This is a genomic window from Limnobacter sp. SAORIC-690 (genome assembly GCF_002954425.1).
GTDB classification, from domain to species: domain Bacteria; phylum Pseudomonadota; class Gammaproteobacteria; order Burkholderiales; family Burkholderiaceae_B; genus Limnobacter; species Limnobacter profundi.
In genome coordinates, this window is sequence record NZ_MQVZ01000001.1 from 2,902,032 (window position 1) to 2,958,927 (window position 56,896).

Sequence of the window (56,896 nt, forward strand, 5' to 3'; positions counted from 1 at the left end):
GCCACACTTGCTACGGGATTCTTAAAATACTGTATCAAATTTTTGCTGTGTAATTAGTCTGGAAGATCGAAGGGCTCAGCTGTTTCGGAGGTTGCCAACATCAGGTTACTGACGTTTTCAGGTTCACCGGTTTCAGAAGTGCTGCGCACCAAGCACCCGCCTCAGATGCATTGATATTCCCGTCACCTGCTGCGCTACCCAGGTTAAAAGGTGAGCCATCACCTCCACAGGCCCCCAAGGTGAGCAACAAAGCCGCGCCTGTGGCCAATCCAAGTTTGCTTTTCAGTTTCATTTAAAGCTCCTTGATATGAAATTAATTCCTTGCACCTGGAATTGGCGTGTTCAAGAATGGAAAACGACTCAAAAACGTAACCTGTTCCTGAGCCACCGCATCATGAAGCGTTAATGATGTTTGTCCCAAGGGCACGCTGTTTGGGTTACAGGCCGAGGTAAGACTGGTTCCTGGCACCGTATTGAGACCAAGACCGTTGGTGGTACCATTTGCCACACACAAACCGCCCATCACTGCAACCAAAGAAATGTCGACCACGTCATCAATTGGTCTGCGACCATTTGGATAACCCGCACTATCGCCACCAACAACCCCCAGCGTGTTCTGGTTCGCAATCGGTGTTGGTGGTGTTGTCGTATTCAAACGCATCATTTCTGACAAGGTTACATTTGCCGGGCGATTGACACCGTCAATACCCGCCAAAAATACATTGAGCAGGTCGGTACGCGGAAAGTTGGTCGGAGCTGTATTTTGCAGCCCCGGTACAACCATGCTGATCAGCTGCGGCAAAGTGGGGTTAGACACATAGGTCAGGAACTGACCATCGCCGCTGGGCTTTGACGCATTGAAACGGTCCTTGTCTTTCAAGCCAATCACCACCTCATTCACCAAGGGCATGCCAAGGCGGGAAACCTGTACCCATGCACCACCCACTTTCTCGGCAGTTTGATGCCCTTGAGCAGGCACACCATCGCCAATTTGCACTTGACGCAAGCTGGCCGTGGTCCATCCACCAACTACCTTTTCAGTGCTGGGGGCCAAACAATCCTTGTGAATTTCCAGCGCAATGCTGGTGATGTTTTTGTCTTGAATTGAATTGACAGCGGCCGCATTTGCGTTTGCGCTGCTGCGATTCGAAATGGCACTGGCCGGGGCATTCACCAAATCAAAAATTGCGCCCAAATTCACTGCAAAACCTTCCTGCCGCTGGCCCACAAAGACACGTGCCTGGTTGGTGCCTGCTGCACAGCCAGGAATGGTCACATTGTGAATGTGTGCATCAGCATAGCTTTGATAAGCCGCCGCGTTGCCCAGGGTTTTTTCACCAATGTAATCCACCGGCTTTTCCAAGGTGGTGCTGCCACCACTGGTTTTGGCCGCCAAAGTACGGTTACCGTTGCGTCGCCCATCACGCACTACAGTCATGGTGTAGGTTTCATTCAGATTCAAATTGGGATCTGACAATGTAGACACAGTGCCCGCTTGAATCAATGGGATGCTGACTGAGGGCCTGTTAGTCCCGCTTCCAATCGGAAGCGCAATATCCTTGAGATTATTTTTGAAATTAAACTGAAATGTAATTTCTTCCTGCGCATCACCATCGTTGTCAATGTGAATTTCATACAAGGCATTGGGATCCATCGAGAAATAATTCGGACCACCGTAGCCGTCTTGAAGGGGCTGATAATTGGCAATCAAGGTGATGAAGTCTGACCGATTGGTCTCATAGCTGCGGAACATGTAAAAATCGGTTCCGTCTGCTTTCGGAGTGGTGGTGATTGAGGGCGCTTCACGGTGGCTAGAAGCCAAAGCCGCAACGCTGACAACAGCCAAAAGACTGCCCGCTAAAATATTGAATTTAAACTTGTTGTTCTTGGTTGTGCTTGTCTTCCTCTGTGCTTTCATTGTAACTCCCTGACTTCCAATTGTTGCTTCCAAAAACTACACTTACAAAACATCTTCTTTGAGTATAGGCTCCAATAACTATTAACACGATGACAATTGCTGCAATAATTACCACTCTATTAACCTACCCCTCTCTTTACTAACCAATTAACAGGGTTTTGGATGCGTCAGTACAAATATTATGAATTCGTCCTGGTTGCGTTTGTGGCCGTGCTGTTGTGTTCCAACCTGATCGGCCCCGCGAAAATTGCCGAACTGAATTTGCCATTGCTTGGTACTGTTACCTTTGCAGCAGGTGTGTTGTTTTTCCCCATTTCTTACATATTCAGCGACATCCTGACCGAGGTGTATGGTTACGGCCGCGACCGCAGGGCCGTGTGGGCAGGTTTTGGGGCTTTGGCCTTTGCATCCTTTATGGCATTCACGGTGGTGAATCTCCCCGCCGCATCCTTCTGGGTCGACAAACAGGCTGCAGTTGAAAGTGTGTTTGGCAACACCTGGCGCATAGTGCTGGCCTCGCTAATTGCCTTTTGGAGTGGCAGCTTTATCAACAGCTTTGTGCTGGCCAAAATGAAAATATGGACCCAGGGCAAATGGTTGTGGACCCGAACCATTGGCTCCACTGTGGTGGGTGAGTTCGTGGACTCTGGCTTGTTTTACACCATCGCGTTTTGGGGGATTATGACCACCGATCAAATCATCACCGTGGCATTGACGCAGTACGTGCTAAAGACCAGTTGGGAAATACTGGCCACGCCGCTCACCTACTGGGTAGTAGCGCGTTTGAAACGCGCAGAAAGCGAAGATTATTACGACAGAGACACCAACTTCACGCCATTCAGTTTGAAGGTGTAATGCCCGCCAAACCCACGCGGCGGGCCGTAATGAAGTGACGTTGCCAGTAAGGGCTCAGCAACTTGGCAATTTCAACGCCCGCCCGCGTAGATACGTGCATGAACTGATTGTTACCCACATACACACCTACATGTCGACGTGTGGGGCCTGTGCGAAAAAACAGAAGGTCACCAGAACGCAAATCAGAGAGATCAACCCGCTCGCCCATGGTCATTTGCTCTCGTGAACTGCGTGGTAAGCGCAGCTGGAATTTGTCTTGAAACAAGGTTTGAATAAAACTGGAACAGTCCACGCCGTTGGTACCGGTGCCGCCCAGTTTGTGGCGCGTTCCCGCCCAATTTGAATAATGAGCCAACAACGCGTTTTGAATTTCATTGCTGTACGACTGCTCCACCTCGGGCTTGTATAGCAAAGAGTCCAAAGAGGAATCTGCAAATACGAAACCGGGCCAGAACGCCATCAACAACACCAGAAAACTGCGTTTCATTTTGTTCAAGCGTGTATCACCGGCCATGAGTACATCCCAGAGTCATATTGTGAATAAGCACGTGCGTGTTGAAAGGGAACGTATCATAGCGACAAACTCTGGAACAATCGGTAAAACTTGGTGAGAAACTCGAAACTGGTTCAAGTCTGGCCGGCAAACCGCTGAGATTGCGGCTTGCCGACGCGAAGAAGAAATTACTTGTTGGCGAAATACTCATTGGTGAGCTTCACGATAACCGGTGAAAGCAACAGCAACGAAACCAGGTTGGGCAAGGCCATGAAGGCATTCAATGTATCGGCCACCAGCCAAACGAAGTCGAGTTGAGTGACAGCACCCACCATGACGAAACCTGTCCACAACACGCGGTAAGGCATGGTGATGGCAGTGCCTGCAATAAACTCCCAGCACTTTTCACCGAAATACGACCAACCCAGAATGGTGGTGAAAGCGAAGAAGGCCAGCGACAAGGCCAACACATATTCACCCACGCCTGGTAAACCTGTTGCATAAGCACTGGAACTCAGTGCGGCGCCGTTCAAGCCGCTGCTCCAGACACCAGTGACCACGATCACGAGGCCGGTCATGGTGCACACAATAATGGTGTCGATGAAGGTACCCATCATGCCCACCAAGCCCGATTCCACCGGGTTGCTGCTTTGGCCGGCTGCTTGTGCAATACCAGCCGTGCCCAAGCCAGCCTCATTGGAGAAAATACCGCGCGCAACACCATATCGAATGGCCAGCATGATTGCTGCACCGGCAAAACCACCAGTGGCAGCAACCGGGTTGAAGGCACTTTCGATGATGAGGGCAAAAGCAGCAGGTACTTGGTCGATGTACATTCCCAGAATAATGACCGAAGCAACGATGTAAGCCACGCACATGAACGGAACCACTTTTTGTGCCACTGCACCAATTCGCTTCACGCCGCCGATCAACACAAAACCCACCAGCACGGTCATCACGATGCCGGAAATCCATTTGTCGATGCCAAAGGTTACATTCAGCACATCTGCAACACTGTTGGACTGAACCATGTTCCCAATACCAAAACCGGCCAGACCACCGAACAGCGCAAACGCAATGCCCAACCACTTCCAGTTCTTACCCAAGCCATTTTTAATGGCATACATTGGGCCACCAACCTGCTGACCACGTGAATCGGTTTCTCGGTAATGCACCGCCAACAGCACCTCGGCATACTTGGTGGCCATACCCACCAGCGCAGTCATCCACATCCAGAACAAAGCACCCGGACCGCCCAAGGCAATGGCTGTAGCCACACCCGCAATATTGCCGGTACCCACAGTAGCGGCCAGTGCCGTCATCAGCGCGGCATAAGGGGTAATATCGCCCTTGGCACCAGCCTCGGGTGTTCTACTTTTCAACACCCATTTGAAACCCATGCCGATTTTGAAAATTGGCATCAATTTCAAACGAAGCTGCAAAAACAGACCGGTTCCCAGAATGGCAATCAGCATGGGAGGACCCCACACGATGCCATTAATTGCATTAACAAACTGCGTGAGTGCTTCCATGCATTGTTCTCCTTGTTGTGAAAAGCGATGCGCCCATTTGGTGCTGCAATGGCGAATGGTCAGTTTAGTATGCAAGCAATGTGCCTGAGAAACACTTTTTAACAAATCGAGAAACTTATTGACATAAAAAAACCCCGAACCAGGTCGGGGGTTTTCAGAAAAAGTATCGCAACTTACTGTTTCTTTTCAGGCTGCTTCTCGCCGGCTTTGGGTTGATCACCCAGAATCGACTTGGCAGGACAAATTTTAAATGCAGGACATTTTTGACAACCAACAGCAATCGCAATCGGGCAAACAGTCATGGCGGTACTCGTTTGTGGTTATGGGAAAGCTCCCGCACGCAGTATTGCAGATTAATGCAGCGTTCCGCTAGGAGATTTGTTCAGTTGATGATTCACAAAATTCTGGGCAGCCTTGCGTGCGAGATTTTCCTCTTCGGCAGACACATCATCAAGCAACAATTGAAGTTGGTCGGGTATGTCGGTTTCCGGAAAAAGCACCTGGTAAATATAAAGCCAACTTAAAGCCACACCGCGATCCTTCTGCACTTCCACCCCATCGAGATACAACAAAGACAAGCTCAACATGGACAAGGGCGAACCCAGCTTGGCCGCCTCAGTCAGATAAGCCATGGCCAACGCCGCATTCTTTGCAACGCCTTTGCCATGCAAGTAATACACACCCACATTGTGCATGGCCTGAGACAGGCCGCCCTGAGCGGCCTTGTCAAAATATTTGAAGGCTTGCGCAAAATCGGGCTTGTTCGCACGCTCAAGTTCAAGTGCCAAGTGGTAAGCGGAATTGGGGTCGCCCAAGTCAGCGGCTTGCCGCAGGTATTGCTGGGTTAGTTGCGCATCAGCATCCAGACACCCCTCAACCCCGCCCTTGTACATTTGCACCAAAGTCAGTACAGCCATCAACACATTGGCATGCGCGGCTTGTTGTAGCAGGTCCATGCCACGAGAAAAATCCTGACTACCCAGTTCACCTGACACCAGCAAACGCCCAAGAATTACCTTGGCGTCCACTTCCCCGGCCATCACGCCCTTTTCAAGCCATTCCAAAGCCAGCGTGCAATCATCGACGCTGCGATTTTCAGCATACAAGTAAGTAAAGGCGATCAGGTTGCAGTGTCCATCCCATTGATTGCTCAACGTATCCAGCAAACGCTGGCGGGCCTGCACCAACTTCTTCCCAACAAAAAGGGATTTGATTTCGTCGGTGAATTCAACGGGAGGCTGGGATTGCATGGCGTGTTAAACGTAAACTGTGTGAATCGAGATCTTACTGAAGAAACATGAACACACCCTACATTGCCGTTCAAATCAAAGAAGATGTTTACACCCAGATGAAAGCGCTGCACCAGCGTGCATCCAAACCCATCAGCGATGAAGACAAGGCGCTGGGCGCCGACCTGCTGGCGCAAACCTATGTGCAACTGCTCGACACCTGCTTTACTCACCTGCTCGATGAATTGAACAAAACCCAACCCGACAAAATGCTGCAAGACGCGTCGAAGGTGATACACAAGGTACAAAGCGAGGCACAACACTACATCGGCTGGCTTATCAAGTTTATTGCCAACAAACGTGTGCCACCCGTGATTCACCACTTTCACGACATGGTTCACATTTTGAACCTGACTGGCCAAGAGCACCCCTATATCGTAATTCCGGTCACTACAACGTATGCAGAAAACGCCAGCAACGTAATGAACGCCTTGGCTCAGCGTGACGATACACGCATTGAAGAAGGTGTTGAGCTGCTGATTGAAGCCATAGAGACAGCACTGGTGCCTTTGGTATACACACCCAAAGACCTGATGGGTTTCAATTTTGTGATCAGCAAAACAATCAATGGTGTTATCAATGTGCTACACACCTTGTTCAAGCACACGCTGCGCAAATTGCCGCCCCATCTTCGAGTAGAAAGCTACCCCGGTATCGCGGCACACTTTGAAACATTTTTGATCAGAAAGTGAGTGTCAAGCAGCTTGAATGAATCGCTGAAGCAACGGGAACACCTCGGTCTTCGCCGCTTCGCCGCGAATCATTTGACTGTGGGAAAAATCTTTGCTGAACCCTTGCTCGACTGTGCATTCATGCCAGGTTTTGGGACCCCCCAAAGCCTCATAAATTCGTCGACAGCCCTTGGGGGGCGCAACTTCGTCACGCCCGCCTGCAATCACCAATGCGGGTACATTGACGTTTGCCAATGCTGCCAGGTAATCGAAACCATCGGCACCTTTCCACCGGCCACTCAAGTTCCATTTGCACCACTGCAATAACAACAGAGTGGGCTCCCCCTCGGGCCCAATGGGCACCAGTTTTCGTGGTGTATGGCCCAACAGTCGGGTCAATGCACCCAAGGCAGCGACCCGCATTTTTTCCCTGAAATTGGGCGCTGCATCGGTGACTTGCGCACCAATCAGGCTCAGTGTCTTGATTTGTGAAATGCGCTCGGGCTGCCGGGCCAGCAACATCAAGGCCAGCAAACCACCGCCACTGTGAGAAGTCCAATGCAATTGCGAGTGGCCCGTGTGTTGGACAACAAAGTCGATCGCGGCGGGTAAATCATTCAAGGCAGGATACTCAAAATTCTGTGTGCGGTGCGCGGGTTTGGCTTGCCCGTGACCACCCCACTCCAATAGCCAGGTATCAAACCCCTGAGCTGCAAGAAAGGAACCCAAATGCTCAACCGCATATTGGTTGGACAAGGTGCCATGCGCCACCACCACAGGCAGACCCGTTGGGTTTACAGGCTTGTAGCGGTGCAAAGCCACCTGGCCTCCAGCCCGCATCGGAAGCAAATGCGTTTCCTGTTTCATGAATAAATTGCCCCGGCTTCCATTTATGCCACAGGCTTTGAAATAAACTTCACCACTTTGGTCGCCCAGCTACGTGGCGTGAAGCGGATGCTTTGTGCCATGGTCCAGTTCAGTGCACCGTGAATGTAAACACGCTGGTTTCGCTTCATTGCGGCGTAACCTTTGACGGCAACATCTTCTGAGCTTGGCATGCGCTTGCCTTGCACCAAGGCGGATTTCTGCATGTTCGCTTCGGCCTGAAATCCCGATGCAGTGGGGCCGGGGCACAAGGTACACACAGCAACGCCACTGTCGACCAGCTCCTCGGCAAGCGCTTCACTAAAGCTGAGCACATAGGCCTTGGTCGCATAGTAGGCCGCCATGTACGGGCCGGGTTGAAATGCTGCCGTAGAAGCCACATTGAGGATCTTTCCTCGTGTCTTCAGCAAATCGGGCATAAAGCCACTGCAAAGCACAGTGAGTGCTTCCATATTGAGGCGCAGCATACTGGTGGTGTCCTCGACTGGCGTGTCCTTGAACAAACCGTAAGTGCCCACGCCTGCGTTGTTAACCAGATAACTGAGCTCAATGCTGTGCGCCTTGACTTTGGCTACAAGCTCGCTGGCCGCGTTGGGCTTGGACAGGTCCGATCCAATCACAATGACATCCACTTTGTATTTGCCCATGTAGTCAGCGGCCAGCTCAGTGAGCTTGGCTTCATTGCGTGCGCTGAGCACCAGGGAAACTCCATCCTTCGCAAAACACTCTGCCAAATGCAAACCAATGCCAGACGATGCGCCTGTTACCAATGCCCATTGCTTCATTCCTGTTCCCCTCTTCGTACAAAATCGGCGATTGCCCACAAGGCCTTGTCGGCTTTTTCAACCAAGGCATTGAACATTTGAAAGTTGTGCCACATACCCTCGTGCACTGTGCAGCTTACTTGCACACCTGCAGCCTTGGCGCGTTGTTCGAGCAACAAGGCATCGTCCAGCAAAATTTCATCACTGCCCACCTGAATGAACAAGGGTGGCAAATCCTCAAGGTCAGCAAATACAGGCGACACTTTGGGGTCCGCAGGCAGCACGTCGCCGCAATAAGCAGTGACCCCGCGCTGTAATGGCACCACACTCAACATGGGATCGGCCTTGGCCTTGGCTTGAATGGAGGCGGCTGTCAATGTCATGTCGACAAAAGGAGAAATCATCACCAAACCTGCAGGCAGGGGAAGACCTTCGTTGCGCGCATAAATGGCCATGGACAAGATGTGAGCTGCGCCAGCAGAGTCTCCAACCAAAGTGATGTTTTTTGGATTGACATCGAGATCCAGTAAGGCCTGATAGGCAGCCATGCCATCTTCAAGCGCCGCCGGATAAGGATCCTGCGGTGCCAACCGGTAATCAACCAGGAACACCCGGGCATTGCAACGCACAGCAAGTTCACTGGCCAGGGGTAAATGCGTTTCAAGCGAACCGGCAAAAAACGCTCCGCCATGCATGTGCAATAACACCTGGTCGGTGTGCGAATCAGCTGGGCGAACGAGCGCACACATGCAGGTGCCCAATTCCAGGTATTCAACGCGGGCATCGGGTCGAACCTTGAACAGTGGTGCCCCAGCGTTCATGGTAGCCGCCAGCCAACTGAGCGGAATTGGAAGTTTACCGGGCGCTTTGAAAGTGCTGCGCAGCGTTGCACGAACAGCTTTCTCGGCCACAAACTGAATCGGGTTCATGGTTGCAGGGTCTCCGAATGTTACAGCGCAATGCAATTTACGCTGTTTTTGTTATTTTCTTCAATATATCGAATTTGCAGCAGGCAGCAGGGTGACCCCACCACCCTGCCCTGCAACAAGTTAGACTATTACCTCCAATTTATTAAAAACTCCCGTGAAAACAAACGCTTCCCCAAAACAATTAATTCTCGGCCTGATGTTAGCTGGCAAGGGTCGCCAAGTGAAGGCCGCTCACATTGTGCTGGCTTGCAGCCTGTTTGGCGTCTCAGAAAACAGTGCAAGGGTGGCAATGGCCCGCTTGGTTGCTGAAGGGCAATTGAAATCGGCAGGCCGGGGCGTTTACACCCTGGGTAGGCAGGCGGCCTTCACGGGTCAAGACATTCAAGGGTGGAGTAACAGGCTTACAGCGACCTGCGACTGGAATGGAAATTTTTACGCGGTATTTACAGCCCATCTTGGTCGCAGCAATCGCAAACAGTTGCAACTTCGCGAGAAGGCACTTGCACTGCAGGGCTTTCGGGAGTTTGAGCAAGGCCTTTTCTTGCGGCCGGCGAACCTGAATCTGGGCCTTGCTGGCCTGCAGGAAAAACTGCTGGCTCAGGGAGTCGAGAAAAACATTCTTGCTTTTGAAATGAAACCCGTCACCCCTTCTCAAATCGTCTCGATTCAAAAATTATGGGACATCCGAAAGCTCGAAAAACTGTATTTAAGTCACACCAAAAAGTTGAATGACTGGATGCAGGGCTATTCCCGCATGAAACTGGAGAAAGCGGCCCGAGACGCCTACCTGGTGGGTAGTCAAGCCATTTATGAAGTACGCCGCGATCCACTGTTACCTGCCGAGTGGATCAATGCTGCTGCACGGCAACAATTCTTTGAAAGCGTGCTGCGCTTTGACGAGACCGGCACGCGGGTGTGGCGTGAATTGCAACTGCGAATTTTGAAAGACGAAGAAGTGATCTAGTAAAGCACGTCATTACATCGCTTTACTTTTAATTCCACATCTGTAATATTACATCAACTACTGTCAACGTCATTGATGGTAATGATGTAAATGAGTCTGTGGAGGCTGTCATGCGCACACCCGTTTCAATTCACCAGAAAGGTTCCAGCTTTCCGGTTCGTCGAATGGATTTTGATTTTTCGAATATCAATCGCCATTTTGTCAACAATGACCCTGCCAGCAGCCACGTCTGGACAGCTTTTCAGGCCTACTTTCCCGAAGGCGAACAATTTTTTGTAGATTCTGTGCGAGATGCAAAAAATGGGTGAAAGATGAAGCCTATTGCGGGAAATCAGCGCATTTATTGGGCAGGAAGCCATGCATGGCAAAGAGCATCTTCTAGCCAATGCAGAATTGAAACGCCAGGGCATCAACGTGAATGTTTGGGATGCACGCACTCGCTGGGCGCGCAGGAAGCTGAACAAACTGCTGTCCGTCAAGGCACGCCTGGCGGGTACCGCAGCGGTTGAGCATTACACGGCCGTGATCGCTGAACACATCATGAAAAGTGAAGAATTTCACAACATGATTATCGACCCCACCATCAAGAATTTGATTTATTGGCATGCCATGGAAGAAAGCGAGCACAGAGCGGTGGCTTTCGATACGCATTTGGCCATTGGCGGCTCGTACTCACAACGCGCAATTGCAATGACAATCGTATCGATTGGCATTGGCCCCGTGGTACTGGCGGCCATGCTGAGCTGCATGAAACAGGACGGCGAGCTTTACAACATGAAATCCTGGTTGAAATTCACCGATCTGTATTTCGGCCGCAAAGGGGTTTTCCGCAAAATGATTCCCGATTTGTTGAAATTTTACAAACCGGGCTTTCACCCCATGCAGGCCAATATGGACGCGCCCATGAAGTTGTGGAAGGAACGACTTTCGCTGGTTTGATAAAAAAAAATTTGAACGATTGATTGAATCTGGGTTACATTTCCGTCAGTATCAATGTTAATCGTTGTAAACATAGGGTCTTTACTCAAGCATTATTCAGTGAGCAGACCCAGTAAAATTTTAAAAACAACCAGCACAAAACTCACGACACTCAAAGCCGGGCGCACTGCGACCCTGCAGGTCGGAGCGAGGAGACAGACCAATGGTGTTTTTGCAGCAAAGCTCCCTTCGGAGAGCCTGTGCCGTCGCGTTTTCAGTCACGGCATTTTCACTTAGCCAGCAGGCCTTTGCTGGTGGTACAGCCAACGATAATCAAAGCACGATGGGTATCGCCACGGCAGGCGCTGGGCAGGCCGCTGAGGCCTCGGATGCTTCAGTCATCTTTTTTAACCCCGCCGCTCTGACTCGATTCAAGCGCATCGAGGTGTTGAACGTGGCCAGCATTGCCACCTTCGACAACGATTACACCTCCACTCAAGACAACGATGGCCCCCCAACCGACGATGGACGCCAAGGCTCAAACGGTGAGTTCTTTTCCAGAAAAGACGGCTATGACTCAGCCCTGTTTATTCCGGGCTTGTTCGTGGCTATTCCGGTCAGTCCCAAGTTGGTGGTGGGTTTCAGCGCATCGGGTTCTCATGGTTTGTTGACCCGTTATCGCGAAGATTTCCCAGGCCGTGGTTCTGGTCGCGAGAGTGATTTGAAGATAACGCGCTTGAACCTGGGCTTTGGCTATAAACTGACACCAACCCTATCCATTGGTGCCAATGGTTCTTATGAGCGCTACTTTCAATCCATCAAACTGCGTTTGAATTTCCGCGATGCAGTAAGTAAACTAGGCCCCCCAGGCACTACTGCTCTTTTGGATAGCTTGAGTGCCCTAGGACAGGCTCCTCCCATTCCTGGTGAAACAGATGCCAAATTGCGAATTTTAGGATGGGCCTTAAATGCGCAAGCCGGCCTGCTGTGGGAGCCGACGGATCGCACTCGGATTGGTGCGTCGTACCGCCCCAAAACCCGCTTCAACGGCAATCAGGGCGAATTAACAGTTAACGAAAACGCTGACACTGCAGCTTTCCGTGAGTTTCTCAACGGTGGTTTGATTGCAATTGGTGGCCCTTTGCTGGGGGTGAATGGCCCACAAGCCGCCGCCGATCTAGCACCGCAACAGCAAGCACGCCAGAGGGTGATTTTCCCGGATGAGTTTAGAATTTCATTGTTTCACCATTACAGCCCAAAGCTGGACCTAATGGCCACTTACACCTATCAAGACTGGACCGAAACATTTTTGCGTTATGAACGGGTTAGTAATGGCCGTGTCATTGAGGACCTACCGCAAGATTTCAAAGTGGCGCATGCTTACAGGATTGGTCTGAATTACAAAGCATATAAGCGTCTGACCTTGCATGCCGGCTACGGCATGGAGAACGGTATAGTGGGTGACGACTTAAGAGTTCCCATTTTACCTGATAATGACCGCCGTTTCTATGGCCTGGGGGCTAGTTTCACGCCTAGTCGGGATACAACCATCTCTCTGGCGTTTGGCATTATTGACATTGATGCGGGTCAAGTTGGGAATAACAATAAGGTGACTCCAGTAGAAGTGTCCGGTGGCGAATTTAAGGGCATTGCAGACTTGGATGCAGAGTTTTTCTCTCTGGGTCTTACACAACGTTTTTAGGTGTTGATAAAAACACCATTGTGGCAGTAACTTGAAATGGTCGCTTTATGCGACCTTTTTTTTCTCTGGATAAACGCAATGAAACGGAATGAAACGGATGTGAGAGTTGCTGCTGGCCAGTACCTTTTTCGCCTAGGCGGAATTCGACCGCCTCAAAAAGAAATGAGGCGCTTCATCGACGAACATCACCAAACCTTAGGGGTTGAGTCAATCTGCAAGACCTTCCAGACTGCCCCTTCTGGTTATTGGAAACACCTAGCCTGCCAACGCCACCTTGGCTTTGAACTCGGCTTTGAACACGCACCGGCATTGAACCATCAGTGGGCAGCAAGAGCGACAGCCATGACAATGCACTTGCATAGACCATCAATGATTTTTATAAAGCCGAAGTCATTCACCGCAGAAGCAACGATTAATTATTATCAACAAATCGGTCAGCAGGCCAAACAAACCTGCACTTGAGCAAATTGGCCTCTACAAAAACCGGGGCGGTTCAGTTCAGGGAAATTGGAATCACTTCCAATACACAGTGGCGCGTCTGATACTGATGACGGTAAAGAGAATGGCGTTGCAAGGGGCTTCCTGATGTATGTTGGGGTAAAATCAAACTGCTAAAAATAACAATCAGGGGGAGCTTGTGAGGAAAAAGCGTCAGTCTACACCGGTAGCCCAAGCTGACAGACAATTTGTTTTGGCCTCCGCGGCGCGCCTTTTTCGCGAACAGGGTTATGACCGTACCACGGTCAAGGAAATTGCCGAGGCCTGTAACATGCTCCCCGGAAGCCTGCATTATCGCTACCAAACCAAGGAGGACATTCTGGTTGATCTCATGCGTCTGGGCTTGGAGCAAGTATCTAACGATGTCAGCAATGCTGTTGCGGGAGTATCCGAACCCGCTGAACAACTGCGCCGTGGTATCAACGCACACTTACAGTTATTGGTCAGTGGCTCAGATATGGTTTATGTGCTGTTGTTCGAGTGGCGATCCTTACGTGGCAATGCTCGAAAGGAGATGATCAGCCTACGCGATAGCTATGAAGCATTGTGGGCAGCGATGCTGAAGTCACTGGCCGACCAAGGTGTTATTCGCAAGGATGTTGATCTAGACTTGCTGCGATTGATTGGACTGGGCGCTCTAAACTGGGTGGCTACCTGGTTTCGTGACGGTGGTCGCTATTCTCTCGAGGAAATCGGTACTTTCGTTTGGACGATGATAAGCGGTGCCGTGTTAGAAGAGCGTCGAGATTGATTATCGAGTCAGATCGGGACCACTACAAATCACTTTCCAGGAAGAGATAAAGCCCCTGAAGCGACTTCAACGATGTCGGGGCTCTACACCCCTTGTTAATACCTGCCAGGAAAGCATCAATCACCTCTATAGTGTATTTCTCAGTCCGATATGAAAAACCCAGTCCTGCAAAATTCAAATGCGTTGCATCGTCAATGACAGCCAACCATTTGCACCCGGCGGACATATTCTTGAAAGGCTGTGTCCTGTGTTTCCACGAATTACCGCTCAATTCATCATCCCTTGTCCCTGTTATTGATAGCAAAGGCTTTTGTATTGGACTCCATGATTTCGCATTAAAAATTGCACCCTCTCCTTGAGGTGAGAGTGCAATATAAGCATCGAATCGATCCTCACCGCTTAAGTCCATCAAGTTTTTAGCGCCAGCCTCCAACATCACAGTGGCTGCTCCCATCGAATGCCCCAACAGTACCGAAAACCCCGAATCACATTTTTTCTCTGCCCACGATTTGGCAATACCAATGTCGACGAGTCGCTCTTTATAGGCCTTTGAATTGGTAGTCAATTGAATCAAACCATCCTCAAGCCCATGGTCTTTTCGCAAACGGGTCAATGCCGATTTGTCGCTCAGACGATGGGTTGGAATCACGGTTAAAAAAGAGCTTGATGCAAAAAACTCACCGAGATAGGAATACCCTCGCTCATTGCCACCTGCGCCATGCGAAACCACGACAACACCTTTACAAGTTTTTGATGAGGGAGGATAAACATGGGCATTAAGCTGCGCATCGTTGGGTGCAGGGATAGACACAGATAGAACTGATTCGCCCAAAGCCAAAGCATGAAAAACCAACAAAAGGGAGGCAACAATTAGACGCCTTGCAGTCATCCCCAACCTCCCTCTGTCAGTTCAGTAATTAGTGTACGAAAGATGGCTCATTGGCTCAATGCACTTGTTGGTACAACAGGCAACACAATCTTTGAACGATGCTCGTCGCTATTCAATATATTGATTGCACCCAATAAACCACCGAGCAACTGCGGCACTGGTTGCAAACCTTGCGGCAAATTACTTGAATTGATCGACACCTGAAGTTGATGCCCTTTGGGTATAACTGCTGCGGTCGAGAAAATCTCTACTGGCAACAACATTGGTGCACCAGGCTGTACTGGCAACACGGCCTCTTTAGTAAATGGATGCCACGGCTGAATTCGCAGACCGTTCATAAACCTGGATTTTGTGTCATCCACGGCCCGATGTGATGCCGTTAGCAATCCATTGCTGATTGATTTTGATCGACCGGTTGCTGGATCATAACTAGATAGACGGACCGACAATGCAGCCTCCCGGCCTGTGGTGGTAATCCAAACATCTGCGGCGATCGGTCCATTGATATAAAGATCCTCAGTAAGTACCGGCGTTCTGAAATTGGCCGATGGAATCTGATTGAAGGTGTCCTCCGTGTTGCAAGAAATCGGAAGTAAACCAAGAGCCCCTGCTGTCCACTGGCTGGTCGAAGAGGAACAAAGACCGAAAAGCGGCGCCTGGAGAATCACACTGGATGCCTCCATCGCTTCTGCTGGTTCTGGCTTCAACGATTTGTCGCCACGCAGATAAAACTCGGTGGCCTGGACACCTGGATGAGGCCAATCACTGGCTGTCACATATTTTTCATGCCCCAGCACATACTGTGTCACGTTGGGCAACTTGTCCGCGCCTACATCCATGCCTTTTAAGTACTGATCAAACCACATCAACTGAATTTGTTGCAAAGTAGGAACCCCGTCACGAGGCAACCCATCGCTTGGAATTCCGGCAGATTCAATATGCGTCCAAGGCCCTATCAATAGTTTGGCTGTGGTTTGGCCCTTTAACTGCTCAAACCACATGGGCTCGCTTCGTTGGAAGAGGTCACGAAGGCCGCCCACGATGAAAGTGGGCACCTTGATGTTGTCAGCCTGTTCAAGCGGAGAACGGGTTTTCCAAAACTCACCATCAAATGCTGTTTCATTTTCGCCCAAAAGCGCCTTGAGAATTGTTGGCACCTGAAATTGAACAACCCCATTCAATAGGTGCGACACCAACAACTCAATCCCCCGGGCCGGGTCCGTTTGTAAAGCATCAAACGGCACCACGCCAAGCCCGGTCACCAACCCCATCCATAGCGGTATAAAGGTCGGGTTGACTTGTCCTCCAGTGAACACAATGTCTCGGTAACCATCACCAATCGGCACTATTGGAAACGCAGCTTTAACCGCAGGGTGATTTTTCGCAGCCGTTAAAATCGCGCTGATACCCAAATAAGAGACTCCGTACACACCCACTGTTTGGTTGCTCCACGGTTGAGAAATCACCCAATCTACAACCTCGGAATAATCACCCTGCTCTTTCTCCCCGAACGCATCCCAAACGCCCTGTGAATTACCCGTACCTCTCACATCAACAACGACTGTGGCGTAACCTCGCTTCACCATAAATGGATCAGCTCCCCCGATCGCAGGCACAAATGCACCCGCCGCCTTGTTGTAAGCGGTTTGTATCAAAATGGCGGGATACGTTTCAGCGGGAATGGGTTGAGCAGATTCGTTTGCAGGCAAAGTGACTGTGTAGGCCAGTTCAATGCCATCGCGCATGCGAATAAAGCCTTTGGGCAAAGTTACGGTTGATGGGAAATCTTCGGCGCGCTCATAACTAGTCCATTGACCCTCATTTGCCTCAATCACTTGCACCGGTCTGGACTGACTTGACCGGGTGCCCAACATCAAGACGGTTCTCGTCGACTCACTTGATGCAGTTACACCCCCGGTGCTAGCGGGGTTTTCGCTGTCATTGGAATCGGAGGTGCAGGCGAACAGTAGGAAACAGAAAACAACCGTTAACACTTGTACAATTCGGATTGGGATTCGGCTTACATTCATATGTTGTCTTACTAGTTAACATATTATTTACTGAAATGTTGAACAGTCCCGGTTTTCGTTGAGGCCAATTTGCATAAGTGCAGGTATATTCCGCCTACTAACCGATTCGTTGATCGTACTTAAATCTGCGTCGGGAGAAAAGTCTATCAGAGGCACCATCAGTCGATGGCAATTGAACCAATCTTTGCAGACTTCCCTTGTCATGCGAACTGCTCGCCTGCAAAGCTCAGGGGCGAATTTGAATTCGGGTTTGCTGATGATGGCACCATTGTGTCAAACAACGGAGTCTCACAAATCTCAGAGCGGTTCAAAATTTCGTTAGGTAGCTATTAGGAGCAATGTTAGATCCGCATCCGGATTGCTCAATAGTTCAGTATTCAAAATCATACGTCGCTGAACCAGCTGCTTTCCGACCATAAAAGCGATTGGCAAATTTACCGCGTCTACCGCGATGACGCAGCCGTCGCGCAAGTAGAACACCACAAATCCCTTATCCGCCGGGCTACCATGCATGACACGCTGATCATGGCCTTGTGACAAGCCGACCATCTGCAGACGAATGTCATACTGATTCGACCAGAACCACGGCACGCTATCGTAGGGCTTGTCCTCACCCATCAATACTGCTGCGGCAGTACGCGCCTGATCAACAGCATTCGCTACCGACTCCAGCCGTAGTCTGTCTTCAAAAAAAAGATTGCGATGGCGTGTGCAGTCTCCGATCGCCAGAATGGCGGGGTCATCGGTGCGAGTAAACTCATCGACGAGAATACCGCCATCGCAGGTCAGGCCGGCGGCCTCTGCCAGTGCGGTATCTGGTATGACGCCAATCGAAACAAGCACGATATCCGCCGACACCGTGTCGCCATTGGCCAACCGGACCCCGGCAACAAACCCGTGATCCCCGGTTTCGAACCCGGTCACCCCTGTATCCAGTCGTACATCCACCCCGGCATCACGATGTCTGGCATAAAAAAAAGCGGACATCTCCGGCCCGGTAACCCGCTGCATCAGACGCCCGGCAGCTTCCAGCACCGTAACATGGACACCCTTCTTGACTGCGCTGGCGGCGACCTCAAGGCCGACGAAACCGCCGCCGACTATAACCAGACGTTTGCCCGGAACGAGCACCTCACGCAGGGCATCCGCGTCAGCCATGTCATGCAAATAATAAATGCCCTTCAGCTTGGCCCCCGGCGACGTCAGGCGCCGAACCTGTGAGCCAGTGGCCAGGACAAGGCGGTCGTATTTGATCTTACTGTGATCGGATAATCTGACCGTCTTGCTGTCTCGGTCGATCTGATCGACACGCACACCGAGCCGCAATTGATAACCTGCATTTTCGTATACCGAGCGTGGCTTCAGGTACAGTGATTCCTGCTCAACCTCACCGGCCAGATAATTCTTCGACAGAGGTGGTCGCTGGTACGGTGGATGTGGTTCTTCACCGATCAGCACCACCTCATGCTGGTACCTGCCTCGCAGCAAGGCGGCCAAAAGCGCACCTGCTGCATGCCCACTCCCAACGATGACTGTCACCTCTTGCGATTTATTCGCCATGGCCTCTCTCAGACTGATTTATGGGAAAGTTTTTTCAGGCGCCGGATGTCGCGGCATCCTCAAGCATCATCGCGGCGCCCTTCTCGCCGATCATGGTCGCCGGTTGATTGGTATTGCCACCCACCAAGGTCGGCATGATCGACGCGTCGATCACCCGCAGACACTGCACGCCATGCACTCGCAAACGCGGGTCCACCACTGCCAGCGAATCGACGCCCATTTTGCATGTACCGACCGGGTGATATGCCGATTCAGCGCTGCGCCGCACCCAGTCTGCGAGGTCTTGGTCCGACAACAGCGCCTCTCCGGGGGAAACCTCGACATCATGGTGCGGCGCAAAGGCCGGCTGTACCAGAATCTCGCGCACCATTCGCACCCCGCGAACAAGTCGCTCAACATCCGCGGGGTCGGACAAATAGGCGGGATCGATCAGCGGTGCCGCATGGGGATCAGCGCTGTGCAGACCGACTCGGCCCCGTGACAAAGGCCGAAGCCCATAGATCATGACTATGTAGCCATAACCACTCATTGCGGTCTTAATGTCCCGTCCGTGATTAGCGTACAGCATGGGCCCGAAGTGTAGCTGCAGATCGGGAATCGGCTCTTGCGGCCGGGAGCGGATAAACCCGCCAGCCTCGGCGCCGTTGCTGGACAGCACCCCGCGCCGACCAGCCAGATACTGCAGCACGGCCCATAATCCCTTGAGCCAGTAGCTTGGATGCATCGAAATACCCAGACGGGTGCGTGCCCGGGCACGAACAAACACGTCGATATGGTCCTGAAGATTCTGCCCCACCCCTTCCAACGCGTGACGCACCTGAATGCCGTGCCTGTCAAGTTCCTCACGCGGACCGATTCCGGATAACATCAGCAGATGCGGCGAATTGAACGCGCCACCGCAGAGTACGACCTCGCGCGCTGCTCGAATCTGTACTAGGCCCGTCCCGCTCCGATACTCCACACCGACAGCACGTGTCCCTTCGAGCAGTACTCGGGTGACATGTGAACCACTTCGTACAGTCAGGTTCGGGCGTCCTGACGCCGGCTCAAGATAGGCGCGTGCATTGCTGCATCGCGCACCATTTTTCTGATAGGCGTAGTAGAAACCTACACCCTCCTGATGATGGCCATTAAAGTCGCTGTTGTGGCGGTGTCCAGCCTGCTTTGCAGACTCAACAAACACCAGACTAAGGGGATTGGTATAGCGGCGTTCAGCAACATTGAGTGGACCTCCCCGACCATGGAACGGCACATCAAGCGGATTCAATGGCGGCTCGAAATTCTCCGACTTCGTGAAATAAGGCAGCACCTCTTGGTATGACCATCCCTGACAACCCAGTTTCTCCCATTCATCATAATCTTGAGCATGACCACGGATGTAAACCTGAGCGTTGATGCCGCTCGACCCACCAAGCATCTTACCCCGAGGCTGGAACAACGAACGACCATACATATGCCGCTGCGGCTCAGTCTTGAACTGCCAGTTGTAACGACGGCTGAACATGAGTTGCAAGAATCCCAGAGGTATATTCACGAAGGGGTTATGACGACTCTCTGGTCCGGCCTCGAGCAAAAGTACGGAATAAAGACCACTCTCGGACAGCCGGTTAGCGACCGCACAACCTGCCGAGCCAGCCCCAACCACCACGTAGTCAAACTGCTCTGACGCTCGCCCGCCCTGATGGCTCATCTACTCTTCTCCGTCAACTTCACCATCAGCTTTGAATAGCCGCGTACAAAGTTTGATTGAACAAGCTCCGGCTCGCCAACGACTTCGATGTCATCGAAACGCTTCAGCAACTCCTCCCAAAGAATGCGCAGTTGAAGTTCAGCAAGGCGATTACCCATACAACGATGAACGCCATAGCCAAACGACATATGATTTCTTGCATCATGACGGTCGATGATGAATTGATCGGGATTTTCAAATTTTCGTTCGTCACGATTTCCTGATGCATACCACATCACAACACGGTCACCCTTCTTGATGGTCTGACCATGCAGCTCGACATCCTGTGTAGCAACGCGACGCATATGCGCAAGCGGGGTTTGCCAACGGATGATTTCCGAAACCATATTAGGAATCAGCCCCGGATTTGCCTTAAGCTTAACGAATTCTTCGGGAAACCGATTTAGGGCGAGCACGCCACCACTCATAGAATTTCGTGTGGTGTCATTGCCACCGACGATGAGTAGCGCTAGGTTACCAATAAACTCCATCGGACGATTAATCAGGTCTTTGGTGTCCTCGTTACTCTGCATCATGCTAATCAGGTCGAAGCCAACCTTTTCGCCGGCTGCTCGATCAGCTTCTTTGTTGCGCCAAAGGGTTGAGAAGGACCACGCCATATCCGCTGCATCGTCAAACATGACATCTTCATTGGTAGATTCACCACCTGTTGCCGATGACGCACCCGATAATCGATCTGACCAGCCCACAAGCTTATGGCGTTCTTCGTAGGGAAAATCTAGTAAGGTTGCGAGCATCCTAGCGGTTAGTTCTTTCGATACCTTGGGCACCCAGTTGAAAGGCTCATTCAGCGGAAGGCTGTCAAGCACCTCGCCGGTACGGCTACGAATCAGCCCCTCTATTTCTCTCAGATTTTGAGGCGCCACGACGCCTTGAACTGCCCGTCGCTGCTTATCATGCCGAGGCGGATCCATGGCAATAAACATTTCGACGGACAAACCATCCGGGGGATCTCCCAGAACGATTTGAGGCTCCGAGGAAAACAACTGATGATTCTTATCCACATATAAAATATCATCGAAGCGTGTTATCGACCAGTATGGCCCGAACGGGCTATTTTTCTGGTAATGAACTGGAGCCTCGTCGCGCAGCCGCTTGAAATAGGCTGAGCACTTGCCTTGTCGGTAAAGAAACGGATTGCTGGCGTCAATCTCCTCAATGGAAAGCGTAGTAACGTCAGGCAATGGGGATTCGACAAAATGGAGCATAGGGGTTTTAGGCCCAATAGTTTTTCTCTTTGCCTTCATCAATACTTTTAGCGCCCTAATCTGCAAGTTCATGGGCACGATTTTGGCCGTAGCATTAATTACCTTTGTCTGAATCGTGCCACTCATGCTTGATTTCGTTGTCATAAATCGCTCCACTTTTTTCACATCTGGAATTCTGGCAAGTAAACAATCATGCCATCCATTTCTTCAGTAACCTTGACCTGGCAACCAAGACGCGAAGTGTCAGTCCGCTCCGGTGTCATGGATAGCATTTGCTCTTCGACATCCGCGATCTCACCGGTTCTATTGAACCATTGACCGTCAACAACAATGTGGCAGGTGCCGCACGCGCACTCTCCGCCGCAATCCCCGTCAATGCCTGGCACAGCATTGGTGACGGCAATTTGCATCAAAGTAGAGCCCACATCAAGCTTGGCGACATGCTCGGTGCTGTTATGCTCAACAAAAATAATCTTCCCCAACGCTTTTCTCCTTTATCTCTACGAGTGATCATATTATTGATGCATCCTCATGTAGAGGAGGTCATTTCTTGACAAAATAGAGGTCATTTGGAGACAATTTAATTTTACAAGAGCCCTCTCAATGACACATCACACCAAAACAAGTGTCGACTCGGTGAAGAATATTCCGTCCAATTACTCACGGCTTATAGCGCGTGAGCTCGGGCTAACAGCTAGGCAATTGCCGGAATTACTACAAGGTACCGGTCTTAGGGCCGCTCAGCTGTTGAGTGATAACGGTCTGATCACGTCGGCTCAGCAGATACAGATTCTACGCAACGCACTGGCGTTGTCGGGCCGACCGGGATTCGGACTGCGGCTGGGCAGACGCTTGACACCGGCAACTCATGGCACGATGGGCTTTGCTGCCTCCAGCAGCCCGAACCTGCTCAGTGCATTTCAGGCCATACACACTTTCCTGCCCACTCGTGTTGGTGTTATCGAACTGCGTTTGTATGAGACTGAGGATAATCTTGAATGTAGGGTGACCTTCAAGATACAACTGGACAACGATCTGCTTCGTTGCGTGGCAGAGTTGATTGTCACTGTGCTACTTAATTTCGGTGAATTTATTTTAGGCCGTGCTTTGGAAGAGGCAGAGATTGGATTTACCCATGTAGCGCCTGAATACCAAGCGATCTATGCAGAGTATCTTTCCGGACGAATTGATTTCTGCCGCGAACAGTTAACACTCAGATTGCCGATGGCGTTGTGTCTTGAGCCGAATGCTTCAGCCAATCATGAAAGCTATCAACTTGCTTTGCAGCATTGTGAGGTCTTGCTAGAGCAACTTCAAGCGCAGACATCGAGCTATCAGAACCGCCTTAAGAAAATGATGTTATCCCGTCCGCCCGGCACACTAAGTGAGGAAGAAGCCGCCGCTACTCTTTTAATGAGCAAACGCACCCTTGCGAGGAAGCTGAAGAAAGAGCAATCCAGTTTTCGAAAAATTCGTGAGGAAATTCTCTCCAATCAAGCGGCTAGTTATTTGGGTGAAACTACTCTATCGATCGAAGAAATTGCCGTGCTGCTGAACTACCACGACAGCGCCAACTTCAGGCGTGCATTCAAGCGCTGGTTTGGCCAACCCCCCGATGATTACAGGCGTATTGCCAACTCACTTTGATAACGCTGAGGCCCAAGATCACCGCCTCAGACTACTCAGCCGCAAACCACACAGAAGCTGCGGATTGGGGAGCAATTCAACACGGTCGATAGAATTTTCTCTTCAGGGCCGAGCTATCGGGTATAAATAAATCGGCCCATCGCCACCAATGTCTGATTTTGATAGATTTCTACTGATGTGATGATGAATCGTTTGCCTGATCGGATGACTTGAGGCACCGCACATATGGTTCCGGCGAATGCCGGGCGCAAGTAGTCGAAGGTCATACTTTGGCACTGAGGCTCGCTATTAAGATCAAGAATCCCTATAACATGCAAAGCAGCGCTGATCTCACCAAAACTGGCCAAGATTCCACCATGGAAGGTACGCAATAAAGGGTTGCCCATATGCTGATCGCGGAATGAAAGCTGATAACTTACGTCATCAGCCGAATTAACCAGCTTCATTCCTAAAAACCCTACAAATGGATTGTCTTCCAGCAGTTTTGCTTGTGCAGGATTTAACAATGCAACTTTGTCTTCTCTGTCATTACCGACACGCTTTGTACCTACATCAGCCATTAATGCCCGCCTTTTATTGCATAGAAGAATCAAAGCCTGGACCAAGTGTACCCACAGCAAATGACCCAGACACCGTCGCCAAAAGCCGATCATCTCGATTATTTATTGCTCGGCCACGAACATAAGCAATATCATTCTTGATCGCATAGCACTCCACCTCACTGCTTACTGAGTCTCCCGACACAGCCTCTGCGATGAAGTCGACTCGCAGATCTATTGTAGCAATCGCCCTCATATCACCGAGTTTGGAGAATATTGCCAAACCACAATTTGTATCAAGCAGAGTCACGATGACGCCACGATGCATACTACCGTTGCGACCTGTCAAAAACTTCTGGTGACAGATGGTCATCACAGCCTTACCCCCGCAAATTTCCTCTACTTCCACACCAAGTGTATTGAACAGTGGGTGTGAAGCACCGAAAAAACTCTTTGCCATTTCAAGATATCGATCAATCATTCAGCGTTACCTCCAAGATACCTACTCTTGTTCAGGCCATTGAGCAAAGCCGGCCACATTACTTGGTCAAGATTCTGGAAAAATGGAGAGCGCGCTCTCTGCGTAGCAATGCTCATTAATGAGAACATGATTTATCGCAGCTTCAATTTTCTCATGGGGAAATACAGAAGCCTCGGAACCCGCTTTAAGCACTGCTGCCAAATCTGACCACGCTGCTGCCGAAGCACGCATTTTCCGAACCAACCCGCCACGCTCCACCTGAGGTAAATGAATCTGCGCCTCCTCCAGGAACTCCGAGTAAATAGTGCGAAAGCCTGAACCACCCGTGCCTCTCTTCTCGATCACCTGATAAGCAAATCTCAGGTTCCAACGCCAGTTCGGATCAGCCGCCCAGCGCGCCAACTCTGCAATCCAAGTATTCAGAGCCGCCAGCCCGCTATGGCGATTACCCCGCATCAGGCTGGAAGCATTGTCAAAGATAGCCCGTCGAATGCTCAAAGGGGATACTTCTGCGTCAATACGCAACGGAGCATACATGTTGCCATAATGTACAAAGGGTTCCGAAGTGGAGAAGCGGGAGTCAGCAAGCTTTTCTAGAGGCACTGGTATTAGACCAGGTCGCTCGGTGTCACTGACGAAAACCTGACTACGCAGCGGATCAATTTGCCAGGCAACGATAGCATGCCCCGGAAAGTGGGTTTTACTGTTGAAATAAGGGAGGTGAAAGATGTCCGTGAGTAACAATGCTGGACGCCCGCTCAGCAAAGCTACATTGAGGGCGTCGCTCGCCCGCGTTTTGTCCTCGAAAACATCCCAGGCAAATGGCACGCCCAAAGTCGAGAATACCTTCTCCTCGAATCCCATGGAGCGAACATGAACGATAAATGGCGTTGACGACCCTGGCACCTCAACATACGTAATGCCAAGCCCAGCGCCAAGACCAAAGCAACAGGCCTCAGTCATAGTCAGACCATGAAACTCCAGCAAATCCCGAATCGCAGAACTACCACAATGCCGCCCAGGTGTATGGCTATGAAACTCTGAGGATGACTTTGCAGTACCCGAGGACGGCTTGATCATGCTCATTCACACGACCTCCTTGACAGCGAGGTCACCGTAGACTGCTGCGGACGCGCGCATTGGATCACCATGTTCACCATATTCTTCCAGCCAAGCGGCCACCTTCTCTGGCATACCGGTTTCCCAAGGATGAAACCCGGGTCGAAACCACGCAAGAAATTCTGGCATCATACAAGTGACAACTCCTCTACGCCCGTACAACCGATTTAGTCCACGCGCTACCACGCCGGGTTTTGTCAAGACACCATCCAGACGCAGCATATTGATAAAGACAGGCGCCACCACCACATGCATTATCAACATTGCTGTCACTAGCGCAGAGACGCGCATCATGTATCCACCTCCAGCTACGGTCTGATAAAGATCATAGGCCACTGCCTTGTGTTCAACCTCCTCCACACCATGCCAGAGAAACATCGCCCGCATAACCGGATCGGCCTCGCGAAGCATGTCAGTGTCTTCCCGTAGCATGGCCTCACCCAGCGTGGCGGTGAAATGCTCGAATGCAGCGGTCATCGCCAACTGATATTTTTTCGGAAGGTACTTTTGAGAAGTTCGAATAAAACGCCGCAGATTTGTGGTGACCCGCTCGACATCTATCCCTTGCCCGGCCATTACATCGTTAAAGCGATCGTGAATGATGCCATGTTGCCCTTCCTGACGAATAAAGTGACGAATATCCTCTCGAAGACGAGATTCGTTCACCTGATCCTGAAAGTGGCGCACTGATTGGATAAAAAAGCGCTCGCCCTCGGGAAAATGCACCGACAAAGCATCGAAAAACCTAGTTAGCACTGGATCACCACCATTCCAGTGACGCTGCACTGCCGAAACGTCAAAGGAAACCTTGCGAGGTCGGATAGGTACGGCTTTCATGCTGAACTCCTTAGGCTGCTTATACTATTTGATCGGAACATCATTTGATAATGATTGGAATTATATTGGTTGACCAACCAAATGTCCATAATTTGATATGCAAGTATTAAAACGGGCTTGAAAGTAGAACGGAGCAGGTCTTGTTTAGTCGGACAGTTTTCGTGGATTTATAATAAAGATCCAGTCCTGCGGGTTAAGCGACCAATGCCGCACTTTGTTGATGAAATACACCTCGCCTGAGGTTTTGTACTCCAAAGCCTGGTGGCCTCGACCGGTATTGTAAAACGCACTGTACTCGTGCAAATATTTTCTTGCCTCCGAGGTTGTTTCGTAGGCCCGAAGGTAAACCTCCTCGTATTTCACTGTGCGCCAGAATCGCTCAATCACCACGTTGTCGCGCCAACAACCTTTGCCATCCATGCTGATTTGAATATCGTGGCCCTTTAGCATTTCAGTGAACTCCAAACTGGTGAATTGAGTGCCCTGATCGGGTTTGACGATCTCGTGCTTGCAGTATTTGGTGATCGCTTCTCGAACCGCTTCGACACAGAAATCAAGATGCATGGTGTTCGACAGCCTCCAACTGAGCACTTTCCTGCTGCACCAATAGATGACTAGGCACAGCAGTTACAGAAAGCCGCGTTTCATCGGAAGGTAGGTGATATGCACAGCACTCAGATCGGGCGATGCGAAGAATCTTGGCCTGTTCGCTCATCGAAAATTCGTAGTTTGTATCAATCATCGCTTTGAGCTCAGCAAACCCACCTTGATGAGCGCACTTTCTAAAAAATCATTCTCCGATGTCAGCTCGCCAATTCTTGCATGCAAAACTTTCACAACGACTGTGGATTCGGCGGGTTTAGTGGCACCAAATGCTGTGGAAGCAGCTTGCAGCAATTCAGCTTTCCACTGGGCAATTTAGGTGGCGTGGTCATCGTATTTCTGGGCAAGCTCGGCAAGTGGTTGTTCGCCTAGAACTGCCTCTAGCGCCACCTCGGCTTTAAACTCAGGCCAGTGGTTTCTGCGTGGTCTGCGACTCATGATTTTTCCTTTCCTGACCAACATTATTGACCCAAAAAGCAGAGCTCTCATCTTTTATCCACCTGTCCAAATTCGCCGAACCTGCTCCTGAAAAAGATTCCCAGCTTACTTGGGTGATGCGTCGTAAACGCAACGAAAACCAATGTGAGAGGTGCTGCTGGCCCCTGCAACTCCGATGCGCGCAGCTGGCCGGTAACGCAAGCAATATTCCGCAGCGCACAGGTGCGAGCCGCCTTTCAGGGCAAACAGAGTGTTCCAATCTTGCTGTGGACTGCATGAACAACAGGTGGCGGGCTCGATGAATCCTGATTGGGTCCATTCCCACACATTGCCTATCATGTCGTGCAAGCCGTGGCCATTGGCAGGGAATTGCCCAACCCGAACCGTGCCGGGTTTACCACCGGGGGCGTAATACCATGGAAATGCGCCTTGCCACACCTGTGCCATGCGCTGGCCATCTGGTGCAAATTCATCGCCCCAGGCAAATTGGGCATTGCGCAAACCGCCGCGCGCCGCAAACTCCCATTCAGCTTCTGTGGGCAAGCGCCCACCCGCCCACGCAGCAAAGGCCTTTGCATCGTCAAGGGCCACATGCACCACAGGGTGCTCGTTGAAATCGCCAGGCAATTCAGTGCCAGGGCTTGGGTCGTGCCAACACGCACCCGGCACCGCTTTCCACCACAGGTCAGAATTGTTCAAAGGCACAGGGCCCTCGGTCATTTGAAACACGTGGGAATGCCCCCGGCGTTCGGCCAGGGTGAGGTACCGTGTGGCCTCCACAAATTCTGCAAAATCTGAATTGCGCACAGGAAAAACATCAATTGCAAATTCACACACCCGAGCTGCGCGCTCGGGGCGTTCCTCGGGATAGTGGCGATTCGAGCCCATTCGAAACTCGCCACCCGAGAGCATTTTGCAGTGCCTAGACATTCAATCCCATTTGGCTTAAGAAGCGCAACATTTCGACCGGATTGACTTTACTGGTGTCCACATCAATTGTCACCTTGCCCAACTTGCCTTGAAAAGGATTGGGGCCTTTGTAGCGGGTTGATACCTGGTTGCCCAGATCAGAACCCACAGTAAAACCATCGTAACTGGTCGAAAACAGCACGCGCTTGAAGGTATGCTTGGCCACCTGTTGACCGTTGACAAACAAAGCGCCCTCGCCATCAAATGGGCGGCCAGTCATGCGCTGCTGATACCTGATTTTCAACTTGCCCTCAGGCAAAACCGAACTGGATTCTATTCGTTCCACGTACGGCACCAGGCTTTGTTCATAACACAGCTTGCCATCTTGAATGTAAAGCACCCAACCTGCATATTTGGCCCCTTGGGCCAGCAGCACGCCATCGCCCGCAACATTGCTGCGTTCACATTCAAGCTCAATGGTGTGCGACAGGCCACACACGATTGGCGCTACATCCCGCGCCAAACGCTCAACAGGCGGGTAAAAATCCCAACGCGCTCGCAATCCTTTTTCTTGCCTGTCTTGCACCAGACGAAGTACCAAATTGCGGTCATCGAGTGGCAACACATTGTACTGTTGCGCCGCTTGTAACCATTTGTTTTTCAGGCGTTCTACGACCTCTGGAAACTGGTTCGCCAGGTCTGTGCCCTCAGCGGGGTCTTTGCTTAAATCGTACAGTTCCCACACATCGTCTTCGAAAGGTTTTCCACGCGTGTGGCGTGCCACAGCGCGCCAATTGTTCTCCATGTAAGCACGGTGGCCACCCAACTCAAAATACTGCTCGCTGCGGGTTGGGCTTTCAGGTTTGCTGAATGTTGGCAATACACTTTGGCCTTCAATGGGTTTTTGAGCTTGCCCTTTGTACACGGTCGGGCGTTCAACCCCAGTGGCCTCCAGCAAGGTGGGGAACAAATCCACCACATGTACAAAGTTGTCGCGCAATTCGCCTTGCGCAGCAATACCTTTGGGCCAACTCACAATCAGGGGGTCGGCCACACCACCCAGGTGCGCATACTGCTTGTACATTTTGAAGGGAGTATTTGATGCACTGGCCCAGCCCATTGGGTAGTGAGGATAGGTGCCCTCCTCGCCCAGCACGTCATACAGCTGCGCAGCTTCCTCCACAGGGATTGGACGCCCGAATGCAGGCGCAAACACATTCGGCGTGCCGGTCGGTGTTCCTTCCGGAGAGCCGCCATTGTCAGAGAACAGCACCACAATTGTGTTTTCACGAACACCCAGTTCTTCGAGGCTGTTCATCAAACGCGCAATATTGTTGTCCATATTGCTCATCAGGCCGGCATACACCTCCATGTAGCGGGCTGTAATTTTTTTGTGCGCCTCTGGCAACTTGTCCCAGCTGTCCGAACCAAACGAAAGTGGCGGCAGTTCAACCGTATCCGGCATGACTCCCAAGGCTTTCTGGCGCGCGAGTCGTTCGGCGCGAATCACATCCCAGCCTTTGTCATACTGGCCTTGGTAGGCATCCCTTTCACGGGCCCGCGCCTGCAAAGGCGAATGGGGCCCTGGATAAGCCAAATGCAGGTAGAAAGGCCGCCCTGGCTCAAGTGCCTGCTGGGTACGAATGTAGGTAATGGCACGGTCGGTGAGGTCATCACATACAAAGTAATCAGGCGTGTCGGGCGGTTCAACCGGCGCGATGCCGTCGAACAATTCCGAGGGTTTGAAATAATCGGTGGAATGCCCCTGAAACCAATAAGCCCGGTCAAAACCGCGTTGCGTGGGCCAATTGTCGTAAGGCCCGTTTGCACCTGTGGTGTGCGCATTGTTCAAATGCCACTTTCCACTCAGAAAAGTGGACCACCCTGCCGCTTGCAACACCTCAGCCAAAGTGGCCGCCTCGTGCGTTAAATCACCTCGATAACCCGGGTAACCAGCATCAATGTCGGCCAACCAACCCATGCCCGCGGAATGATGATTCAGGCCTGTGAGGAAGGAGGCCCGCGTGGGCGAACACATGGAGCAGGTGCGAAAGTTGGTGTACTGCAAACCGGTTTTTGCCAAGGTATCGATGGAGGGTGTTTTTATTTCACTGCCATAGCACCCCAGGTCGGAAAAACCACAGTCGTCCAGCAAAATGACGACCACATTGGGCGCACCCTCTTTCGCCTTTACTTTGCTGGCAGTGGCGGGCCGGGAATCCTGAAAGGACAGAGCCACCTGTGCAGCCTCGCCTTCAGGCAGGGCTTTGGGTGTCATCAATGCACGTGCTTTGGTGTTGGCCACATGCGCACCAGTGGCAGCCACGCCCACAGTGGCTGCACCCACAGCAAGGCCCGACAGGAATGCGCGCCGTTTCAAACGTTTGGGGGACAAGCCTTCTGAATTGCTGCCATCGTTTTGATCATCATTTTGCTGCGTCATGCTTGTCCCCTATTTGAATTGAATGTGTCTTTTGTTCTAGCTCTTAACTAGTGACACTATTTGTGTCACTATATACAAAAGAAATTCGAATCTCAAGGAGTCGAACACATGGCAATGCCAAAAGTTTTGAAAGTTCATGGTCTGGATCTTTCTTATTTCACGGGAAAGCTTGAAGCGTACTTGCGCGGCAAACAAATTCCTTACGAACTGATTGAAATGGACACTGGCGATTTCAAACGTTGTGGCAAAGCCACCGGGGTGGCGCAAATGCCCCAGGTGGAATGGCTCGATGGTCAATGGCTGAGCGACACCACATTGATCATTGAATTTCTGGAAGCCTTGAAACCAGAAACATCCGTATTGCCGGAACACCCCACGCTTTGCTTTATTGCGCAACTGCTGGAAGATTTCGGTGACGAATGGCTTTGGCGCCCAGCATTGTATTACCGCTGGGCCCACGCGCAAGACGCAAGGCTGATGAGCCACCGCCTTGCAGATGGCATGATGCGTGACGTACCGCTGCCCTTTTTCATGCGACGCTGGGCCATTTTAAATCGACAGCGGCTGCACTTTTTGTGGCTTGATGGCGTGCGGAAAAGCACTGCGAAACGCGTTGAAGCACATTACCTGGAAACACTGGATGCTCTTGAGACAGTGCTTGAAAAACAACCATTCGTTCTCGGCCAACGCCCAACATTGGCTGACTATGGGCTGTATGGCAGCATGTTCCGGCATTTTTTCTGCGACCCCACACCAGCGAGAATCATGCGGACTCGCGCCCCGGCCGTGCATGAGTGGGTTGCGCGTCTGTGGAATACAACACTGGCTGACTACAACAGCACGCCATTTGCGGGGCAGTTGCCCGGAGAACTAACGCCCTTGCTGAACATCGTTTGTGCAGAATTTTTACCCTATATGCAAGCCAATGAATTGGCCATTGAACAAGGCGCTCGCCAATTCAAATTCAGCAGCCAAGGTGCACAGTTCAAAATACCCACACAACGTTACCGTGCCTGGCGTTACCAGCGCTTGAGAAATCGATATCAGGCACTGGAGCTCTCAATCCAGCAAGAAATAAACGCGTGTTTTCCCGAACTGGGCACAGCCTTGAGCAAACCTGTAACATGCCCGATAGAGGCAAGAATCAAGGGCTTGCCCATAAGCACACCCACAACAATGACAAGTAGAACATGGTGAAAGTAGACGGTCGCACTACACGCGGACAAGCCAATAGAAAACAGATTGTTCAGGCACTGATTGAACTGATTAGAGAGGGCCATCCAGCGCCCACAGCGGAAATGGTTTCAGCACGAGCCGGGGTAGGCCTGCGAACAGTGTTCAGGCATTTCAAAGACATGGAAACCCTGTACAGGGAAATGACCAATGAGGTGGATGCAATTGTTGCCCCTGTGTTGGTCACACCGGTCATGGGCAGCAATCTGCACGAAAAACTGATGCATGCGATTGAGCGACGCGCCGACATGTTTGAAAAGCTGGCTCCGCTACAAGCTGCGAGCCTGGTGCACTTGCATGAATCCAAATACCTGCGGGACAGGCAAGCCAGCACTGTTGAGCTACAACGCCACCTGCTCAAGGCGTTTTTACCTGGCGAGATAGTTAAAGACAAAGCCCTGTTTGAGGCATTTGATTTGGTAATGAGTATTGAAACCTGGTTGCGACTTCGTCGAGATCAAAAGCTCAGCGTGAACGCAGCCAAGAAAGTTCTTCAGCGCAGCGTTGAGCAACTGTTGAAATAAGTGCTCTGTTACAAAACGAGCGATTAAATCAGGCGGTCAAGGAGGGCATCAAACTGCGCAATGCCTTGGTCTTGAGACACCACGCCATCGCGAATCAACTGGCGAATTCCCCAAAAGGAGAGAATAACCATCCAGACGAGGCCAGTGGCCGCTGCCTGATCCAGACCTTTGGCTTTGCGCATGGTTGGAACCCACAACTTCAAAATGACGCCTCGAATTCCCAAACGAATGGTTTCAAGCTCAGGCGAATTCAAACCTGAACCGGCAATCAATTGCCACAGCGCATCGCCCTTGCCCACTGGCATGTCCAGAGAAACAAACACCGCAGCACGTATGGCCAGCTTGATGTCATCGGGATTGCTGGTAATTGCAAGCGCGGTACCTTGCATCGTATCTGTGAAAATAGCCCACGCAGTCGCACCCAGCAAACTTTCCAGATTCGGAAAGTGTTGATACACCAACTGCCGGCTTACGCCAGCCCGCTCAGCCAGCGCACTCATGTTCAACACACCCCACCCCGCCTCTTCCACCAGCTCTGCAGCAGCATTCAGCAGCGACTTTCTGCGATCGTCTTTGCCAAGGTAAGGCCTCTTTTCCTGGGTTACGCGTGTGTTCATTCCAATGTGCAGCAAGGTCTCAATGCCTGACAGTGTGCCACACATTCAAAGAAATTGACATAGTGTAAATATTAATGTTCTAATTAATTATTCGAAACCCGCAAACAAGGGTCACATGAGACAAACCTACACTTTGTATGGCTGGCATTTGTCCTATTTCACGGGCAAGGCGCTATGCTATTTGCGCTACAAACAAGTTGATCATGTGATCAAGGCTGTCAACCTGTTTACTTTGACCCGAACCATCAAGAAAAAAACCGGTGCGGCTGTAATGCCAGTGTTGAAAACTCCCTCAGGCGAATGGATACAGGACACCAGCGAGATCATTGACTACATTGAGTCGCTGCACCACATGAACCCGGTAACACCCAACACCCCCGTGCAGGAATTTGCCTCCACTTTACTGGAAGCTTGGGGCGATGAATGGTGGGTGCCAATTGCCATGCATACACGCTGGAACTACCCGGAAAATTTCGCCTTGTTTGAACAAGATGCGGGGAAAGCCTTGTTGCCATGGGCTCCTCGTTTTTTACAGAACAAAGCGGCTCAACGCCCGGCAAAAATGCTGCGTGGGATGTTGCCATTCGTTGGAATAGTGCCCGAGCAATACAACACCATGAATGAATGGACGGTACACATGCTCGACGCATTGAACCGGCATTTCGAGCAGTTGCCATTTTTACTGGGCGAGCGCCCAAGCCTGGGCGACTTCGGTTTGGTGGGCACCATGTATGGCCACCTGGGCCGTGACCCCTGGCCCAAACGCGAATTGATAGAACCAAGAACCCATTTGAATGCCTGGCTGGAACGCATGAAAAACCCAGCGGTGCATGCCGACAAACTCCTGTTGGGCAACGATGAAATTCCTGCAAGCTTGAATCCGATTTTCAAATCGGTCTTCGAAGAATTCATACCAATGGTGGCACAGGTTGGCGAGTTGGCCACGCAGTATGCGCAGCAAAACGGATTGAATCAACGCCTGCCCCGACGCATTGGCGAAGTGACGACCACCATGGGCGGAAAACCCTTCAAGCGCGGCGCCCTTCCCTACATGATCTGGATGATGCAACGCGCCCTGGATTGCTATGCCCACATGGCAGACAGCGACAAACACGATGTTCGCACCTGGCTGAAACAACACAACGCGGAACATATTCTGCGCCTTAACCTGCCTCGTGTAGAGCGCAGGGCATTGACTGTGGCGGTGACTGCATTGCCACCAAAACACATGGAGAAAGCAGCTTGAGCAAAACAGTGGTTATCACAGGGGCCTCATCGGGTATTGGAAAAGCCTTGGCCCTTGAATTTGCACAACGGGGTTGCAACCTTGGCCTGGCTGCACGCAGGCTGGACAAACTTGACGCGCTGCGTGCCGAAATCGCACTGCTGCCAGGCTGCCAGAATTTACAAGTCGAGATCATTGAACTTGATGTCAACAACACAAGCGCTGTGGGGCCAGCATTGCACACCCTGTTCAGTCATTTAAACCAGGTTGATGTGGTCATCGTGAACGCTGGTGTGAACAAATTAACCGGCATAGGCAAGGGTCAGTTGAATGACGAGTTGGGACTGATGCAAACCAATTTGCTGGGCGCGATCGCCACCGTGAATGCTGCCGTAGAGTGGTTTAAACAAGCCGGTGGGGGTCATGTGGTGGGTATTTCCTCGCTGGCTTCGCTGACCCCTATTCCAAAGCAAGCTGCCTATTGTGCAACCAAAGCCGGATTCTCAATGTACCTGGATGCTGCAGCGATCGAACTGAAAAAATACAAAATTGATTTCACCAAAATTCTCCCAGGCTTTGTAAAAACCGAAATCGTGGATGACATGGACAAGTTTCCATTTCTGGTGTCGGCTGAACAGGCCGCCCGGGAAATGGCCAATCACATTGAGAAACGCCGCAGTGTGGGCGTGGTGCCCGGCTACCCTTGGAAACTGTTGAAACCCCTGTTGGCCAACATGCCCACGGGTGTATGGCGTTACATAAAATGAACAGGCCATGAAACCCTCCTATTCCGTACTTGGATTCTTTGCAGTGGCCATTCTGATCGGTGTACTCGAATGGCACAGCGGCGAGCAGGCTGCCAACAATGAACTGGTAGTAAGCGAGGCACAGCGGGCCTTTGTGCGCGAACAGGTGCTACAGGCAGGCACGCCGGCCGCTGGTTCTGCAAACTACGAACAAGCAATGGCCACCTACATCGATGAAGAAATTCTTTACCGGGAAGGCTTGAAGTTGGGTTTGGAAAAAGACGATTTGATTGTAAAGCGTCGCGTCGTGCAAAAAATGCGCTTTCTGCTGGAGGATATGACCCCAATAGCACCCCCCACCGAAGCGCAACTTCAAACCTGGTTGGATCAAAACGCACAACGCTATCAAACCGAGCAAACCATTGTGTTTGATCACCATTTCTTTAGCCGCGGCAAACGTGGTGACGAAGCAATATATCAGGCAGGCCTTGCTCGCAACGACCTGCTTGCTGGCCAGCAAATCATTTCTGACCCCTTTCCCTTGCAAACAGGTTCTGAGTTACTGAGCCGGGAAAGGATCACCAAAGAATTTGGTGTTGCCACCAGTGACACAATTTTTGACTTGCCCCTTGGCGAGTGGTCGCAAGCGGTGCAATCGCCGCTTGGTGTACACCTGTTCAAGGTGAACCAGAAAAATGCAGGCCGCACCATGACGCTTGAAGAAGCCGGCAGTCAACTTCGGTCCGACCTGATTGCGGCCCAACGAGAAGCAGTGAACGACGCAGGTCTGGCTGCCTTGCGCGCCACCTACACCATCAAGGAAGCACCATGAACAGGCTGCTTGTTGCATGGGCGCTCTGCATCTGTTTACTGGGTGCAGGAGAAAATGGCTACGCACATGAGATGGGTACCTCTGCATTGATTGTGCATGAAGGCACTCCGGGTACAGGTCAGTTTGTATTCAAACGCACTGTGGGTTCAGACGACAAAATACCTCCGATTGATTTTCAATTTGCGCCAGCCTGTGAATTGCGGGATGTCAGTACAGAGTGGGAAGGCAACACAGAACTGATACAACGCGGCAATTTTTTTTGCAGCAGCGCATTGGCCACGCATGAAATTATTGCAAACGGATTTACCCGCCTTGCACCCGACCTTATCGTTCTTGCCAGCCCACAGCAAGGTCAGCGTATTCACGCAGTGTTGACACCGAAACAGGCCAGTATTTCGCTGGGAACTGACACCCGGAGAACACCGCCTCTGGAATATCTCAGCATCGGAATTGAACACATTGTGTTTGGTTTTGATCATGTATTGTTTGTTACCGGGCTTTACCTGCTTTGGAAAAAACGAAAGCAAAATGCAAAGCAATTGATTGGGCAATTCACCCTGTTTACCGTGGGGCACAGCCTGACCCTGGCTTTGCTGGTGTTGGGATGGATTGCAGTACCCACCCGCGCGATTGAGGCCTGGATTGCACTGAGCGTGTTGTGGCTTGCCTGGGAACTGGTGCGAAAAGCACCCGCTCAACCATCGAATTGGTCTCACCTGCTATTGATCGCTGCCTTTGGCCTTTTGCATGGCTCGGGCTTTGCCCTTTCAATGGAAGAGCGCGGATTCCCGGAAGACGCCCTGCTCAGCACCTTGCTGCTTTTTAATTTGGGCATCGAGATTGGCCAATTGTGGATCGTCACCGTGCTGGCCACAGCATTCACTCTGCTCGAAAAAACCCACCTGCCCAATTACACACGCTTTGCCCAATATGCCCTGACCCTGTGTATTGGCGGTGCGGCTTTGTACTGGACGCTTGAAAGGATTCACAGCTATGTATAAACACTGCACAGTTGTGCGCAGATTATTGCCAGCGCACTTGTTGATACCCGCCCTTCTCGCACTAAGCCTTTCAGCCTGCCTGAACTCCAGCGACACCAACGTGGCCCGAACCGATACACCCACCACGGTAAGCCCCGCAGAGCGCCCAGAAGATGTGGAATGTGTTGGCAGCAGCGTGAGGAAGCAGGCTTTTTTTGGTGATTTACACATTCACACCAAACTGTCGTTTGACGCTTATTTTTTCAATTCAATCAATGGTCCACGAGAGGCATACCAATTCGCCAAAGGTGAAAACGCCTTTCTGCCGTCCGGGGAGGATCCGGATACACCCATGCGGCAAATCAATATTGGCCGCCCACTGGATTTTGCAGCCGTCACTGAACATGCCGAACAACTGGGTACCTTTTCCAATATCTGCGAACTGCAGGGAAACGTTCCGGCAGGCACCAACCCCGCTTGCAGTGCCCTGGGGCAAGTAATTCGTGACAACGTCTCTGTGTTCATTACCGGCAATGTGCCTTTGTACCTGCAACTGGTCACCAGTGCAGGCAGCCGGGTGCCCAGCACACGAACCTGGGAAGAAATACAGGCTATCGCCAACGCTGAAAACCAGCCCTGCAAATTCACCACTTTCAATGGTTATGAATTCTCATCCAACAAAGGCGGCCAGGTACTGCATCGAAATGTCATTTTCGAAGGCACCAAAGTACCAGCCGATGTGATCAGTTCAATTCCACCCATTCCCACCACCGACAACACCAACGACGAATGGGGCTTGTTTGATCGACTGAAAACCGAGTGCTTGATGTAGAGGGTTGTGATGTAGTAACCATTCCCCACAGCACCAACCAAAGCGATGGGCGCTTTGCCCGTGTACGCCAGCCGGATACTGGCCTGCCATTGGCCAGAAACAACGCCGCATTAACTGCAGCCGATGCCACGTTGCGCAACACCCTTGACCGTTTGTTCGAGATTGTTCAGCACAAGGGGGCCAGCGAATGCATCACCGGGTTTAACAAAGGACTGACTGGCGGCGAGGAATCGGGTTGCGGATTTGAAGAATGGAAAACCCTGTGCAAAGGCAATTCAGACGACCCTGCTGAATGCGCCAAGGTGTGCAAGGGCACTGCCAACGACCCGCTGTTTTGCCAGGTCAACCGGCTACAAGGCACAGGAAAAAGCATTCACGCTGCCAGCGAATGCACGGGCAGCGACATTGGAGGCTCAACCCCGGCCGATTGTACAGCCCCACTGGATTACGCCCGTAACGTATTGCCGGAAGGCAGTGCGATTGCACGCAAGCTGGGGGTGAACCCTTATCAATATGGTTTTATTGGCTCAAGCGATACGCACAACGGCATCGCAGGCAACACCGACAAAACCAAATTTTCGAAAAACTCGGGCCATGGCGGTGTGCTGGATGATGAACCCCATGAGGCCTTGGGCAACTGGGAATGCAAGCAGCGGCCATTGCCCACCGACTCCATCACCGGTTTCAAATTGCCATTTAGCACCGAATCGGCCGCAGACCCCAGCAACTGCGAAGAACGGGTATTCAACCCGGTGGCATCCAATTTCACACCGGGCGGACTGGCGGGCGTGTGGGCGCGAGAAAACACACGAAAGGAAATTTTCGCAGCCCTTAAACGCAGAGAAACTTTTGCCACGTCGGGCTCGCGCATGCGCATTCGAACCTTGGCATCAAGCAAGCCCTTCCCCAGCAATATTTGCGAACAATTGGCCGCAGGTGCCAGCCCGATCGAAGAAGGTTTGGTGGAAGGTGTGCCCATGGGCGGCACGCTGGAAGTAAAAAACAAGGGCCCCTACATTGTGGCCTACGCCATTCAAGACCCGGGCGGCGAAGAGGCCGGTGTACCCCTGCAACGGCTTGAGTTGATTAAAACCTGGGCCGATTCAAAGGGCGATCTGAAACAGCAAGTTCTAAAGCTGGCTGAGAATGCCAACGCCCCACAACCCAACTCCGATTGCAGCATTCAGCAACAAGGCCCGGAACAAATGTGTGCGGTGTTTCATGACACCCAATACCAGGCCAGCACAGGTGCCAGCTACTATGCACGCGCACTTGAAAACAACTCCTGTCGCTGGACAACAAAAATGTGTACAGCCAAAGGCGTGCAATGCGAGGCGCTACAACCTGGAAATGGCCTGTTTTCCGCACAAAGTGGTTTTGCAGGGTTTGAAGGTTGTTGTCGCATTGAAGGTGAACCTGGAAATTTCCGAGGAGACTTCCGTTTCATTACCCAGCAGGAACGCGCGTGGAGCTCACCGATTTGGGTAGAAAGCCCGAAACAGGCAATAAACAACAAACAATAAGCAGGAACAAACATGGTCAAGAAACTGATGATTGGCGCTGTCACACTAATCGCCACGGGTGCCGCTGTGGCTTACGTTCAGCGCCACGAGATCACCTTGGCCATGATCGAGAAAGTGGCCAGCAAACGCATGCAAGACCCAATCGCTGCGCTCAGCGACGGCTTGCATGTTGGGCTGTGTGGAACAGGTTCCCCCTTTCCCGACCCAGATCGGGCAGCGCCCTGCACTTTGGTCATCGCGGGCAAAAACATGTTCTTATTCGATGCAGGCAGCGCAGCCGCAAAACAGATTTCCACCATGGGATTCTCCACCGGTCAACTCAAGGGCGTATTTATTACGCATTTTCACTCGGACCACATTGATGGTCTTGGCGAAGTACTCATGACCCGTTGGGCGCAACACACCGCCGGGCAAAAATTAACTGTGCATGGCCCCAGTGGAATGGAAAAAGTGATGAAGGGTTTTGAAACGGCTTATCAACAAGACACGACTTACCGCACGGCGCACCATGGCGAGGCAACCATGCCGCCCGAACTGGCTGGTGCCGATGTGAATGAATTCACGGTACAAAAAGGAATCTACACCACCGTACTGCAACTGCCCGATTTACAAATTGACGCTTTTGCGGTGAATCACCAGCCCATCAACCCCGCGGTCGGTTATCGAATCACTTACAAAGGCCGAATCGTGGTGCTCAGTGGCGATACCACCAGCGACGCGCAAGTCAAAGACGCTGCCCGCAACGCCGACCTTTTGGTGCATGAAGCACTGAGCCCTGAATTGGTAGCCCGCCTGCAAGAGACCGCCATCAAGAACAATCGAAGCAAATTGGCCAAAATTTTCTCGGATATTCCCAATTACCACGCCACCCCACTAGATGTGGCTGTATTGGCGCAGGAGGCCGAGGTTGGACATGTGGTGTTAAGCCACATTGTGCCACCCTTGCCACTGCCACCCTTGCGGGAAATATTCCTGGGCAAGGCACCCGATGTGTTCAAAGGGCCCTTCCGCATCGGGGAAGATGGTGATTTCATCAGCCTGCCCACGGGCAGCAAGGAGGTGATTTACGACCGGAGATAAAAGTTTTTTCCAATTCGACAAGATTTCTTGTTACATTTGAAAAAAATGAGAATTGGAGACAATATGACAGTTGCGACCTTCGACGTAGTGATCACGGGTGGACGATACTTCGACGGCACGGGTGGTCCCTCCGCCCTGCGTAACATTGGTATCAAAGACGGGCGTATTGCTGCGGTCAGTGAAGCTCCTTTGCAATACCAAGGCAGGCCCAAAGTGATTGATGCCTTCGGCCACTGGATTACCCCTGGCTTTCTGGATACCCACACCCACTACGATGCAGAAATGATCGTTGCACCCAGCCTGTCTGAATCGGTTCGCCACGGTGTAACCACTGTGCAGGTGGGCAGTTGCTCGCTCAGCATGATTTGCAGCGAACCCGAAGATGCATCCGACATTTTCACGCGTGTGGAAACCGTGCCGCGTGAAAAGGTCTTGCCCATTCTTCAAGAGAAAAAAACCTGGAATACACCTCGCGAATGGGTTGAGTTTGTGCAAAAACAACCTTTGGGCCCCAACCTGATTTCATTTCTGGGCCACAGCGATTTGCGTGTGGGCACCATGGGTTTGTTGGATTCGACTGACCGCAAAATAAAGCCCTCTGAGGCACAAATGCAGCAAATGGAAGCCACGCTGACTGAGGCTATGGAAGCGGGTTTTCTGGGCCTTTCAACCATGTGTCTGAAGTGGGACAAAATTGATGGCGATCGCGCCTGGTCGAAAAGCCTGCCCAGCACCTATGCACGCTGGGGTGAACTTCGCCGCCTGAATAAAATTTTGCGCAAATACCGCCGTGTGCACCAGGGTGCTCCCAACGCAGCCAACCCGCTGCAAATTTTTGAATACTTGATTGAAACCCTGGGCTGGATACGCAAACCACTGAAAACCACGCTGATTGCGCTCATCGATTTAAAAGGCAACAAAACCGTTCGACCCATGGCACAAATTTCAAGTCGCGTGGTGAACTGTCTTGGCGGGGCCTTCCGTTGGCAACTATTGCCCACCCCTTTCACCGTATACGCCGATGGCATAGATGTGGTGTTTTTTGAAGAATTTGGTGCCGGGGAAATGGCACTGGACCTGCGAACCCAGGTAGAGCGCAACAGCCTGCTGCAAAACGAGGATTACCGCCGCCAGTTCCGCAAGTTTTACGGGCAAAAACTAAGCCCGCGCGTATGGCAGCGTGATTTCGGTGACGCGATTATTCTTGAATGCCCCGATGCCAATTTGGTAGGCAAAAACTTTGATGAGGTGGCCCGCGCCCGCAAAGTGCATGTGGTCGATTTGTTCCTCGATTTGGTGGTGCAGTTTGGTCGCCAGTTGCGCTGGTACACCACGGTGGGTAATCACAAGCGCGAGGTTATCCGCGAACTGGTGCAAGACAAACACACCTTGATCACCTTCAGTGATGCGGGTGCGCACATTCGCAACATGGCCTTTTACAACCTGCCCCTGCGCTTCCTGAAACTGGTCAAGGAAACCATTGAAGAAGGCAAACCCATCATGAGCATGGAACATGCGGTGTGGCGATTGACTGGTGAACAAGCCGATTGGCTAGGTATTGAAGCCGGAAAAATTCGGGTGGGTGACCGCGCAGATTTGGTGGTCTTGAATCCTGAGGCCTTGAACCAGAACCTTGAACAGGTGACCTGGGGCGACATGGAAAATTTCGGCCTGCAACGTTTGGTGAACCGCAACCCGGGTGTCGTAAAACATGTGTTAATTAATGGCAAGATAGCAGTCGAGAACGAGGCCGTTGTGCCCGAGCTCGGCAAAGAAATGGGTTACGGGCAATTCCTGCCCGCCAATACTTGAAACCAGCGAATCCACGGAGAAGTACGATGATTGGATACATTACTTTAGGCACCAACGATCTGCCCAAAAGCGGCGAATATTTTGACAAGTTGTTTGCCCCCCTCGGTGCGAAACGAATTCTGGAACTGCCACATGGCATTTTTTGGGGCACCAGCATGGCAAGTCCCTTTATTGGATTGCTAAAGCCTGCCAACGGCCAGGCGGCAACCGTAGGCAATGGCACCATGGTGGCACTGACCGCCAAGGACCGTGCCCAGGTTGACGCGTTTTATGCCCATGCAAAAACACTGGGCTGTACCTGTGAAGGCGCACCGGGTGAACGCATGCCCGGCTTTTATGCCGCTTACTTTCGCACACCCGACGGGCACAAGATGAATATTTTCAAGATGGGCTAAAGCTTGAATTCAATTGATCCAACCATTGACGAGTTCGCAGGCCTTGAAGAAGTGCCTGCGCCTTGGACACTCACCGGTAAAGGCCTGATTGTGGTCATGCGCAGCAAAGCTGAAAAGCTGATGGCTGATGCGCGTATCCCACTGGACATTCGCGACTCCTTAAAGTGCCCGGTCAGCGTGTTGATGTATGTGGACTACACGCACTCCAATGCAGGCCCTTACAAAGAACTGCTGTACATTCCTGGCACGGCGCAATTCAGCGAGAAGCTGGGGAGCAAACGCCTGTTGACCATCAGCAACATTGTGGTGAGCAGTGCAAGCAGTGTGAAAAATGGTCGAATCAATTGGGGTATTCCGAAAAACCTGTGCAACTTCGATGTTGCACAGGGCCCGGAAAATCTGCAGGAAATCAGCCTGCATCAAGATGGCATCCCTCAATTTGACCTCGCTTATCGGGGCAAAGGCTTTTCCTTTACGATCAACACGGGTTTGGTGCCAGGTTTCATGAAAACCCTGGGTCAACGCTGGCAAGGTCAGGAATTTTTATACAGCCCAAGTGCGAAAGGCAAAGCCCGGTTTGCCAACGTGCATGTGTTGCAAAACCTGGGCAATGCCTTTCCCGATATAGACATTGGCGATGTGGTCACCGCACTGGAAATCACCCAGTTTCAGATGACATTTCCAGTGGCTCACATCGCCTGAACGAATTGCTACAACTTATCGGTCAAACAAAGGCTGCAAGTCAGCCTTTTTGTTAATGCCCGATTGCATCGCCAGCATCAGCAAAATACGTGCTTTTTGAGGCGACAAGTCGTCGGCCATAATTGCACCCGCGTCAAATGTAGTTTTACCACCGCCCACAAAACCGTAGTTCGCCATCACGCGGCCTTGGTGAACTCGAGTAGAGATCACCACGGGTACATTCTTCGACAAGGCATATTGAACCGCTTCAAACATGGGTACGTTCATATTGCCCATACCCAACGCCTGAACCACAATGCCCTTCACACCACGATCAACTGCATTGCGCAAAGCCGCACCTGTGGCACCGCCATACATGGCGACAATTTCTACTTCAGGCATGGGACCATCTACCAGCTGAAATGTTTGGCGACGCAGCGGTGTGGTGGCGTACATGACACGGTCTGGGTAAACCTCACCAATCAAACCAAACGCACCGCTTTGGAAGGTTTCAACATTCTGAGTGTGGGTTTTGGTCACGTAACGCGCAGCATTGATCTGATTATTCATGGCCAGCATCACGCCCTTGTTTTTGGACTGTGCATCCACGGCGATGCGCACTGCATTCAGCAAATTGCGAGGGCCGTCAAAATCAGAAGACGACGCATTTCGCTGCGCCCCGATCAACACCACTGGTTTATCTGAACGCACGGTGAGGTCCAACCAAAATGCTGTTTCCTCAAGCGTATCGGTACCATGAGAAACAATCACACCGGCAACCTCAGGACGAGCCAAGGCTGCATTAACTTCCTTGGTCAACTGTACCCAACGTGGCGGGTCCATATAGTCAGAAGGCACATTGGACAAGCTCTTGACCTGAATGTTGGCGTACTTACCCACATCCGGCACGGTGGCCAAAAGGTCTTCGCCTGAAATGGCCGGCACGGGTGCGTTTTTCACTGGATCAATTTTCATGGCAATGGTGCCTCCCGTAGCAATGAACTGCACCACGGGTTTGTCTTGAGCGTGTACGGCAAAGGTAGTGGTCAGCAAGGCTGACGCGAGCAAGGCTTTTAATTTCATCCCATTCTCCTGTTTTTATGAAATTGGCCTCAACACTTGGTTTGTCGAGGCTGGTTAACTCTAACAGGGTAAGTAAATTACCCACGGGTCACTTAGTCGGAGTAGCCACAGGACTTGCCACACTTGTTAACAATCGCAGAATTTGCTAGGAGTCGCGATGTAACCTTTCGGTGAAATCCGGCGAATACTCTCCTGAACAGAACGCGGCAGGCGGAGGGTTGTATGACAAATTGCTTGAACTTCATGGCGGGCACTGGTGCTTTGGCTCTTCTTGGGCTTGGCTCTGCGCCTGCTTTGGGCCAGCAAGTTAACTGCAATTGGACAAGCCCTGCTGAGCGCATGATTGTCGCCGAGCTTTACACCTCAGAAGGCTGTAGCAGTTGTCCGCCTGCCGACCGATGGTTAAGCAGTCAACTCACTACCCCAGAGCGATCAAGCAGTATTCTGGCGCTTTCATTCCATGTGGATTACTGGAATTACATTGGCTGGGAAGACCCCTACTCCAAAAAGCAATTCACCGAGCGGCAATACGCCCACAAACGGGCTGGAAATGTAAGTCAAATTTACACACCGCAGTATGTATTCTCGAACCGGGAAGTTCGCCGCTGGGGCCAGGCAGGGCTTATTCCGCAGAGATTGTCGGCGATGGAACAAGACAAAGCCCCCGTGAGCCTGCAAGTTTCGCTTGAACGAAAGGCCGCCAATCAGGTCGAAGTTCAGGTAAAAACCGAATGGCTGGATGAGCGCTATTCCGGTGGACGCGTATACGTGGCCTTCTACGAAGACGGTTTAAGCCAACAAGTGAAAGCGGGAGAAAATCGGGGAGAGCTATTGAAGCATGATCGGGTGGTTCGGTACCTGAGCGATGCGAAAAAGGTATCCCCCGGATCCAGAATACAGGTGTTCAGGCACACACTGCCAGCCGACTGGAACCAGAGTAATGTAGGACTAGGCGTTATTGTTGAGAACAATGAATCCAATACTGTGCTTCAGGCATTGAATGCACCAAGGGCTTTGAGCCAGTGCAGTTGAATATTGATTGAGTGATTGAAAAAGGAAACACAAACATGCAACGTCGTACCCTGTTAGCAGGACTTGCCGTATTCGGCGCAGGACTGATGATCACAAAACCCATGAGTGCAATTGCCAGCATGAACAAACTGAACAAAACCGAAGCCGAATGGCTGAAAATCATCAAGAAAGACCAGTACAACGTGTTGTTCAAAGAGGCCACTGAACGCCCGTTCTCCAGCCCCTTGAACGACGAGAAACGCAAAGGCACCTATGTGTGCGCAGCATGCAATTTGCCTCTGTTCCCCTCCCAGTACAAATACGACAGTGGAACAGGCTGGCCCAGTTTTTTTGATGCCAACAAAAGCGCATTGAATACCAAAACCGATTACAAATTGATTTTGCCGCGCACCGAATACCACTGCAGCAATTGTGGCGGCCACCAGGGCCATGTGTTTGACGACGGCCCTGCCCCGACCGGCAAGCGATATTGCAACAACGGCCTGGCATTGGCTTTCGTTCCCGAAGGTCAAACATTACCCGCAGTGCGCAAGGCGTAAAAAAATGACATATATGAAACTCAAAACAACATTAGCCGTAGCCTTGGGCTTGCTTGCTGCGACAGGCGCACAGGCTGAAACAAAAACCGCGGTGTTTGGAGGCGGCTGCTTTTGGTGCACCGAGGCTGACTTTGACAAAGTGCCTGGCGTGTTGAAAACAATTTCGGGCTACGCCGGTGGGCAATACAAAGACCCGGATTACAAGGTAGTAAGTGCCGGCCGCACGGACCACACCGAGGTGGTTGAAGTGACTTACGACGACACCAAAGTAAGCTACAGCCAGTTGGTAGAGTACTTCTGGAAAACCATCGACCCCACCGTGAAAAACCGCCAGTTTTGCGATGGTGGCACCCAATACCGAAGCGGGTTTTATTACCTGAATGAGGAACAGAAAAAAATTGCTGAAGCCAGCAAAGCCAAACTACAGGCCACTGGCAAATTCAAAACCATTTACACGGAAGTTGCACCGGTGGTGAAATTTTATCCCGCTGAGGAATACCACCAAGACTACTATATTAAAAACCCCGTTCGCTACGGCTATTACCGCAACGGCTGTGGGCGTGACAAACGCCTTGAGGAATTGTGGGGCCCCAAGGCGTCGAAGTAATTCAGACTGACCGGAATGTCAGACCTTTGAACTTTTCCCGAAGTTCTGACTTCTGCACCTTGCCAGTTGCGCCAATCGGCATGGCGTCTACAAACTCAACATCGTCGGGAATGTGCATTTTGGTAATACGGCCTTCATAGAAATTCAGAATGTCTTGTTTGCTGACTTCTGCACCAGGCCTTTTCACAACAATCAGCAGGGGGCGCTCGTTCCACTTTTCATGGGGAATGGCGATCACCGCAGACTGAAGCACCGCCGGGTGAGACATGGCAATGTTTTCAAGATCAATTGAACTGATCCACTCCCCGCCCGACTTGATCACGTCTTTGGTGCGATCAGTAATTTGCATCAAGCCGTCCGGCGCCATACGGGCTACATCCCCGGTGGCAAACCAGCGTTTCCCCGTGGCATCGTGGCTGAAGGCTTTTGCACCATCACCACCGTAGTACTCGTGCAATACCCAGTGGCCACGCACATGCAACTCGCCGCTTTGCTCAAAATCCCAGGGCAATTCAGTGCCATCTTCAGCCAGCAATTTCATGTCCACGCCAAAAATGGTGCGCCCTTGCTTGGCGACAATCTCGTATTGCTCCTGTTTGGGCAAACTGCGCTCATCACCGCTCAGTTTGGAAACTGTACCCAAGGGCGACATTTCTGTGCTGCCCCAACCCTGCATCAGCTCCACACCCATTTCGTCAAATTCTTTGATCAAACTGACGGGCACGGCCGAGCCACCCACCAGCGAGCGTTTCAAGGTACTGAACGTCAGTCCGTTTTGCTTCATGTGATTGATCAAACCCAGCCAAATGGTCGGTACGCCCGCGGCCACGGTTACCTTCTCGCTTTCCAGCAAACTGAAAATAGAAGGGCCATCCAGTTGCGGACCAGGCATGACCAGTTTGCAGCCTGTCATCAACGCGGCATAGGGCAAGCCCCAAGCATTCACATGAAACATGGGCACAACGGGCAATAAAGTGTCCTTTCGGGTCAACGCAATTGCATCCGCGCAATTGGACATCATGGCGTGCAACATGGTGGACCGGTGCGAATACAGAATGCCTTTTGGATTGCCCGTGGTGCCGGAGGTGTAACACAGGGTGCAAGCTGAATTTTCATCAAATTCAGGCCACACATAGTCATCGTTTTGCGCCTTGAGCAAGGTTTCGTAATTCAACAAACCGGCCACGGGCGATTCTGCGGGCATTTTGTTTTCATCAATCAACAAAATCCAGTTTTTAACGCTGGGGCAATGCGGAGCGATCGCCTTGATCAGTGGCGCAAAGGTGAGGTCGAAAAAGATGGTGGAGTCTTGTGCGTGGTTGATAATGTAAATCAACTGCTGAGGCGTGTATCTGGGGTTCAAGGTGTGAGTAATCGCCCCCATGCCCGCCACGGCATAATAAACTTCGATGTGGCGATGACTGTTCCACGCAATCGTGGCAATGTTCTCGCCCTGCTGAATGTTCAAGGCTTGCAATGCATTGGCAAGTTGCCTGGCACGTGCTGCCATGGCCTTGAAAGTGATTCGGTGCAAGTCACCTTCAACCCTGCGGCTCACTACTTCTTGCCAGCCGTAAAAACGTTCGGCATGCACCAAAATTGAAGAAAGCAGCATTTCCTGCTTCATCATCAGACCTGGCTTCAACATTGTTTTCGTCTCCTCTGCGTTGTATTTTTTTAAAGTGTACCGCAGAGAACTGTAATCATTATTCTATTTTTGGAAGTGTCTGCTTTGACCGGCCTTCCAGATGACCCAGATCACCAAAGCCTGCAAAGGCAAGCGCAAATACAGAAGAACCACGGGAATATCGGCAAATTGATCCGGGTGCATGGCCATGTGAATGTTGGCGGGTAGCACAGCCACACAAAGCGCAATCAACCCATACGCAGCCCACTGGCGGGTGCGTTCAATCAGAATGCCAATGCCACCCAAAATTTCAAAGACACCACTAATTTTGACGAGAGCTTCCGGATTGGTGAAATACGGAGGCACGATACTGGAGAAAAAATCCAGCAGCACAAAATGCAGAATGCCTGCGCCGATAAAGAAAATGGCAACAACGATGACGGGTATTGAGAACATTTGTTTTTTTAGAGCCTGAATAACAAAAAACCCTCGCCTTTTGAGCGAGGGTTTTTTAATTTGGTGCGGCTGGCAGGATTCGAACCCACGACCCCTTGGTTCGTAGCCAAGTACTCTATCCAACTGAGCTACAGCCGCTGTGAAGAAGCGAGATTATGCCCCAAACAATACCGTTGTGCAAGGGCATGCCTGCTCTTTTTAAAAAAAAACTTTAACAATCTGCGCGCAGGCTGTATTGGGCCACCAGCCTGCGGAACTCATCCTCCTGACGGTCCAGCTCCTCATCGCTATAACGCAACTCGTTTTGCAACACAAACCGCACCTCATTCATACAGGCCAAGGCAGCCTGGCTGTCCAGAAAAAGCGCCCTGCTTCGGCGAGCCAATACATCTTCAATGGTCACTGCCATTTCTTCCAGCACAGCCTGCGCAATCTCCGCTTCATTCAAATCAAGATTTTCATGAATGGCAGAACCGGGCTTTCGCATGGGAAGGTCGTCTTCAAGACGCAAGTAGCGGGTACGGGTTGGCTTGTTAACCCAGCCCTGTTGTTCACACACCAAATCAACCACCTCCTCCGCCATACTGCGATAAGTGGTCCATTTGCCACCAGTGATCGTCACCAATCCGCTAGGCGCGGTAATCACTGTGTGCTCACGAGAAATACTCTTGGTATTTTGCTTCTCGCCCCCCGCACTCACCAATGGTCGTAACCCAACAAACACGCTGCGAACATCGGCGCGCGTGGGCGCGTTGGCCAGGTATTGGCCCGCCGTTTTCAAAATAAAATCGACTTCCTCGGGCAAGGCATCGGGTTCCCAAGGTGAGTCTTTGCGGGGCGTGTCTGTGGTGCCAATCAAGGTTTTTCCCAACCAGGGCACCACAAACAACACACGGCCATCGCTGGTTTTGGGCACCAGCAAGGCTTCCTTGGCTGGGTAAAAGTGCTGGTCAACCACCACATGAACGCCTTGGCTGGGGCTCAACATGGGTTTTGAATCTGGCAAGTCCAATCTGCGAAGATCGTCCACCCACACACCAGTGGCATTGATTACTGCTTTGGCTTTGAAAGTAAAAGACTCGCCGCTGAATTCATCGCGGGCTTGCACACCATTAATTTTCTCAGCAGTTTTCACAAAGCCAGTGACTGGCATGTAGTTAATCGCGAGGCCACCCAACTTGTGCAGCGTTTTCATCAAGGCAATAGCCAAGCGCGCATCATCAAATTGCGCATCAAAATAGCGCACTCCCCCGTGCAATTTCTGCTGAGAAATAGTGGGTACTGCACGCAATACCTCATTTTTCTTCATCATGGTGGTGGGGCCAACACCCAACTTGCCCGCCAGCATGTCGTACATTTTCAGGCCTATCCAGTAAAAAAATTTCTGGAATACATTGCGCACTGGAATGACAAAAGCCAAGGGCTTAACCAGGTTGGGAGCATTCACCAACATGCGGCCACGTTCTTCAAGGGCCTCTTTCACCAAACTGAAATTACCCTGCGCCAGGTAACGCACGCCGCCATGGGCCAACTTGGTGGCTCTTGAGCTGGTGCCCTTGGCAAAGTCATGGCCTTCTAGCAATAGTACTTTCAGACCACGGCTGGCAGCATCCACTGCGCTGCCCAAGCCTGTAGCACCACCGCCAATTACAATTACGTCCCATTCATACTGCGCTTGTGCCTTGAGTTTCAGTGTTTCAAGGTGCTTCTTGCGACTAAGCATCTGCCCATCCTTTGGAACGTTCTACCGCGCGGTGCCAGCGATCAAGCAGTGCACCGCGTTCATCAATACTCATTTTGGGTTCAAACCGTGCATCCACTTTCCAGTTGGCCAACAAGCTTTCCTCCGTGTCAAACACACCCACAGCAAGGCCTGCCAAATAAGCAGCACCCAAAGCGGTGGTTTCAGTTACTGTGGGGCGCACCACCGGTACACCCAACAAATCGGCCTGAATTTGCATCAATAAATTGTTGTTCGACGCACCACCATCCACACGCAGTTCACTGAGCGGTTTTGCGCCATCGCGCTGCATGGCCTGAACCAAATCCACTGTTTGCAGGGCAATGCTTTCCAGTGCCGCGCGTGCGATGTGCGCCTTGTTAGTGCCGCGGGTCATGCCCACCAGGGTGCCACGAGCATACGGGTCCCAGTGGGGAGCGCCCAGGCCTGCAAATGCCGGCACCATGCACACGCCATCTGTGCTTGGCACACTGGCGGCTAGCGCCTGAACATCGGCCGATTTTTCGATAATGCCCAAACCATCGCGCAGCCACTGCACCACCGCACCACCCATGAATACACTGCCTTCCAGCATGTAACTGGTTCGGCCATTCACCTGCCAACCCACCGTGGTCAGCAGGCGGTTGTGGCTTTCAACCACTTCAGTGCCGGTGTTCATCAACATAAAGCAGCCAGTGCCATATGTATTTTTGGCTTCACCAGGTTTGAACGCAGTTTGCCCAAACGTGGCTGCCTGCTGATCACCGGCAACACCTGCGATTGGAATGGCTGCGCCCAACACCGCGGGATCACATCGCGCAATTTCACCGCTTGATTCACACACCTGTGGCAACATGCTCGGCGGTATGTCAAACAACTCAAGCAACTCAGAATCCCACTTCAGTGTTTTGATGTTCAACAACATGCTGCGCGATGCATTGCTGACATCGCTTGCATGAACTGCACCACCTGTCAGGTTCCACATCAGCCAACTGTCCACAGTTCCAAAAGCCAGTTCGCCGGCTTCAGCTTGCGCACGGGCACCCGGTAGATTGTTCAAGATCCAGTTCACTTTCGTGGCTGAAAAATAAGAATCCAGCTCCAGCCCGGTACTGCGGCGAATCAGGGCAGCCTTGCCCTGCTCGCGCAACTTGTCGCAATATGCAGCCGTGCGGCGGTCTTGCCACACAATGGCGTTGTAAACGGGTTTGCCGGTTTTTCGATTCCACACCACGGTGGTCTCGCGCTGGTTGGTAATGCCAATGCCAGCAATGTCAGAGGGTTTAAGCCCGGCTTTTTCAATCGCGCCTCGGGCACAAGCCAACTGCGTGTTCCAAATGTCTTCGGGGCGGTGCTCGACCCAACCTGCCCTTGGAAAAATTTGCTCAAACTCTTGCTGGGAACTGGCCACCACTTGCGCCTGCGCATTGAACACAATGGCGCGCGAACTGGTGGTGCCTTGGTCCAGGGCCAAGATAAAACCCATGCGGTTATCTCCTTTCTTGTTGTTACTTTCTTTGCCCGGTGCTGTTCCAGTTGCCCACGTGTTTGTTCAAAAAAGCCTGCATACCCTCGGCCTCGAACCGGGTTACACTCCACAACTCATCAGTCAATACATCTTGGTTCAACCAAATGTAGGTCTCGGCTTTCAAGGTTTCGCCACTGGTGTTGAGCACAACCTCAATTTCTCGGCGCTCATATTCAGGCCCCTCGAAGGCATCAAGATTCTTGACATCCTCTGGCAACACATTCAGCCACACCAAACCCTGCACTTGCGCGCTCGGGTTTGGCACCATGGCCGGGTAAGTTTCACCAGGCACAGCATGGCGTTGATGCCCTTTGGCAATGGCATTCAAACAGGGATAAACACCCCGCACCACTTGCCCCCAAACCGGCAAATACATCAGTGATCCATATACAAAAACATGCTTACCGTCTTGCTCAAATTCCGAGCCCATGCGATGTTACCTTTTCAGATGAAAAACAATTAGAAAATGCCTGCAAGGAGACGATGTGAAAACAACAACTGATTTGTTCAATTTACAAGATAAGGTGGCTTTGGTCACGGGCGCGACCCGAGGAATTGGCCTGGCCTGTGCAGAATTGCTGGCAAGCAAGGGTGCCACGGTGATTATTTCCAGCAGAAAACAGGAGGCTTGCGAACAAATTGCTGCGCAATTTCAAGCAGATGGCCTGAAAGCTGTGCCCATGGCCTGCCATTTGGGCGAGATGGACCAGATTGAGGCGCTGTACCAACAAATTGAAGCAAAATTCGGGAAGCTGGATATTTTGGTGAACAACGGGGCGACCAACCCACACTTCGGGCCAATTTACGACACCGACCTGGCCGCCTTTCAAAAAACCTGCGATGTGAACATTCGGGGCTACTTTTACATGAGCAGCCACGGCTGCAAACTGATGGGCAAGAATGGCGGTGGCAGCATTATCAATGTGGCTTCTGTCAATGGCGTTATTCCCGGCCTCTACCAGGGTATTTATTCGATTACAAAAGCCGCAGTCATTTCAATGACCAAAGCTTTTGCCAAAGAATGCGCGCCCATGAAGGTGCGTGTGAATGCGCTGCTGCCCGGTGCAACCGACACCAAATTTGCATCGGCCTTGGTACACAACGATGCCATTCGCAGCGCGCTGCTGCAACATGTACCCATGAACCGGGTTGCACAGCCCAGCGAAATGGCGGGTACTGTGCTGTATCTCGCCTCCGAGGCTTCAAGTTACACCACCGGTGCCTGCATCAATGTGGATGGCGGTTACCTGGTGGTGTAAACATGACCAGGCTTACTTAATCTGTATGCCTTTGTAATCTTCAGCGTTCAGCGTGCGCCCCATTTGTTGCCAAAGAATGTGGCGCATGCGCTTGAACGGCACCAGGCGCGAGCCCAACCACACACGCGCAGCATTGTTTCCATACACAATGCGCGGCTCGTTTTTCTTGATGCATTTCAACACATACTCGCAAATTTCATCGGGCGGCGTGGTCAGAAATTTTTTGGCAAATTTTTCGTGCTCCGGCTTGCTGGCAATATTGGTGTTGATACCTCCTGGGTGCACCAAATGCACCTGCACCTTGCTGTTTGAAAGCTCAACCATCAGCGATTCTGTAAACCCACGCACTGCAAATTTGCTGGCGCAGTAATCTGAATTGCTCGGTGTGCCCACCAAACCAAAAATACTCGACACATTCACGACAGCGCCCTCGCCGTTGGCCAATAGTTGCGGCAAGAATGCGCGCGTGCCATGCACCACACCCCAGAAATTAATGCCCATGACGCGCTCATAGCTGTCGTCACTCAAGGCCCACACTGGGCGACCTTCTCCGCTAACACCCGCGTTGTTGATAATCACATGTGCATTGCCCAGCGCTGCTTTCACTGCTTGGGCAAATGCATACACCCCCGCCTTGTTCGACACATCAAGCTTCTCGGCATACACCTGCACATTGGCCGCTTGCATGACCAGTTTCTCGGTTTCTTTCAAACCTTTTTCATCGTAATCACACAGAGCAACTTTACTGCCAAGTTTGGCAAACATCAGCGCGTACGAACGCCCCATACCTGAACCTGCACCGGTAATCACCACCACTTTGTCTTTGAAATTCTTCATGCTGCAGCTCCTTCTGTAAGCAATGCAGATTCATCGGAGTGTAAGGGCTGCTGCTGTGCCAAAGGTGCCTGCAACACATGGTCATTCATCTTGAAATTCCTGGCCATTCGCAGGTATGTGTAACTGAAGCCGGGAAACATGGCCACCACATGGCCGCTTTTGCTTTTGTACCAACTGGTACAACCACCGCGTTTCCAAACGGTTTTTTCCATCTCGCTGTGAATGTGGGTGGTGTAGCGCTCTTCGGCTTGTGGCTTCACCTCAATGGCAGCGGCTTTTTTCGCTTTCACTTCAGCAATGGCACGCATGATGTAATGCATCTGCGCTTCAATCACAAAAATTGCTGAGGTATGCCCAATACCGGTATTCGGACCAGTCACGATAAACAGGTTGGGAAACTGCGGCACAGTGGTGCCCAAATAAGCGCGTGGAAACTCATTCCACACATCGGCCAGTTTTGTGCCGCCCTTGCCCACCACCGGGTAGGAAATTACACCGTCAGTGGCATCGTAACCCGTGGAATACACAATGCAGTCCAGCTCAATCTGCTCGCCGCTTAGTGTCTTGATGCCGGTTTCATTGATCTCGGCAATGCCGTCGGTCTTGTCGTGCAAGCTTACGTTGGGGCGGCAATAAGCGGGGTACAGCGTGTTGCTTAAAATAATCCGTTTGCAGCCAATGGTGAAATCGGGTGTTACTTTCTTACGCAGTGCAGGGTCTTTAATCTGCTTCTTGATGTGGTGCAGTGCCTCGCGCTGCGCAATATTCTTCAATGCGAAGTCAGAGTACTTGAATGCAATAACACGGCTTTCCAATCCCCAATAAATTGCTGACCGAGCCAGTTTGCGAATGGGCTCCACTTTCAGCAAAGCGCGCTGCCAGGGCTTGAATACACGGTCTGGTCGCGGCAGTACCCAATGGGGCGAGCGTTGGAATACATGCAAATGCCCTACTTCAGGTGCAATGGCGGGGATCACCTGTGCCGCGCTGGCACCACTGCCAATAATGGCGACGCGTTTGCCTTTGTGGTTGTATTGCTGATCCCAGGCATTGGTGTGAAAAGTCTTTCCTTTGAATGTATCGCGTCCCTTGAAGTTCGGAATCACGGGTGTACTCAAGGGGCCAGAAGCGTTAATCACAAACTGCGCCTTGATCACATCGCCTGTTTGCAAATGTACATGCCAGCGTTGTTCGTTCTCGTGCCACTCGGTGCGCTGCACATTGCTGTTGGTACGGGTTTTCTCACGCAGGCCATGCTTGGTGATCACGTGCTCGGTGTATTGCTGAAGTTCTGCACCTTCAGCAAACATTTGGCTCCAGTCGTAAGGTTCGCTTTCAATTGAATACAACAGCGATTGAACATCAACGGCGGCGCCAGGGTACGAATTTTGGCACCAGGTGCCCCCCATGAAGTCCCGGCGCTCGAGCATGATGAAATCTTCAATGCCACGTTTTTTCAAATTAATTGCCGCGCACTGCCCACCGAAACCACTGCCAATGATGACCACCGTGTATTCACTCATGCCTGGAACCTTTTCAGAAAAATTTTGCTTGTGTGAATGTATATCTGACAACAGTCATTGTCAATTATAAATTCACCAATAGAGGGTAGAACCCTCCCCCTAATTGGAGGATTAAAAAATTGGCGTACTAGCAAAATTGACGGATGTTAAACACAAATCCAACAATTCAGGAGCAAACCCATGGCCGCACCCCAAGCATTGATCAAAGACCTTGAAGGCGAAGTCAACGTAAGCCGCAACGGTGAAACAGTGGCTGTAAAGGCAGGCGACTATCTGCTGCCGGGTGATGAAGTGGTCACAGGCGCAACCGGACGTTTGGCGCTCGAGTTTCCCGGAACTGAAGGGCAAATTCCTGCGGCGGGTGTTATGACCGCCAATGGCAAGCTGACACTGGGTGAACAAACAGGTGCCAATGGCCAGCAGCAAATCGTGGTGCTTGAAGACGGTGAATGTTTCGAGTTCACTACCGAACTGGCCGAGAATTCCGCCGCAGCCGAGGGCGGTGCCGTGGCTGGCCTGTTTGGTGCCGGCCTTCTTGGTGCAGGCAGTGGCGGCTTGGCTGGTGCAGGCGCTGTGGCAGCCGGCGCATTCCTCGCAGGTGGTTCTGGCGACTCTGGAAGCAGCGATGCTGGAACGGGTACCAGCACAGGCGCCAGCAACGCTGGCAGTGGTGGCCTTGGGGGCGTTGGTGCTGGCGAGTTTTCTACTCAAGACAGCCCACAAAGTCTCGAAGAATTTGCCACTGAAAACCTGACTCAGGACAACTTGCAGCAAAGCATTCTTCAGCCAATTCAGGATGCTGTACAAAACAGCCAGAACAACCCTGAATCGACTCCTGACAACATTGCAGTTGCAGTGGAGCAAACAGGTTTGGGTGTACTTGAAAACGTGCACGATGCTTTGGTTGCCACCACTGGGGAAGGCACACCGCAGGCAGACCTTGTACAACAACTGGTGGATGGCGTTAACCAAACACCGTTGGGCGAACCACTAAGCCCGATTACCAACCCGCTTTCAGAAGCTGTGAATACTGACCTTGGCCTGGATACACTGATTTCCGCACTGCCCAATGTTGACCCAACAGATGGTGGCTTGGTGACCAGCGTGGTTGATTTGGCCGATGACATTACACAACCTATCAGCGAACAGGTAGAGCCCTACGATCAATTGCTGCAGGGTTTGAGAGATGTTGCTGTTGAAATCGACAATGTACTGGAAGGTGTACTGAGCCAAATGGGCACCGAGATTCCCAACCTGGACAGCTTGGGTGGTGGCACACCCGCTCTTCCTGCCGAGGTTGAAGGCGGGCTGGCCGATTTGGTCGACGGTATTTTAGGCGGCGCAGACACCTTGCAATCTGCACTTCAAGGCGCTGGCGGTTCAGGCCTGCCCGAAATTCCCGAAGGTGATTTGCTGGGTACACTCAGCAGTGGCATTTCATCCGGCGCCGACGCATTGGGTGGCGAATTGCCAGGATTACCCACCGATGGCTTGCCTGGCTAATATTTAATTTACTTGTCATGTGTCATTAAGTTTTCATTTTTTAACAATAGGCTCAAGTGCTTTAAAAGCGACTTGAGCCT

The 56,896-nt window shown here is 51.6% G+C and carries 55 protein-coding genes, 1 tRNA gene, 1 pseudogene and 1 other annotated feature; of the genes and pseudogenes, 26 read left to right on the plus strand and 31 right to left on the minus strand.

Annotation, left to right across the window (positions count from 1 at the left end):
• Window positions 1-100 precede the first annotated feature (100 nt).
• A complete protein-coding gene (locus BSZ31_RS13840; RefSeq protein ID WP_105029234.1) occupies window positions 101-292 on the minus strand; it encodes a hypothetical protein in 192 nt (63 codons plus the stop codon).
• 21 nt (window positions 293-313) lie between these two features.
• Complete coding sequence (locus BSZ31_RS13845; protein WP_105029235.1) at window positions 314-1,918, minus strand: DUF4331 domain-containing protein; 1,605 nt, start codon at window positions 1,916-1,918, stop codon at window positions 314-316.
• 162 nt (window positions 1,919-2,080) lie between these two features.
• On the opposite strand from BSZ31_RS13845, the gene BSZ31_RS13850 reads away from it, so the two are divergent.
• A complete protein-coding gene (locus BSZ31_RS13850; protein ID WP_105029236.1) occupies window positions 2,081-2,773 on the plus strand; it encodes a queuosine precursor transporter in 693 nt (230 codons plus the stop codon).
• On the opposite strand, the gene BSZ31_RS13855 is transcribed toward BSZ31_RS13850, so the two are convergent.
• From BSZ31_RS13855 to BSZ31_RS13865, 3 genes are all read right to left on the minus strand, one after another.
• Window positions 2,757-3,287 carry an NlpC/P60 family protein gene (locus BSZ31_RS13855; protein ID WP_105029237.1) on the minus strand — a complete coding sequence of 177 codons (531 nt, stop codon included), beginning with the start codon at window positions 3,285-3,287 and terminating at the stop codon, window positions 2,757-2,759. The genes BSZ31_RS13850 and BSZ31_RS13855 overlap by 17 nt on opposite strands.
• Before the next feature lie 167 nt (window positions 3,288-3,454).
• Complete coding sequence (locus BSZ31_RS13860; protein WP_105029238.1) at window positions 3,455-4,798, minus strand: sodium:alanine symporter family protein; 1,344 nt, start codon at window positions 4,796-4,798, stop codon at window positions 3,455-3,457.
• 353 nt (window positions 4,799-5,151) lie between these two features.
• Window positions 5,152-6,048 (minus strand): tetratricopeptide repeat protein, encoded by an 897-nt coding sequence (locus BSZ31_RS13865; RefSeq protein WP_105029239.1) that lies wholly within the window; start codon window positions 6,046-6,048, stop codon window positions 5,152-5,154.
• A 47-nt stretch (window positions 6,049-6,095) separates the two neighbouring features.
• Here BSZ31_RS13865 and BSZ31_RS13870 point away from each other — a divergent pair, with 47 nt between their 5' ends.
• Complete coding sequence (locus BSZ31_RS13870) at window positions 6,096-6,779, plus strand: hypothetical protein (RefSeq protein ID WP_105029240.1); 684 nt, start codon at window positions 6,096-6,098, stop codon at window positions 6,777-6,779.
• A 3-nt stretch (window positions 6,780-6,782) separates the two neighbouring features.
• Here BSZ31_RS13870 and BSZ31_RS13875 read toward each other — a convergent pair whose 3' ends face one another.
• Genes BSZ31_RS13875 through BSZ31_RS13885 form a run of 3 tightly spaced genes read right to left on the minus strand, consistent with a single transcriptional unit; the run spans window position 6,783 to window position 9,336 of the window.
• Window positions 6,783-7,625 carry an alpha/beta fold hydrolase gene (locus BSZ31_RS13875; protein WP_105029241.1) on the minus strand — a complete coding sequence of 281 codons (843 nt, stop codon included), beginning with the start codon at window positions 7,623-7,625 and terminating at the stop codon, window positions 6,783-6,785.
• A gap of 23 nt (window positions 7,626-7,648) precedes the next feature.
• On the minus strand, window positions 7,649-8,428 hold the full coding sequence (locus tag BSZ31_RS13880) for an SDR family oxidoreductase (RefSeq protein ID WP_105029242.1): 780 nt from the start codon (window positions 8,426-8,428) through the stop codon (window positions 7,649-7,651).
• Window positions 8,425-9,336 (minus strand): alpha/beta hydrolase, encoded by a 912-nt coding sequence (locus BSZ31_RS13885; RefSeq protein WP_105029243.1) that lies wholly within the window; start codon window positions 9,334-9,336, stop codon window positions 8,425-8,427. Before BSZ31_RS13885 ends, BSZ31_RS13880 begins: the two co-directional genes overlap by 4 nt.
• Before the next feature lie 196 nt (window positions 9,337-9,532).
• On the opposite strand from BSZ31_RS13885, the gene BSZ31_RS13890 reads away from it, so the two are divergent.
• The 6 genes from BSZ31_RS13890 (at window position 9,533) to BSZ31_RS13915 (ending at window position 14,169) form a co-directional block, all read left to right on the plus strand.
• Window positions 9,533-10,300 carry a PaaX family transcriptional regulator C-terminal domain-containing protein gene (locus BSZ31_RS13890; protein ID WP_105029244.1) on the plus strand — a complete coding sequence of 256 codons (768 nt, stop codon included), beginning with the start codon at window positions 9,533-9,535 and terminating at the stop codon, window positions 10,298-10,300.
• 110 nt (window positions 10,301-10,410) lie between these two features.
• Window positions 10,411-10,608, plus strand: coding sequence for a metal-dependent hydrolase (locus BSZ31_RS17640; RefSeq protein ID WP_105029245.1), 198 nt, complete (start codon window positions 10,411-10,413; stop codon window positions 10,606-10,608).
• A 13-nt stretch (window positions 10,609-10,621) separates the two neighbouring features.
• Window positions 10,622-11,239, plus strand: a complete 618-nt coding sequence (locus BSZ31_RS13900; RefSeq protein WP_146106708.1) for a metal-dependent hydrolase — start codon at window positions 10,622-10,624, stop codon at window positions 11,237-11,239.
• 202 nt (window positions 11,240-11,441) lie between these two features.
• Window positions 11,442-12,920: an OmpP1/FadL family transporter gene (locus tag BSZ31_RS13905; RefSeq protein WP_105029247.1), complete on the plus strand. Its 1,479-nt coding sequence runs from the start codon at window positions 11,442-11,444 to the stop codon at window positions 12,918-12,920.
• Between the two features lie 78 nt (window positions 12,921-12,998).
• Window positions 12,999-13,382: a hypothetical protein gene (locus tag BSZ31_RS13910; protein WP_146106709.1), complete on the plus strand. Its 384-nt coding sequence runs from the start codon at window positions 12,999-13,001 to the stop codon at window positions 13,380-13,382.
• Window positions 13,041-13,157, plus strand: a sequence feature (AL1L pseudoknot). Its footprint overlaps the gene before it by 117 nt.
• 175 nt (window positions 13,383-13,557) lie before the next feature.
• Window positions 13,558-14,169, plus strand: coding sequence for a TetR/AcrR family transcriptional regulator (locus tag BSZ31_RS13915; RefSeq protein ID WP_105029249.1), 612 nt, complete (start codon window positions 13,558-13,560; stop codon window positions 14,167-14,169).
• A gap of 22 nt (window positions 14,170-14,191) precedes the next feature.
• Here the strand turns inward: BSZ31_RS13915 and BSZ31_RS13920 are convergent, their stop codons facing one another.
• From BSZ31_RS13920 to BSZ31_RS13945, 6 genes are all read right to left on the minus strand, one after another.
• Complete coding sequence (locus BSZ31_RS13920; RefSeq protein WP_105029250.1) at window positions 14,192-15,058, minus strand: alpha/beta hydrolase; 867 nt, start codon at window positions 15,056-15,058, stop codon at window positions 14,192-14,194.
• A gap of 47 nt (window positions 15,059-15,105) precedes the next feature.
• The gene (locus tag BSZ31_RS13925; protein ID WP_240605722.1) at window positions 15,106-16,803 is read right to left on the minus strand and encodes a CocE/NonD family hydrolase; all 1,698 of its coding nucleotides are present in this window, start codon (window positions 16,801-16,803) and stop codon (window positions 15,106-15,108) included.
• 603 nt (window positions 16,804-17,406) lie between these two features.
• Entirely contained in the window at window positions 17,407-18,648 is a 1,242-nt protein-coding gene (locus tag BSZ31_RS13930) for an NAD(P)/FAD-dependent oxidoreductase (RefSeq protein WP_105029252.1), read from the minus strand.
• Window positions 18,649-18,682: 34 nt separating this feature from the next.
• Window positions 18,683-20,338 carry a GMC family oxidoreductase gene (locus BSZ31_RS13935; RefSeq protein WP_105029253.1) on the minus strand — a complete coding sequence of 552 codons (1,656 nt, stop codon included), beginning with the start codon at window positions 20,336-20,338 and terminating at the stop codon, window positions 18,683-18,685.
• A complete protein-coding gene (locus tag BSZ31_RS13940) occupies window positions 20,335-21,750 on the minus strand; it encodes a cytochrome P450 (RefSeq protein ID WP_105029889.1) in 1,416 nt (471 codons plus the stop codon). Before BSZ31_RS13940 ends, BSZ31_RS13935 begins: the two co-directional genes overlap by 4 nt.
• 17 nt (window positions 21,751-21,767) lie before the next feature.
• Window positions 21,768-22,088, minus strand: coding sequence for a 2Fe-2S iron-sulfur cluster-binding protein (locus BSZ31_RS13945; protein WP_105029254.1), 321 nt, complete (start codon window positions 22,086-22,088; stop codon window positions 21,768-21,770).
• Window positions 22,089-22,209: 121 nt separating this feature from the next.
• Here BSZ31_RS13945 and BSZ31_RS13950 point away from each other — a divergent pair, with 121 nt between their 5' ends.
• Window positions 22,210-23,253, plus strand: a complete 1,044-nt coding sequence (locus BSZ31_RS13950) for an AraC family transcriptional regulator (protein ID WP_105029255.1) — start codon at window positions 22,210-22,212, stop codon at window positions 23,251-23,253.
• Window positions 23,254-23,366: 113 nt separating this feature from the next.
• Here BSZ31_RS13950 and BSZ31_RS13955 read toward each other — a convergent pair whose 3' ends face one another.
• From BSZ31_RS13955 to BSZ31_RS13985, 7 genes and pseudogenes are all read right to left on the minus strand, one after another.
• The gene (locus tag BSZ31_RS13955; protein WP_105029256.1) at window positions 23,367-23,813 is read right to left on the minus strand and encodes a PaaI family thioesterase; all 447 of its coding nucleotides are present in this window, start codon (window positions 23,811-23,813) and stop codon (window positions 23,367-23,369) included.
• A gap of 13 nt (window positions 23,814-23,826) precedes the next feature.
• Window positions 23,827-24,273 (minus strand): PaaI family thioesterase, encoded by a 447-nt coding sequence (locus BSZ31_RS13960; RefSeq protein WP_205882397.1) that lies wholly within the window; start codon window positions 24,271-24,273, stop codon window positions 23,827-23,829.
• A gap of 66 nt (window positions 24,274-24,339) precedes the next feature.
• Window positions 24,340-25,359 carry a BtrH N-terminal domain-containing protein gene (locus BSZ31_RS13965; protein ID WP_206018612.1) on the minus strand — a complete coding sequence of 340 codons (1,020 nt, stop codon included), beginning with the start codon at window positions 25,357-25,359 and terminating at the stop codon, window positions 24,340-24,342.
• Window positions 25,360-26,229: a metal-dependent hydrolase gene (locus BSZ31_RS13970; protein ID WP_105029258.1), complete on the minus strand. Its 870-nt coding sequence runs from the start codon at window positions 26,227-26,229 to the stop codon at window positions 25,360-25,362. It abuts the gene before it with no gap.
• A gap of 144 nt (window positions 26,230-26,373) precedes the next feature.
• Window positions 26,374-27,270: pseudogene (locus tag BSZ31_RS13975) on the minus strand (integrase core domain-containing protein).
• Between the two features lie 105 nt (window positions 27,271-27,375).
• Window positions 27,376-28,200 (minus strand): formylglycine-generating enzyme family protein, encoded by an 825-nt coding sequence (locus tag BSZ31_RS13980; protein WP_105029259.1) that lies wholly within the window; start codon window positions 28,198-28,200, stop codon window positions 27,376-27,378.
• Window positions 28,193-30,622, minus strand: a complete 2,430-nt coding sequence (locus BSZ31_RS13985) for an arylsulfatase (RefSeq protein WP_105029260.1) — start codon at window positions 30,620-30,622, stop codon at window positions 28,193-28,195. Before BSZ31_RS13985 ends, BSZ31_RS13980 begins: the two co-directional genes overlap by 8 nt.
• Window positions 30,623-30,730: 108 nt before the next feature.
• On the opposite strand from BSZ31_RS13985, the gene BSZ31_RS13990 reads away from it, so the two are divergent.
• Window positions 30,731-31,819: a glutathione S-transferase family protein gene (locus tag BSZ31_RS13990; RefSeq protein WP_105029261.1), complete on the plus strand. Its 1,089-nt coding sequence runs from the start codon at window positions 30,731-30,733 to the stop codon at window positions 31,817-31,819.
• On the plus strand, window positions 31,813-32,379 hold the full coding sequence (locus BSZ31_RS13995) for a TetR/AcrR family transcriptional regulator (protein ID WP_105029262.1): 567 nt from the start codon (window positions 31,813-31,815) through the stop codon (window positions 32,377-32,379). The genes BSZ31_RS13990 and BSZ31_RS13995 overlap by 7 nt, the downstream gene beginning before the upstream one ends.
• A 23-nt stretch (window positions 32,380-32,402) precedes the next feature.
• Here BSZ31_RS13995 and BSZ31_RS14000 read toward each other — a convergent pair whose 3' ends face one another.
• On the minus strand, window positions 32,403-32,996 hold the full coding sequence (locus BSZ31_RS14000; RefSeq protein WP_168426997.1) for a TetR/AcrR family transcriptional regulator: 594 nt from the start codon (window positions 32,994-32,996) through the stop codon (window positions 32,403-32,405).
• Between the two features lie 115 nt (window positions 32,997-33,111).
• Here BSZ31_RS14000 and BSZ31_RS14005 point away from each other — a divergent pair, with 115 nt between their 5' ends.
• The 10 genes from BSZ31_RS14005 to BSZ31_RS14050 all read left to right on the plus strand — a co-directional run bounded on the left by BSZ31_RS14005 (window position 33,112) and on the right by BSZ31_RS14050 (window position 43,123).
• Window positions 33,112-34,242, plus strand: coding sequence for a glutathione S-transferase family protein (locus tag BSZ31_RS14005; RefSeq protein WP_105029264.1), 1,131 nt, complete (start codon window positions 33,112-33,114; stop codon window positions 34,240-34,242).
• The gene (locus BSZ31_RS14010) at window positions 34,239-34,988 is read left to right on the plus strand and encodes an SDR family oxidoreductase (RefSeq protein ID WP_105029265.1); all 750 of its coding nucleotides are present in this window, start codon (window positions 34,239-34,241) and stop codon (window positions 34,986-34,988) included. Before BSZ31_RS14005 ends, BSZ31_RS14010 begins: the two co-directional genes overlap by 4 nt.
• Before the next feature lie 7 nt (window positions 34,989-34,995).
• Window positions 34,996-35,799 carry a peptidyl-prolyl cis-trans isomerase gene (locus tag BSZ31_RS14015; protein ID WP_105029266.1) on the plus strand — a complete coding sequence of 268 codons (804 nt, stop codon included), beginning with the start codon at window positions 34,996-34,998 and terminating at the stop codon, window positions 35,797-35,799.
• Window positions 35,796-36,800 carry a HupE/UreJ family protein gene (locus BSZ31_RS14020; RefSeq protein WP_105029267.1) on the plus strand — a complete coding sequence of 335 codons (1,005 nt, stop codon included), beginning with the start codon at window positions 35,796-35,798 and terminating at the stop codon, window positions 36,798-36,800. The genes BSZ31_RS14015 and BSZ31_RS14020 overlap by 4 nt, the downstream gene beginning before the upstream one ends.
• Window positions 36,793-37,611, plus strand: a complete 819-nt coding sequence (locus BSZ31_RS17645; RefSeq protein ID WP_105029268.1) for a DUF3604 domain-containing protein — start codon at window positions 36,793-36,795, stop codon at window positions 37,609-37,611. Before BSZ31_RS14020 ends, BSZ31_RS17645 begins: the two co-directional genes overlap by 8 nt.
• The gene (locus tag BSZ31_RS14030; RefSeq protein ID WP_105029269.1) at window positions 37,599-39,134 is read left to right on the plus strand and encodes a DUF3604 domain-containing protein; all 1,536 of its coding nucleotides are present in this window, start codon (window positions 37,599-37,601) and stop codon (window positions 39,132-39,134) included. The genes BSZ31_RS17645 and BSZ31_RS14030 overlap by 13 nt, the downstream gene beginning before the upstream one ends.
• A gap of 12 nt (window positions 39,135-39,146) precedes the next feature.
• Window positions 39,147-40,214 carry an MBL fold metallo-hydrolase gene (locus BSZ31_RS14035; protein ID WP_105029270.1) on the plus strand — a complete coding sequence of 356 codons (1,068 nt, stop codon included), beginning with the start codon at window positions 39,147-39,149 and terminating at the stop codon, window positions 40,212-40,214.
• Window positions 40,215-40,277: 63 nt separating this feature from the next.
• Window positions 40,278-42,026 carry an amidohydrolase family protein gene (locus BSZ31_RS14040; protein ID WP_105029271.1) on the plus strand — a complete coding sequence of 583 codons (1,749 nt, stop codon included), beginning with the start codon at window positions 40,278-40,280 and terminating at the stop codon, window positions 42,024-42,026.
• Window positions 42,027-42,052: 26 nt separating this feature from the next.
• A complete protein-coding gene (locus tag BSZ31_RS14045; protein WP_105029272.1) occupies window positions 42,053-42,421 on the plus strand; it encodes a VOC family protein in 369 nt (122 codons plus the stop codon).
• A 3-nt stretch (window positions 42,422-42,424) separates the two neighbouring features.
• On the plus strand, window positions 42,425-43,123 hold the full coding sequence (locus BSZ31_RS14050) for a hypothetical protein (RefSeq protein ID WP_105029273.1): 699 nt from the start codon (window positions 42,425-42,427) through the stop codon (window positions 43,121-43,123).
• A gap of 15 nt (window positions 43,124-43,138) precedes the next feature.
• On the opposite strand, the gene BSZ31_RS14055 is transcribed toward BSZ31_RS14050, so the two are convergent.
• Window positions 43,139-44,185: an asparaginase gene (locus BSZ31_RS14055; protein ID WP_105029274.1), complete on the minus strand. Its 1,047-nt coding sequence runs from the start codon at window positions 44,183-44,185 to the stop codon at window positions 43,139-43,141.
• 222 nt (window positions 44,186-44,407) lie between these two features.
• On the opposite strand from BSZ31_RS14055, the gene BSZ31_RS14060 reads away from it, so the two are divergent.
• Genes BSZ31_RS14060 through msrA form a run of 3 tightly spaced genes read left to right on the plus strand, consistent with a single transcriptional unit; the run spans window position 44,408 to window position 46,363 of the window.
• Window positions 44,408-45,217 carry a thioredoxin family protein gene (locus BSZ31_RS14060; RefSeq protein ID WP_105029275.1) on the plus strand — a complete coding sequence of 270 codons (810 nt, stop codon included), beginning with the start codon at window positions 44,408-44,410 and terminating at the stop codon, window positions 45,215-45,217.
• Window positions 45,218-45,252: 35 nt separating this feature from the next.
• Window positions 45,253-45,756, plus strand: coding sequence for a peptide-methionine (R)-S-oxide reductase MsrB (msrB, locus tag BSZ31_RS14065; protein ID WP_105029891.1), 504 nt, complete (start codon window positions 45,253-45,255; stop codon window positions 45,754-45,756).
• Between the two features lie 4 nt (window positions 45,757-45,760).
• Window positions 45,761-46,363: a peptide-methionine (S)-S-oxide reductase MsrA gene (gene msrA / locus BSZ31_RS14070; protein ID WP_105029276.1), complete on the plus strand. Its 603-nt coding sequence runs from the start codon at window positions 45,761-45,763 to the stop codon at window positions 46,361-46,363.
• 1 nt (window position 46,364) lies between these two features.
• Here the strand turns inward: msrA and BSZ31_RS14075 are convergent, their stop codons facing one another.
• The 6 genes from BSZ31_RS14075 to BSZ31_RS14100 form a co-directional block, all read right to left on the minus strand.
• The gene (locus BSZ31_RS14075) at window positions 46,365-48,011 is read right to left on the minus strand and encodes a 3-(methylthio)propionyl-CoA ligase (protein ID WP_105029277.1); all 1,647 of its coding nucleotides are present in this window, start codon (window positions 48,009-48,011) and stop codon (window positions 46,365-46,367) included.
• Window positions 48,012-48,074: 63 nt separating this feature from the next.
• Window positions 48,075-48,446, minus strand: a complete 372-nt coding sequence (locus BSZ31_RS14080; RefSeq protein ID WP_105029278.1) for a DoxX family protein — start codon at window positions 48,444-48,446, stop codon at window positions 48,075-48,077.
• Window positions 48,447-48,507: 61 nt separating this feature from the next.
• Window positions 48,508-48,584 (minus strand) — tRNA-Arg (locus BSZ31_RS14085).
• 73 nt (window positions 48,585-48,657) lie between these two features.
• Window positions 48,658-50,169: a glycerol-3-phosphate dehydrogenase/oxidase gene (locus BSZ31_RS14090; RefSeq protein WP_105029279.1), complete on the minus strand. Its 1,512-nt coding sequence runs from the start codon at window positions 50,167-50,169 to the stop codon at window positions 48,658-48,660.
• Complete coding sequence (glpK, locus tag BSZ31_RS14095; RefSeq protein WP_105029280.1) at window positions 50,162-51,652, minus strand: glycerol kinase GlpK; 1,491 nt, start codon at window positions 51,650-51,652, stop codon at window positions 50,162-50,164. The genes BSZ31_RS14090 and glpK overlap by 8 nt, the downstream gene beginning before the upstream one ends.
• Window positions 51,653-51,674: 22 nt before the next feature.
• A complete protein-coding gene (locus BSZ31_RS14100; RefSeq protein ID WP_105029281.1) occupies window positions 51,675-52,124 on the minus strand; it encodes a gamma-glutamylcyclotransferase family protein in 450 nt (149 codons plus the stop codon).
• A 55-nt stretch (window positions 52,125-52,179) separates the two neighbouring features.
• Here BSZ31_RS14100 and BSZ31_RS14105 point away from each other — a divergent pair, with 55 nt between their 5' ends.
• The gene (locus tag BSZ31_RS14105) at window positions 52,180-52,953 is read left to right on the plus strand and encodes an SDR family oxidoreductase (protein WP_105029282.1); all 774 of its coding nucleotides are present in this window, start codon (window positions 52,180-52,182) and stop codon (window positions 52,951-52,953) included.
• A 12-nt stretch (window positions 52,954-52,965) separates the two neighbouring features.
• On the opposite strand, the gene BSZ31_RS14110 is transcribed toward BSZ31_RS14105, so the two are convergent.
• Together BSZ31_RS14110 and BSZ31_RS14115 are read right to left on the minus strand one after the other, a co-directional pair.
• Entirely contained in the window at window positions 52,966-53,790 is an 825-nt protein-coding gene (locus BSZ31_RS14110) for an SDR family oxidoreductase (protein WP_105029283.1), read from the minus strand.
• Entirely contained in the window at window positions 53,787-55,313 is a 1,527-nt protein-coding gene (locus tag BSZ31_RS14115; RefSeq protein WP_105029284.1) for an NAD(P)/FAD-dependent oxidoreductase, read from the minus strand. The genes BSZ31_RS14110 and BSZ31_RS14115 overlap by 4 nt, the downstream gene beginning before the upstream one ends.
• A 180-nt stretch (window positions 55,314-55,493) precedes the next feature.
• Between BSZ31_RS14115 and BSZ31_RS14120 the strand changes: the two genes are divergently transcribed.
• Window positions 55,494-56,816: a hypothetical protein gene (locus BSZ31_RS14120; RefSeq protein ID WP_105029285.1), complete on the plus strand. Its 1,323-nt coding sequence runs from the start codon at window positions 55,494-55,496 to the stop codon at window positions 56,814-56,816.
• The last annotated feature ends 80 nt before the right edge of the window (window positions 56,817-56,896 follow it).

Excerpts from the sequence above, each read along its gene's own strand:
- BSZ31_RS13840 (WP_105029234.1), bottom strand. The coding sequence starts at position 292 with ATGAAACTGAAAAGCAAACTTGGATTGGCCACAGGCGCGGCTTTGTTG.
- BSZ31_RS13845 (WP_105029235.1), bottom strand. The coding sequence starts at position 1,918 with ATGAAAGCACAGAGGAAGACAAGCACAACCAAGAACAACAAGTTTAAA.
- BSZ31_RS13850 (WP_105029236.1), top strand. The coding sequence starts at position 2,081 with ATGCGTCAGTACAAATATTATGAATTCGTCCTGGTTGCGTTTGTGGCC.
- BSZ31_RS13855 (WP_105029237.1), bottom strand. The coding sequence starts at position 3,287 with ATGGCCGGTGATACACGCTTGAACAAAATGAAACGCAGTTTTCTGGTG.
- BSZ31_RS13860 (WP_105029238.1), bottom strand. The coding sequence starts at position 4,798 with ATGGAAGCACTCACGCAGTTTGTTAATGCAATTAATGGCATCGTGTGG.
- BSZ31_RS13865 (WP_105029239.1), bottom strand. The coding sequence starts at position 6,048 with ATGCAATCCCAGCCTCCCGTTGAATTCACCGACGAAATCAAATCCCTT.
- BSZ31_RS13870 (WP_105029240.1), top strand. The coding sequence starts at position 6,096 with ATGAACACACCCTACATTGCCGTTCAAATCAAAGAAGATGTTTACACC.
- BSZ31_RS13875 (WP_105029241.1), bottom strand. The coding sequence starts at position 7,625 with ATGAAACAGGAAACGCATTTGCTTCCGATGCGGGCTGGAGGCCAGGTG.
- BSZ31_RS13880 (WP_105029242.1), bottom strand. The coding sequence starts at position 8,428 with ATGAAGCAATGGGCATTGGTAACAGGCGCATCGTCTGGCATTGGTTTG.
- BSZ31_RS13885 (WP_105029243.1), bottom strand. The coding sequence starts at position 9,336 with ATGAACCCGATTCAGTTTGTGGCCGAGAAAGCTGTTCGTGCAACGCTG.
- BSZ31_RS13890 (WP_105029244.1), top strand. The coding sequence starts at position 9,533 with ATGTTAGCTGGCAAGGGTCGCCAAGTGAAGGCCGCTCACATTGTGCTG.
- BSZ31_RS17640 (WP_105029245.1), top strand. The coding sequence starts at position 10,411 with ATGCGCACACCCGTTTCAATTCACCAGAAAGGTTCCAGCTTTCCGGTT.
- BSZ31_RS13905 (WP_105029247.1), top strand. The coding sequence starts at position 11,442 with ATGGTGTTTTTGCAGCAAAGCTCCCTTCGGAGAGCCTGTGCCGTCGCG.
- BSZ31_RS13910 (WP_146106709.1), top strand. The coding sequence starts at position 12,999 with ATGAAACGGAATGAAACGGATGTGAGAGTTGCTGCTGGCCAGTACCTT.
- BSZ31_RS13920 (WP_105029250.1), bottom strand. The coding sequence starts at position 15,058 with ATGACTGCAAGGCGTCTAATTGTTGCCTCCCTTTTGTTGGTTTTTCAT.
- BSZ31_RS13925 (WP_240605722.1), bottom strand. The coding sequence starts at position 16,803 with ATGCGCGATGGCATTGAACTGGCCTACACAGTCACTTTGCCTGCAAAC.
- BSZ31_RS13930 (WP_105029252.1), bottom strand. The coding sequence starts at position 18,648 with ATGGCGAATAAATCGCAAGAGGTGACAGTCATCGTTGGGAGTGGGCAT.
- BSZ31_RS13935 (WP_105029253.1), bottom strand. The coding sequence starts at position 20,338 with ATGAGCCATCAGGGCGGGCGAGCGTCAGAGCAGTTTGACTACGTGGTG.
- BSZ31_RS13940 (WP_105029889.1), bottom strand. The coding sequence starts at position 21,750 with ATGACAACGAAATCAAGCATGAGTGGCACGATTCAGACAAAGGTAATT.
- BSZ31_RS13950 (WP_105029255.1), top strand. The coding sequence starts at position 22,210 with ATGACACATCACACCAAAACAAGTGTCGACTCGGTGAAGAATATTCCG.
- BSZ31_RS13955 (WP_105029256.1), bottom strand. The coding sequence starts at position 23,813 with ATGGCTGATGTAGGTACAAAGCGTGTCGGTAATGACAGAGAAGACAAA.
- BSZ31_RS13960 (WP_205882397.1), bottom strand. The coding sequence starts at position 24,273 with ATGATTGATCGATATCTTGAAATGGCAAAGAGTTTTTTCGGTGCTTCA.
- BSZ31_RS13965 (WP_206018612.1), bottom strand. The coding sequence starts at position 25,359 with ATGAGCATGATCAAGCCGTCCTCGGGTACTGCAAAGTCATCCTCAGAG.
- BSZ31_RS13970 (WP_105029258.1), bottom strand. The coding sequence starts at position 26,229 with ATGAAAGCCGTACCTATCCGACCTCGCAAGGTTTCCTTTGACGTTTCG.
- BSZ31_RS13980 (WP_105029259.1), bottom strand. The coding sequence starts at position 28,200 with ATGTCTAGGCACTGCAAAATGCTCTCGGGTGGCGAGTTTCGAATGGGC.
- BSZ31_RS13985 (WP_105029260.1), bottom strand. The coding sequence starts at position 30,622 with ATGACGCAGCAAAATGATGATCAAAACGATGGCAGCAATTCAGAAGGC.
- BSZ31_RS13990 (WP_105029261.1), top strand. The coding sequence starts at position 30,731 with ATGGCAATGCCAAAAGTTTTGAAAGTTCATGGTCTGGATCTTTCTTAT.
- BSZ31_RS13995 (WP_105029262.1), top strand. The coding sequence starts at position 31,813 with ATGGTGAAAGTAGACGGTCGCACTACACGCGGACAAGCCAATAGAAAA.
- BSZ31_RS14000 (WP_168426997.1), bottom strand. The coding sequence starts at position 32,996 with ATGAACACACGCGTAACCCAGGAAAAGAGGCCTTACCTTGGCAAAGAC.
- BSZ31_RS14005 (WP_105029264.1), top strand. The coding sequence starts at position 33,112 with ATGAGACAAACCTACACTTTGTATGGCTGGCATTTGTCCTATTTCACG.
- BSZ31_RS14015 (WP_105029266.1), top strand. The coding sequence starts at position 34,996 with ATGAAACCCTCCTATTCCGTACTTGGATTCTTTGCAGTGGCCATTCTG.
- BSZ31_RS14020 (WP_105029267.1), top strand. The coding sequence starts at position 35,796 with ATGAACAGGCTGCTTGTTGCATGGGCGCTCTGCATCTGTTTACTGGGT.
- BSZ31_RS17645 (WP_105029268.1), top strand. The coding sequence starts at position 36,793 with ATGTATAAACACTGCACAGTTGTGCGCAGATTATTGCCAGCGCACTTG.
- BSZ31_RS14035 (WP_105029270.1), top strand. The coding sequence starts at position 39,147 with ATGGTCAAGAAACTGATGATTGGCGCTGTCACACTAATCGCCACGGGT.
- BSZ31_RS14040 (WP_105029271.1), top strand. The coding sequence starts at position 40,278 with ATGACAGTTGCGACCTTCGACGTAGTGATCACGGGTGGACGATACTTC.
- BSZ31_RS14045 (WP_105029272.1), top strand. The coding sequence starts at position 42,053 with ATGATTGGATACATTACTTTAGGCACCAACGATCTGCCCAAAAGCGGC.
- BSZ31_RS14055 (WP_105029274.1), bottom strand. The coding sequence starts at position 44,185 with ATGAAATTAAAAGCCTTGCTCGCGTCAGCCTTGCTGACCACTACCTTT.
- BSZ31_RS14060 (WP_105029275.1), top strand. The coding sequence starts at position 44,408 with ATGACAAATTGCTTGAACTTCATGGCGGGCACTGGTGCTTTGGCTCTT.
- msrB (WP_105029891.1), top strand. The coding sequence starts at position 45,253 with ATGCAACGTCGTACCCTGTTAGCAGGACTTGCCGTATTCGGCGCAGGA.
- msrA (WP_105029276.1), top strand. The coding sequence starts at position 45,761 with ATGACATATATGAAACTCAAAACAACATTAGCCGTAGCCTTGGGCTTG.
- BSZ31_RS14075 (WP_105029277.1), bottom strand. The coding sequence starts at position 48,011 with ATGTTGAAGCCAGGTCTGATGATGAAGCAGGAAATGCTGCTTTCTTCA.
- BSZ31_RS14080 (WP_105029278.1), bottom strand. The coding sequence starts at position 48,446 with ATGTTCTCAATACCCGTCATCGTTGTTGCCATTTTCTTTATCGGCGCA.
- BSZ31_RS14090 (WP_105029279.1), bottom strand. The coding sequence starts at position 50,169 with ATGCTTAGTCGCAAGAAGCACCTTGAAACACTGAAACTCAAGGCACAA.
- glpK (WP_105029280.1), bottom strand. The coding sequence starts at position 51,652 with ATGGGTTTTATCTTGGCCCTGGACCAAGGCACCACCAGTTCGCGCGCC.
- BSZ31_RS14100 (WP_105029281.1), bottom strand. The coding sequence starts at position 52,124 with ATGGGCTCGGAATTTGAGCAAGACGGTAAGCATGTTTTTGTATATGGA.
- BSZ31_RS14110 (WP_105029283.1), bottom strand. The coding sequence starts at position 53,790 with ATGAAGAATTTCAAAGACAAAGTGGTGGTGATTACCGGTGCAGGTTCA.
- BSZ31_RS14115 (WP_105029284.1), bottom strand. The coding sequence starts at position 55,313 with ATGAGTGAATACACGGTGGTCATCATTGGCAGTGGTTTCGGTGGGCAG.
- BSZ31_RS14120 (WP_105029285.1), top strand. The coding sequence starts at position 55,494 with ATGGCCGCACCCCAAGCATTGATCAAAGACCTTGAAGGCGAAGTCAAC.